Raw genomic sequence first — 55,506 nt, forward strand, 5'->3', positions numbered from 1 at the left:
CTGCGCGCCGAGGTGCCGCGCTGGGCACGCATCGTCAAGGACTCGGGCGCCAGCCTGGACTGAGACCGGGGGGCAGGGGCGCCAGCCCTTTCGCTTCCTCCGCGCTTCCTCCTCCCTTCCTTTTTCTTCCTCCATCGAGATCTCGCCATGGACTGCGACAGCCTTGCCGTGCCCGTCCGTTTGGCCTTTGCCTCGGGCGGCAGCGGAACCGTCTTGCAGATGCAGGGCGAACTGCTGCAAAGGCAGGGCGGCGTGCGCTTCATCCACGTGCCCTACAAGGGCGACACGCCCGCGCTGGCCGTGACCTCGGCGGCGCGCCTGAAGGCCCTGCCTGACGTGCCCACCATGGCCGAGGCCGGCATGGTCGGCGGCACGCCGCAGCAATTGGGCGAGCTGCAGAAATCCGACTCCGCCAAGTGGGCCCAACTCATCCGCGAGGCCGGCATCAAGGCCGACTGACGCGCGCACATCTTCCTGATCTTCCTGTTTTTCTTCCCCCCATCTCACCGAACCATCATGAGCCAACTCCCAGAAATCATCCGTGACATAGAGCGCGTGGACGCCCAGGTCGTGCAACGCGCAGCCGGCTTTCAGGCCGCCATCCTGGCCGACGTGGCGGGCCGCCGCGGCACCATGCATGCGCGCGTGGCGCCCGTGCACCAGGGCATGAAGGTGGCCGGCCCGGCCTTCACCGTCGAGGTGCGTCCCGGCGACAACCTCATGATCCACGCCGCCATTGCGCTGGCCCGGCCCGGCGACGTGCTGGTCATCGACGGCAAGGGCGACCAGACGGCGGCGCTGATGGGCACGCTGATGCTCAGCGCCTGCAAGAAGCTGGGCCTGGCCGGCGTCATCGTGGACGGCGCCATCCGCGACCGCCTGGAGCTGCTGGAGCTGGACTTCCCCGTGTTCAGCGCAGGCTTCAATCCCGCAGGCCCGACCAAGTTCGTACCGGGCCGCATCAACCACGCCATCTCCGCTGGTGGCACGACGGTTCACCCGGGCGACCTGGTGGTGGGCGATGCCGATGGCGTGGTCGTCATCGAGCGCGCCAAGGCCCCCGCCATGCTGGAGCTGGCCGTGAAGAAGGTGGCCGACGAGGCCGCCCGCATCGAGGCCATTGCGCGCGGCGACACCGCATCGAAATGGCTGCCCGTGGCCCTGCGCGCGGCCGGCGTGCTCAAGGAAGGGGAATCGCTGTGAGCACCATCATCGTCACCGGCGCCGATCTGGCGCAACAGGCGCTGGACCTGCTGGCGCAGCACGACATCGTCTATGCGGGCAAGACGCCCACCGAAGAGGACCTGGTCGCGCTGTGCCGTGCCCATGATCCCGTGGCCATCATCGTGCGCTACGGCAAGGTGGGCGCGGCCGTGATGGACGCGGCGCCCTCGCTGCGCGTGATCTCCAAGCACGGCAGCGGCACGGACACCATCGACAAGGTGGCCGCCGCCGAACGCGGCATTGCCGTGGTGGCCGCCGCTGGCGCCAACGCGGCGGCCGTGGCCGAGCAGGCCCTGGCCCTGCTGCTGGCCTGCGCCAAGTCGGTGGTGGCGCTGGATGCACGCATGCACGCAGGCCACTGGGACAAGGCCACGCACAAGAGCCTGGAGCTGGGCGGACGCACCGTGGGCCTGGTGGGCCTGGGCGCCATCGGCCTGCGCTTTGCGCGCATGGCCGATGCGCTGGGCATGCGCGTGATCGGCTTCGATCCCTTCGCAAAGAACCTGCCCGCCTACGTGCAGCCCGTGGACCTGGAAACCATCTGGCGCGAGTCCGACGCGATTTCGCTGCACTGCCCGCTGACCGAGGAAAACCGGGGCATGCTCGGCGCCTCCACGCTGGCGGCCTGCAGGCGCGGCGTGATCGTGGTCAACACCGCACGCGGTGGCCTGATCGACGAGGCCGCGCTGCTGGCCGCCGTGCGCTCGGGCCAGGTGGCGGCTGCAGGGCTGGACAGCTTTGCGGTGGAGCCCATGGTGGCCGGCCACCCGTTCCAGGGCGAAAGGAACTTCGTGCTCAGCCCCCATATCGGCGGCGTGACCGGCGATGCCTACGTGAACATGGGCGTGGGCGCGGCCCGCAATGTGCTGGAGGTGCTGGCCCGCGTGCCTGCGGCGGCCGGCGCCTGAGCCAGGGCAGGGGCGTCCTATGCGCAGATCGCCCGCGAACTGAACCTGAAGGCGGATTGATTCGGCCGCCACCCCCCAAAAAAATCTGGAGACAAGCCATGAAATTCCTTGCCGGAACCCTGATCGCGGCCTGCGCCCTGGCCGCCGCCGTGGCCCAGGCCGCCTTTCCCGAGCGTCCCATCACCCTGGTCGTGCCCTATGCGCCCGGCGGCGGCGCCGACGCGGCCGCGCGCCTGCTGGCCACGCGCATGGGCGCGCGGCTGGGCACCAGCATCATCGTGGACAACCGGCCCGGCGCCAGCGGCACCATTGGCGCCAGCCAAGTGGCCAAGGCGCGCGCCGACGGCTACACGGTGCTCTACGACGCCACGCCGTTTTCCATCAACCCGCATCTGTTTGCCAAGCTGCCCTATGCGCGCAGCGCGCTGCAGCCGCTGTCGCTGGTGCTGCTCATGCCCAATGTGGTCGTGGTGAAGGCCGACTCGCCCGTGCGCAGCGTGGCCGACCTGGCGGCCAGGGCCAAGGCGCAGCCGGGCAAGATCAACTTCGCCTCGGGCGGCAGCGGCACGGTGCAGCGCCTGGCGGCCGAGCTGCTGCGCCAGCGGCTGGAGCTGGACATGGTCCATGTGCCCTACAAGAGCGGCGGGCCGGCCATTGCCGATGTGATGGGTGGGCAGGTGGACTTCATGTTCGGCACCATGGCGGCCACCTATCCGCTGGTCACGGGTGGCAAGCTGCGCGCCCTGGCCGTGGCGGCGCCCCAGCGCTCGGCCCGCCTGCCCGATGTGCCCACCGTGTCCGAGACCGTGATTCCCGGCTACGAGGCCTATGAGTGGAACGGCATCTTCCTGCCTACGGGCACGCCCGAGCCCGTGGCCGCGCGCCTGCACCAGGCGCTGTCCGAGGTGCTGCAGGAAGCCGAGGTGCGCCAGCGCCTGAGCGATCTGGGCGCCCAGCCCATGGCATCGACGCCGGCCGAGTTCGCGGCCTTCCTCCGGAAGGAAGACGCCAAGTGGGGCGAGGTGGTGCGCAAGGGCGCCATCGTGCTGGACTGAGCGCATGGCCATGAACGCATCGACCATCGCCGTTGCACATTCGGCCGGCACGAACCGGCCTTTCCGCACGCTGCCGCCGCTGGCCTGCGACAGTCACATGCACATCTTCGATGCGCGCTTTGCACCGTCGCCGCACTGGCCGCGCACGCCGCCGCAGGCCGACGTGGCCATGTACCGTCAACTGCAGCAGCGCCTGGGCACTTCGCGCGCCGTGGTGGTCACGCCCTCGACCTATGGCACGGACAACGCCTGCACGCTGGATGCGCTGGAGCGCCTGGGCGATGTGGCGCGCGGCGTGGCCGTGGTCGCCCACGACGTGGCCGATGCCGAGCTGGACCGGCTGGCCGCGCACCGCGTCTGCGGGCTGCGCGTGAACTTTGTCTCGCCGCAGTCCTGGGGCGAGACCACGGCCCACATGCTGGTCACGCTGGCGCACCGGGTTGCACGGCTGGGCTGGCATGTGCAGATTTTTGTGCAGCCCGAACAGCTGGTGGCGCTGGCGCCAGTGCTGGGCGCGCTGCCCGTGCCCCTGGTCGTGGACCACCTGGGCCGCATCGACCCGGCTGAAGGCATGGAGGGCGTGGAGGGCGCGGCCCATGCCGCGCTGCGCCGGCTGCTCGATGGTGGCAACACCTGGGTCAAGCTCTCCGGCGCCTATATGCGTTCATCGGTGGGCGGCCCTTCCTATGCCGACACGCTGCCGCTGGGCCGCGACCTGGTGCGCGCCGCACCCGAGCGCCTGGTCTGGGGCAGCGATTGGCCGCACACCACCGAGGCGCCGGGCTCCGTCAATGACGCCGACCTGGTGGACCTGCTGCAGGCATGGGCCGGCACGGACGAGGCCATGGACCGCATCCTGGTGGACAACCCCGCAAGGCTGTATGGCTTCGACGGCGCGGCCTGACACTCCAAGAAAGACAGACACCATGTTCCTGCTGCAAGCCCCCCAGGTCTGCGAACTCGAATCGTTCACCACCATGCCCGACGCCCTGCGCCGCCCCGAGCGCAGCGACTGGGCCGATGCCAACCGCAGCGGCGCCGTGACCGACTCCTTCCTCGAAGGGCCGGTGTTCGACGCGGCCGGCCATCTGTACGTGGCCGACATTCCCTGGGGCCGCGTGTTCCGCGTCGATCCGCAAGGCGCCTGGACGTTGGTTGCCGAGTACGACGGCGAGCCCAACGGCATGAAGTTCCTTGACGAGCGCACGCTGCTGATCACCGACTACAAGAACGGCCTGATGCGCCTGGATGTGGCCACGGGGCGCATCAGCCCCTATCTGCAGAGGCGCAACAGCGAGCGCTTCAAGGGCGTGAACGACCTGGTCTTCGATGCCGAAGGCAACCTCTACTTCACCGACCAGGGCCAGAGTGGCCTGCACGATCCCAGCGGCCGCCTGTACCGCCTGCGGCCGGACGGCCGGCTGGACCTGCTGCTGGCCAACGTGCCCAGCCCCAACGGCGTGGCGCTGTCGCCCGATGGCCGCGTGCTCTACCTGGCCGTGACGCGCGGCAACTGCGTCTGGCGCGTGCCCCTGCTGCCCGATGGCAGCGTGGCCAAGGTGGGGCAGTTCTTCACCTCCTACGGCCCCAGCGGCCCCGACGGGCTGGCCGTGGATGACCAGGGCCGGCTGCTGGTGGCCAACCCGGGCCTGGGCCTGGTGTGGGTGCTCAACCACCGTGCCGAGCCCGTGCAGGTGCTGCGTGGCGTGCCGGGAAGCTCGCTCACCAACCTGGCCTTTGGCGGCGCGGACCGCCGCACGCTGTATGTGACGGACTCCACGCACGGGCGCATTCTGCGTGCCCGGCTGGAGGCGCCGGGGCTGGCGCTGCACGGCTTGAACAAGGGCTGAGGCGGCCGTCGCGACCGTCTCAGCCGTCTCAGCCGTCTCAGTCTTCGCAACCGTTGCTCAGGGCCTGGCCGGCATGTCCAGGATCTCCCGGGCTTCCTGCAGCAGGCCTATCCACAGCTGCTCCTGCTGTATGCCGGCCTTGAGCACCAGGTGCTGCAGCCGCCGCTCGCGCGTGGGCGGCTTGTCCAGGAAGTCGCGCTGCTCCAGGCGCTGGTAGACGTCCAGCTGCGCCTGGTGCAGTGCCAGCAGCCGCTGCACTTCGTCCTGCAGTCCGCAGGGTCCCACCACCGCCTCGGCACGCAGGCGGACCATCCATTCCTCGCGCAGCGGCTTGGGGTCTTCCTGCTCGGCCACCCAGCGCTTGAGCTCCTTGCGGCCCGTGGGCAGGAGGCGGTACTGGCGCTTGCGGCCCCGGCCGGATTCGGCGGGCAGGGCCTCGATCCATTGCGCCTCTTCCAGCCGGGCGAGTTCGCGGTAGATCTGCTGGTGCGTGGCGTTCCAGAAATAGCCGATGGAGCGGTCGAAGCGCTCGGCAAGTTCCGAGCCCGAGCAGGGGTGCTCGACCAAGGCGGTGAGAAGGGCGTGTGGCAAGGACATCGGCAACAAAGGGACTGGCGCTGGGCGCCATCTTACGGGCCTGCATGGAGGTGTGGCCAAGCGCTGCAGTCATTTCTGCAATTTTTTGCGCAACCAGTTGCATAAATAAAGGAGGCTGACTACATTCATGCAATCAGTTGCATAAAAAAGCGAGACAGGCATGACCCACTACCCCCACCTGAATGCCGAACTGGACCTGGGCTTCACCACGCTCAGAAACCGCGTGCTCATGGGCTCCATGCACGTGGGCCTGGAGGAGGCGCCCAACGGCTTCGAGCGCATGGCCGCCTTCTACGCCGAGCGGGCACGCGGCGAGGTGGGCTTGATCGTCACGGGCGGCATTGCCCCCAATGAGCGCGGCCGGCCCATGAAGGGCGGCGCCATGATGGTCAACGAACACGAGGCGGACCAGCACCGCATCGTCACGCAGGCCGTCCATGCCGAGGGCGGCAAGATCGCCATGCAGATCCTGCACTTCGGCCGCTATGCCTACCAGCCCGGGCTGGTGGCGCCCAGCGCGCTGCAGGCGCCCATCAACCCCTTCGTGCCGCATGCGCTGACGGGCGACGAGGTGGAGCAGACCATCGAGGACTTCGTGCGCTGCGCAGCCCTGGCCCGGCATGCGGGCTACGACGGCGTGGAGATCATGGGCTCCGAGGGCTATCTGATCAACGAGTTCATTGCGGCGCGCACCAACCACCGCGATGACGAATGGGGCGGCAGCTACGCGGGCCGCATGCGCTTTGCGGTGGAGATCGTGCGGCGCACGCGCCAGCGTGTGGGGCGGGACTTCATCATCATCTACCGCCTGTCCATGCTGGACCTGGTGGAGGGCGGCTCCACGCTGGAGGAAGTGATCGCGCTGGCCCAGGCCATCGAGGCCGCAGGCGCTACGCTGCTGAACACGGGCATAGGCTGGCACGAGGCGCGCATCCCCACCATCGCCACCAAGGTGCCGCGCGCCGCCTATGCCTGGGTCACGCAGCGCGTGATGGGGCAGGTGGGCATCCCGCTGATCACCTCCAACCGCATCAACACGCCCGAAGTGGCCGAGCGCCTGCTGGCCGAGGGCTACGCCGACATGGTCTCCATGGCACGGCCGCTGCTGGCCGATGGCGACTTCGTGCGCAAGGCACGCCAGGGCCGGGCCGACGAGATCAACACCTGCATTGCCTGCAACCAGGCCTGCCTGGACCATACCTTTGGCGGCAAGATCACCTCCTGCCTGGTCAACCCGCGCGCCTGCCATGAGACCGAGCTGTTGATTGCGCCCGCGCCCGCCGCCAAGCGCATCGCCGTGGTGGGCGCCGGCCCGGCGGGCCTGAGCTTCGCCGTCACCGCCGCGCAGCGCGGCCATGCGGTGACGCTGTTCGATGCGGCCAGCGAGATCGGCGGGCAGTTCAACATTGCCAAGAAGGTGCCCGGCAAGGAGGAGTTCCACGAGACGCTGCGCTACTTTCGCCGCCAGCTGGAGCTGGGCGGCGTGGACCTTCGCCTGGGCCACCGCGTGGAGGCGGCCCAGCTCATCGAGGGCGGCTATGACGAGATCGTGCTGGCCACGGGCATACGGCCGCGCGTTCCCGCCATCGACGGCGTGGACCATCCCAAGGTGCTCGGCTACCTGGACGTGCTGCAGGGCGACAGGCCCGTGGGCGAGCGCGTGGCCATCATCGGCGCGGGCGGCATAGGTTTCGATGTGGCCGAGTACCTGACCCATGCCGGCGACAGCGGCGCCGTGGCACCGCGCAAGTTCTATGCGGAGTGGGGCATAGACACGGACTACGCCCAGGCCGGCGGCCTGGCGCAGCCGCAGGCCGAGCCTTCACCGCGCCGCGTGCACCTGCTGCAGCGCAAGTCCACCAAGGTGGGCGACCAGCTGGGCAAGACCACGGGCTGGATACACCGCACCTCGCTGAAGGCACGCAGTGTGGCCATGGGCTCGGGCGTAGCCTATGAGCGCATCGACGACGCCGGCCTGCACATCACCGTGGACGGCCAGCCGCAATTGCTGGAGGTGGAAAACGTCGTGCTCTGCGCGGGCCAGGAGCCGCAGCGCGAGCTGCATGCGGCCCTGAGCGCGGCGGGCTGCAGCGTGCACCTGATCGGCGGCGCCGACGTGGCGGCCGAACTCGACGCCAAGCGCGCCATCGCGCAAGGCACCACGCTGGCGGCCAGCCTTTGAGGGCGCCGCCCGATTCCGTTTTCCACCTCAACCACCAGGAGACAAGCATGTCCCAGCCCCCGAAGAACGCCCATCCCGCAGTCGCCCGCTCCCTGGAGCTGTGGCATCGCATGGTTGCCGCCAGCGACCTGGGCGAGCTGCACACCATCGTCCATCCCGATGCGGTGTTCCGCTCGCCCATGGCGAACACGCCCTATGCCTCGGCACCCGCGCTGCTGCTGGCGCTGTCCACCGTGGTCCAGGTGTTCGAGAACTTCACCTACCACCGCCAGATGGCCAGCGATGACGGCCTGGACGTGGTGCTGGAGTTCAGCGCCAGCGTGGGCGGCAAGAACCTCAAGGGCATCGACTTCATCCGTTTCGACGAGCAGGGGCTGATCCGGGAATTCGAGGTCATGGTGCGCCCCATGAGCGGCCTGCAGGCCCTGGGCACGGAGATGGGCAAGCGGCTGGGCGACAAGCTTCCCGCCTTCAAGGCCGTGGCCTGAGGGCTGGGCGCGCCATGAAAAACGCCCCCGGCGATGCGGGGGCGTTTTGCCGTGGGCGTCAGCCGGTCAGAGCGTGCCGGCCTTCTGGCGGGCGATGGCATCGGCCACGCCCTTGCCGTAGGCGGGGTCGGCCTGGGTGCAGTGCGCTATGTGCTTTTGCACGATGTGCTCGGACACACCGGCGATGTTGCGCGCCGTGTTCTCGAACAGGCGCTGCTGCGCATCGGGCGTGAGCAGGCGGAACAGGTCGCCGGGCTGGGTGAAGTAGTCGGCATCGTCCTCGCGGTAGTTCCAGCGGTCGGCCGCGCCGTGCAGGGCCAGCGGCGGCTCGGCGAAGGCGGGCTGCTCCTGCCACTCGCCCTTGGTGTTGGGCTCGTAGGCAATGGTGCCGCCGTAGTTGCCGTCCACGCGCATGGCGCCATCGCGGTGGTAGGCGTGGTAGGGGCAGCGCGGCGCGTTCACGGGGATCTGGTGGTGGTTCACACCCAGGCGGTAGCGCGCGGCATCGCCATACGAGAACAGGCGCGACTGCAGCATGCGGTCGGGCGAGGGGCCGATGCCCGGCACCAGGTTGGCCGGCGTGAACGAGGCCTGCTCCACATCGGCGTGGTAGTTGCGCGGGTTGCGGTTGAGCTCCATCACGCCCACTTCGATCAGCGGGTAGTCCTTCTTGCTCCAGACCTTGGTCAGGTCGAAGGGGTGGAAGCGGTAGGTCTCGGCTTCATGCTCGGGCATGATCTGCACGCACAGCTTCCAGCGCGGGAACTCGCCGCGCTCGATGGCTTCGAGCAGGTCGCGCTGGCTGCTTTCACGGTCGGAGGCGACCACGGCGGCGGCCTCGGCATCGCCGAAGTTCTCGATGCCCTGCTGGCAGACCCAGTGGAACTTGACCCAGTGGCGCTCGTTGCTGGCGTTGATGAAGCTGTAGGTGTGCGAGCCGAAGCCGTGCATGTGGCGGTAGCCGCGCGGAATGCCCCGGTCGCTCATGACGATGGTGATCTGGTGCAGCGCCTCGGGCAGGCCGGTCCAGAAGTCCCAGTTGTTCTCGGGCGAGCGCAGGTTGGTGTAGGGGTCGCGCTTGACGGCCTTGTTCAGGTCGGGGAACTTGAGCGGGTCGCGGAAGAAGAACACCGGCGTGTTGTTGCCCACCAGGTCCCAGTTGCCTTCCTCGGTATAGAGCTTGACGGCGAAGCCGCGGATATCGCGCTCGGCATCGGCCGCGCCGCGTTCGCCGGCCACGGTGGAAAAGCGCGCGAACACTTCGGTCTGCTTGCCGATGTCGGAGAACACCTTGGCGCGGGTGTAGCGCGTGATGTCACCCGTCACGGTGAAGGTGCCGAAGGCGCCCGAGCCCTTGGCGTGCATGCGGCGCTCGGGAATCACTTCGCGGTTGAAGTGGGCCATTTTTTCCAGATGCCACAGGTCCTGCAGCAGCATCGGGCCACGCGGGCCGGCCGTGAGCGAGTCCTGGTTGTTGGCAACCGGGGCGCCTGCGGCGGTGGTGAGCTTGTGGGTCATGGTCTCTCCTTGATCGAGGGGTGGTAGCGGCGCCGGCTTGCACGCAGGCAGCGCGGCGCTTGGAAAATCAATAGCTGCGTGCTATCGAATTGCTTTTATTGTTGTTTCGTTCTATGGATGCGGCAAGGCTTTGGCGATTGGCAAATCTCAACTGCGCCATAGCCAAAAAATTTCACCGCCCCCGCATGCGTCGTGCCGGGCATGCTTTTTGCCAAGGCATTGTGTTGCGCGGGCGGATACGGCCCGTGTAGGCCGTCGCCCTGTCAGCCAGAGACCAGCTTGTGGACCAGATCGGCGGCCGTGGAGGCGCCGTACTTGCGCATCAGTCGTGCGCGGTAGATCTCCACCGTGCGGTGGCTGATGGCCAGGGCGCGGCCGATTTCCTTGGAGGTCAGCCCCTCCAGCAGGCGGGCGGCCACCTCGCGCTCGCGCCCCGTGAGCTCGGCCTTGACAGGACGGTGGGCGCTGAGGTCCTCGAAGCTCCAGATGCCCGAGGCATGCGGGTCGCTGCGGTCCAGCGTGCGGCCCGTGACATGGCACCAGAACGTTTCGCCGTTGGCGCGCTTCATGATGCGGTTGTCCGAGTAGAAACCCCGGGCGTTGAGAATGGGCGCGATGCGCGCGCCCAGCCGCTCGTACTCGTCGGCGCTGGGGTAGAGGATCTGGAAGGTCTGGCCGATCAGCACCTCGCGCGAGGCCTCGAACATCTCGCAGACCTGGCGGTTGCAGTCGATCATGGTGCGATTGCGCGAGATCACGAGGCCGACGGGGGCGGCTTCGAACGCCAGCCGGTAATCTATATCCATGGGCAAATCTTTACGAAAAACTACCTATGCAAGTACGTAGTATCGTAGCGCATCCAATCTGAAGGAGACATGTGTGAAAAAGCTCTACCCCTCCGCGGAGCAGGCGCTCCAGGGCGTCGTGGCCGACGGGCAATTGCTGGCTGTAGGCGGCTTCGGCCTGTGCGGCATTCCCGAGGCCCTGATCGACGCGCTGCGTGACAGCGGCGCCAAGGGCCTGACAGTGATTTCCAACAACGCGGGCGTGGACGGCTTTGGCCTCGGCAAGCTGCTGGAGACGCGCCAGATCAAGAAGATGATCTCGTCGTATGTGGGCGAGAACAAGGAGTTCGAGCGCCAGTACCTGGCCGGCGAGCTGGAGCTGGAATTCACGCCCCAGGGCACGCTGGCCGAGAAGCTGCGCGCAGGTGGCGCCGGCATTCCCGCCTTCTTCACCAAGACCGGCGTGGGCACCATGGTGGCCGAGGGCAAGGAGCTGCGCGAATTCGACGGCGAGACCTATGTGATGGAGCGCTCGCTCGTGCCCGATGTCTCCCTGGTCAAGGCCCACCGTGCCGACAAGAGCGGCAACCTGCAGTTCCGCCTGACGGCGCGCAACTTCAACCCTGCCGCCGCCACGGCCGGCAAGGTCTGCATCGTGGAAGTGGAAGAGGTGGTCGAGGTCGGCGAGATCGCACCGGACGACATCCACCTGCCCGGCATCTACGTGCACCGCATCGTGCACAACCCGAATCCCGAAAAGCGCATCGAAAAGCGCACCATCACAGAAAAACAAGGAGCCTGACCATGCCGTGGACCCAAGACCAGATGGCCGCCCGCGCGGCCCAAGAACTCGAAGACGGCTTCTACGTCAACCTGGGCATCGGCATTCCCACCCTGGTGGCCAACCACACGGGTGACAAGGAAGTGTGGCTGCAGTCCGAGAACGGCATGCTGGGCATCGGCCCCTTCCCGACCGAGGATGCCGTGGACGCCGACCTGATCAACGCCGGCAAGCAGACCGTGACGACGATTGCCGGCTCGTCCATCTTCGGCAGCGACCAGTCGTTCGCCATGATCCGCGGCGGCAAGATCAACCTGTCCATCCTGGGCGCCATGCAGGTGTCCGAGAAGGGCGACCTGGCCAACTGGATGATTCCCGGCAAGATGGTCAAGGGCATGGGCGGCGCCATGGACCTGGTGGCGGGCGTCAAGCGCGTCATCGTGCTCATGGAACATGTGGCAAAGAAGAAGGACGGCACGACCGACCTCAAAATTCTTCCCGCCTGCACCCTGCCTTTGACCGGCGTGGGCGTGGTGGACCGTATCATCACCGACCTGGGAGTGATGGACGTGACGCCGCAGGGCCTGAAGCTCGTGGAACTGGCCCCCGAAGTGAGCTTCGAGGACATCCAGTCCAAGACCGGCGTGACGCTGATTCGCTGATGTTGCCGTGCACGGCCTGCCTTGGCAGGCCTGCGCAACGAGAGCCCGCCTTGCGCGGGCTCTTTTGCTTATATTTCAGATTTCGAGCCAATGGGAGCCTCTATGACGGATGTCGCGGCCGTGCGCAATCCACCGACAGCGCAGGGATGGAAGGACGAGGGCGTGCATTTCCTGCGCGCCGTCACCGACATGGCCGAGCATTGCAACGTGGTCACCGGCGAGCCCATCTTCAACGACAAGGGCGTCAAGCTCGTGGACAAGGGTGCGCGCATCGACGGCAACATGTACGAGCGCCTGGTCAAGCACAAGCTGCGCGACCCCATCGACAAGCACCTGGGCGTGGACAACCGCGTGGACGTGCTGGCCATCGAGGCCCAGGCCATGGTGCAGTGCGAGACCGTGGACCTGATGCGCCGCCTGGTGCAGTCGCTGGGCGGCACGGACCGGCTGCTGGCGCCGCTGCGCCTGATGGTGCTGCCGCCGCAGATCGCCTTCAAGCTCACGGTCATGCGCGAGCAGCGGCCCGAGCTGTTCGCCCACAGCCTGCAGATGATGCTGGTGGCCATCTACCTGGCGCTGCAAAGCGAATGGAGCGAGCGCGAATGCGGCCCGCTGGCCACGGCGGCCCTGCTGCACGACGTGGGCATGCTCTACATGGACCCGGCCTGGACCGACCCCAACTACCGGCTCACGGGCGCCGAGCGCAAGCACCTGGTGGCGCACTCGGTCACGGGCATGCTCATCATGCGGGGCGCGGGCGCGTATTCGCAGGACGTGGAAATGGCCGTGCTCGAGCACCACGAGCGCATGGACGGCACGGGCTATCCGCGCGGCGTGCATGGCGAAGCCATCTCCAAAATGGGCCGGATCCTGTTGCTGGCCGAGGTGGTCTCGGCCTTCTTCGACAAATTCCAGGACCTGCCCGGCCAGCGCCTGTCGCTGATGCTGCGCATGAACCACCGCCGCTATCCGGCCGATCTGGTCGGCATCCTGCTGCCGCTGCTGTACGACGAGATCTCGCCGGGCACGCCGCTGCCGCCGCTGCAGGCCGAGGTCACGCACAGCGTGGCCGCGCTGTCGGCCGCCTTCCAGATGTGGGACACGTTCAGCCAGGCCTTCCCCGAGCGCTGGCAGGCCATGCCCGACCACCAGGCGGCCGTCTACATCGACTCCAGCATCGGCGGCCTGCAAAAGCAGCTGGCCGAGGCCGGCCTGCATCCCAGCCAGCAAACCGACCTGCTGGCCTACCTCAAGGACGACGTGCAGGGCATGAGCGAACTGGCCCTGCTCAGCCGCGAGGCACTGTGGCAACTGCAGGCCATCGTCAACGCCTGCCTGCGCCGCTGGCCTGCCATCAACGCCCGCACCCACGCCGTGGACACAGCGGTCGCGCAGTGGTGCGAAGCCTGCATGCAGATCGACGCCACACCCCCAGCGGGCGGCGCAGCGAGAGCGCCAGCGCACTGAGACAGCCGGGCTTGCCCGGCTTTTTTACATCCGTGGATCTCTTGGAAATCAAGAGTGCTGTATATTCATACAGTATCTGAGATTTCCCCCCATGACCACGCCCCACGCCTCCCAACCTGCGCAGCCCGCCCCCATGGCGGGCGCGGCGCGTGTGCTGCCTCAGTTGCAGGGCGTGTGGCGTGGCGATGGCTGGCAGCAGGCGCTGCAGCAGCGCGTTCAGCCTTCGGGCCATGCGCTGCTGGATGCGCAATTGCCGGGCGGGGGCTGGCCGCTGGGTGCCATGGTCGAGCTGCTGCAACCCGCGCATGGCCATGCCGAGTGGCCGCTGCTGCTGCCGGGCCTGGCGGCCCTGATGCAGCGCAGCGCGGGCCAGGTGGTGCTGGTGGCGCCGCCTTGCAGGCCTTTTGCTCCGGGGCTGGAAGCGGCGGGCGTGGCGGCGCACCGGCTGTGCTGCGTGGAGGCCGACACCCACCCCGGCGCCCACCCGGCAGGCGATGGGGCAGGGCTGGCCTGGGTCTGTGAGCAGGCACTGCGCTGCCGCGACGTGCTGGCCGTGCTGGCCTGGCTGCCAGCCGGGCTGCCCATGGCCACGCTGCGCCGGCTGCAATGGGCGGCCGCTGCGCAGGGGCGCATTCTGTGGCTGTGGCGCGAGGCCTCGGCCGCCCTGCAGACGGTGGCCTCGCCTGCGCCGCTGCGGCTGCGCGTGGAGACAGAGTTGGGGGAGCCGGGCGAAGGCGGCACGCCAGCCTGCCTGCGCGTGCAGTTGCTCAAGCGCCGGGGGCCTGCGCTGGAGCATCCCTTGAAGCTGCCCCTGCACCACTGGGCCTGGCAGGACGTGCTGCAGGCCCAGGCCCAGCGGCGCACCCGGCAGGCGGACGAGGCGCAGCGCTGGCTTCATGGACACGGGCAACTGCTGCCCGCCGAGGCGCCCGCCCTGCAGGCGGCAGCGCACACCCTGGGGTGAGATGCCATGGCACAGCCGAATCAAGCACTGCACTGGATTGCCTGGCCGCTGCATGTCGCACAGGGCGATGGCCAGGGCAACGGCGACAGTGATGGCGAACGCAGTGCCTGCGCGCAGCAGGCCTGGTGGGCCCTGCGCTGGACGCCGCGCGTGGCCCTCTGGTACGGGGCAGGGCAGGCCGTGGCGTTGATGGAGGTGGGCAGCGTGGAGCGCCTGTGGGGCGGTCGCCAGGCCATGCTGCTGGGCCTGCTGCGCGCGCTGCGCGAACAGCAGCCCGAGGACGGCCAGGCGGGCGGCCCCCGGATGCCGTCCTGGGCCCGGGGCGCCACGGCATGGCAGGCGCTGGCGCGTCTGCGCTGGCGCATGCAGGGCGCGGATTCGCGCCAGCCCTGGCCGTCTGCCGACGCACTGCCCATCTGGACACTGCCCGCACTGGAGCCGCATGCGCCGGCCCTGGAGCGCATGGGCTGCCGCCGCTGGGGCGAGCTGCGCGCCCTGCCGCGCGCGGGCCTGGCGCGGCGCATCGGGCTGCCGGCCCTGCTGGCGCTGGACCAGGCCTATGGCAGCAGCCCCCATGCGCTGGACTGGCTGGAGCTGCCCGAGCACTTTGCATTGCGCGCCGACCTGGGCTATCCGGCCAGCGACGCCCAGGCCCTGCTGCAGGCCGCCCGGCCCCTGCTGCGTGCGCTGCAGGCCTGGCTGCAGGCCCGCCATCAGGGCGTGCTGGGCCTGCAGCTGCGCTGGCACCACGATCTGCGGCGCGTGGACGGCACGCAGCTGCCGGCCTGGGAAGCGCTGGACATCCGCACGGCCCGGCCCGCCCAGGCGCTGGAGCACATGGAGCGCCTGCTGCGCGAACGCCTGGCCCGCACGCCCTGGCGCGCGCCTGCGGACATGCTGGAGCTGGTGGCGCTGGACACCGCGCCTTTCGCGGCCGATGCCGGCAGTTGCCTGCCACCGGCCGCGCCCGGCCCGGCGCCGCTGGGCGAGGCGGCAGGCTCGACAGACGCGGCCAGCGGCATGGCCTGGCATGAATGGGTGGAGCGCGTCTCGGCCCGCCGTGGTGCGCAGGGCGTGCGGGTGGCGCAGCTGCAATCGGACCACCGGCCCGAGGCCATGCAGCGCTGGACCCCGGCCTGCGAGGCCCTGCAGACCCCGCAGGCGCCGCGGCGGCCCGCGCACGCGCGCAAGGCGGCCAACCCCTGGCAGGGCCTGCTGCCGCCCTGGCTGCTTGATCCGCCCCAGCCGCTGCTCCTGCAGGGCAGCCGCCCCTGCTGGCAGGGGCCGCTGCAATTGCTGGCCGGCCCCTATCGGCTGGAGGCCGGCTGGTGGGGAGAGCCGCAGGCCGATGCGGCGCTGGCCGTGCGCGACTATTTCGTGGCCAGCAACGCGGCTGTCGGCCATGTCTGGATCTACCGCGAGCGCACGCCTGCATCGGAGCGGCTGCCTGGCATGCCGGCCCTGCTGTCGCCCGCCGCCTGGTTTGCGCAAGGCATCTATGGCTGAACAGGACATCCTGCTGGAGCCGCCGCCCCCGCAGCTGCAGCGGCTGCAGCCCCCGCCCCAGGCCACCGGGCCGGTGTCCGGCATGGCATCGGGCCCGGGCCTGCCCGGCTATGCGGAGCTGCACTGCCTGTCGAACTTCAGCTTTCTGCGCGGCGCCTCTTCGCCGGCCCAGCTGGTGCAGCGCGCCAAGGCCCTGGGCTACCAGGCGCTGGCCCTGACCGACGAATGCTCGGTAGCCGGCGCCGTGCGGGCCTTCGAGGCCGCGCGCGACTGCGAGATGGCCCTGATCCATGGCAGCGAATTCGCCTGGGGCCCGCTGCGCCTGGTGGCGCTGGCGCGCGATCTGAACGGCTGGGGCAACCTCTGCGAATTCATCAGCGCAGCGCGCGCCCGTGCCCAAAAGGGCCGGTACCTGGTCGATGCCGACAGCCCCTGGCATCTGCTGCGTGAAGGCTGCGAATGCATCGTTGTGCCGCAGCGTGCGCAGCTGTTGCCCGGCGATGTGCCCGCCATGGCCGAGGCCGTGCAGGCCGCCGTGGCGCAGCTGGGGCAGGGCTGCTGGCTGGGCGTGGAGCTGCTGCTGGCGCCCGACGACAGCCTGTGGCTGCAAAGCCTGCAGGACGTGGCAGGGTTGCTGGGCCTGTCCTGCGTGGCCTGCGGCGACGTGCACATGCATGCGCGCTCGCGCAAGCCGCTGCAGGACCTGGTGACGGCGCTGCGCCTGGGCTGCACGGTGGCCGAGTGCGGCTTCGAGCTGCACCCCAATGCCGAGCGGCATCTGCGCTCGCGCTTGCGGCTGGGCGGCATCTATCCGCGCACCATGCTGGATGCAACCCTGCAGATTGCCGCGCGCTGCGATTTCAAGCTCAGTGAGATCAGCTACCACTATCCGCAGGAAAGCGTGCTGCCCGGCATGGACGCGCGCCAGACATTGGCCTGGCATACCTGGCAGGGAGCGGCGGGGCGCTATCCCGAAGGCATTCCCGAATCGGTCGCCAAGCAGTTGAAGGATGAGCTGGAGCTGATCGCCGAATGCCGCTACGAGATGTACTTTCTCACCGTGCACGACATCGTGCGCTATGCGCGCAGCGAAGGCATCCTGTGCCAGGGGCGCGGTTCGGCCGCGAACTCGGCCGTCTGCTATTGCCTGGGCATCACGGCCGTGGACCCGAACAAGACCACGCTGCTGATGGCGCGCTTCATCAGCCGCGAGCGCAGCGAGCCCCCAGATATCGACGTGGACTTCGAGCACGCGCGGCGCGAGACCGTAATCCAGTACATCTACGAAAAATACGGCCGTGACCGTGCGGCGCTGACGGCCGTGGTCAGCTGCTGGCGCACGCGTGGCGCACTGCGCGACGCGGGCAAGGCCCTGGGCGTGGATGCGGTGCTGATCGATGCCATGGCCCGGCAGCACCACTGGTTCAGCGATGCCGAGGACCAGGCGGCCGAGCCGGAGCCCGAACCCGATGACCCCGCCCTGGGCTGGGTGCGCTCCAAGCTGCTGCGCCTGGCCCGGCTGCGCGAGCGGCTGGGCGACGACTGCCCGCAACTGTCGCCCCAGCGTGCGCGGCTGTGGCTGGAGCTGGCCCTGCAACTGCGCGACAGCCCGCGCCACCTGAGCCAGCACGTGGGCGGCTTTGTGCTGACCGACGGGCCGCTGACGCGGCTGGTGCCCGTGGAGCCGGCCGCCATGGAGGGCCGCTCGGTCATCCAGTGGGACAAGGACGATCTGGACACCATGAATCTGCTCAAGGTCGATGTGCTGGCCCTGGGCATGCTCACCGTGCTGCGCGGCAGCCTGAAGGCACGCGCCGCGCTGCGCGGGCCGCGCTGGGAACTGGCAGACATTCCCAAGGAGGACGCCGCCACCTACGACATGATCTGCCGCGCCGACACCGTGGGCACCTTCCAGATCGAGAGCCGGGCGCAGATGAGCATGCTGCCCCGGCTGCAGCCGCGCGAGTTCTACGACCTGGTGGTCGAGGTCGCCATCGTGCGGCCCGGCCCCATACAGGGCGGCATGGTCCATCCCTATCTGCAGGCGCGCGAGCGTCGGCGGCAGGGCGGCGAGCTGGTCCTGGAAAAGCCCGCGCTCGAGAAGGCGCTCAAGCGCACGCTGGGCGTGCCCATCTTCCAGGAGCAGGTGATGCAGATCGCCATGATCGCGGCAGATTTCTCGGCGGGCGATGCCGACGAGCTGCGCCGCTCCATGGCCGCCTGGCGGCGCAAGGGCGGCGTGCACCGCTTTGAGCGTCCATTGATAGACGGCATGCTGGCCAACGGCTACAGCGCCGAATTTGCCCAGGCCATCTTCCGCCAGATGCTGGGCTTTGGCGAATACGGCTTTCCTGAAAGCCATGCCTACAGCTTCGCCATGCTGGCCTATGCCAGCGCCTGGCTCAAGCGCCATGAGCCGGCCTGTTTCCTGATGGCCTTGCTCAATGCCCAGCCCATGGGTTTCTACATCCCCTCGCAGCTGATCCAGGACGCGCGCCGCCACGGCGTGCGCGTGCTGCCCGTCGATGTGCGCCACAGCGACTGGGATTGCACGCTGGAGGCGCCGCACGAGCGCATTGCCGGCGTCGAGCTGCCGCAGCCGGCCGTGCGCCTGGGACTGTGCATGGTGGCGCAGTTGCCAAAGACTTCGGGCGAGCGCGTGGCGCAGGTCCGCGCGCAGGCGCCGTTCAGGAGCACCGAGGACCTGGCCCTGCGCGCCCGGCTGCAGCGCGCCGAGCTGCAGGCCCTGGCGGCGGCCGATGCGCTGCAGGGCCTGTCAGGCCACCGCCGCCAGCAGATGTGGGATGCGGCGGCCCTGCAGGTGCAGCCGCCGCTGTTCGCGGGCGTGCCCGTGCATGAGGCGCCCGTGCAACTGGCCGCCGCGCCCGAGGGCGAGGAAATCCTGTTCGACTACGCGGCCACGGGCCTGAGCCTGCGCCGCCATCCGCTGGCCCTGCTGCGTGACCGCCTGCGCCGCCACGGGCTTCGCACGGCGCTGGAGCTGCGCGACACGCTGGCGGGCATGCGCGTGCGGGCCTGCGGCATCGTCACCGTGCGCCAGCGCCCGCCCACGGCCAAGGGCACGGTCTTCATCACGCTGGAGGACGAGACGGGCACGGTCAACCTGGTGGTCTGGCCCGATACCGTCACGCGCTGGGGCGAGCCCTTGCTGGGCGCGCGGCTGCTGGCGGTGGAGGGCATCTGGCAAAGCAGCTCGGATTGGGGCGGCGGCAAGGACCCCGGCGAGCCAGCGCCTGCAGAGCAGGCCAGCCAGGAGGTGCCCGCCGTGCGCCATCTCATCGTGCACCGCGCCCGCGACATGAGCCGCTGGCTGGGCCGCCTGGGCGGCGCCGGCGTGGCAAGCCGCAATTTCCACTGAGGGATGTTGCCGTTGCTGCCGCTGCAGGCTCAGGCCATGCGGTCGTCCGCGCGGATGTCGGGCATCTGGTCGATACGCTTGCCGAACCAGCCTATGCGCTCGGTCTGGCGCACATCCAGCCTGGGCACGTAGGGCTTGATATCGAGCACGGGCGTGCCGTCCAGCATGTCGTTGCCCAGGAAATGCAGCAGCAGTCCTTCGCGCCGCACCAGGCGCACGATGGACAGGCCCAGCCGGTTGGGCCGCGCCGGGGCGCGCGTGGCGAACACGCCGTGGCTGCTGTCGTCCATGAAGGGCACGACTTCCAGCTTTTCCACGGCCTGGTGCAGGTGGGTGATGAGGATCAGGTAGTCAAAGCCTTCGATGTCGCGCAGCCCGGCCTCGAACTCGGGCAGCAGCTCCACGCGGCCGGCCTCGTCGGCCGCGCCCGCCGTCTGTATGGGCATGCCCACCGGGTCGGTGAAGCGGCTGCGCACATGGCCGATGGGGCGGCAGGCGACGGCCTGCGCCGTGGAACCGGCCGCGCTCATGCGCTCGTTCCCTGGGGATTGAGCAGGCGTGTCAGCGCGGCGATATCGGCCGCCGCCGCCATGCGCGCCGTGGTCTCTATGGAGCGGTAATGCCTGACGATGGCTTCGCCCGTGGAGGTAAGCGATGCGCCGCCGCCATGGGCGCCGCCGGCGCTGGTGTTGACGGCCGGCGTCTGCAGCGCGCGGTTCATCTCGTCGACCAGCACCCAGGCGCGCCGGTAGGACATGCCCAGCGATCGCGCTGCAGCCGAGATGGAGCCCGCCTCGGCAATGGCTTCGAGCAACTGCACCTTGCCGGGACCGATGGCAATGGTGCTGTCGTTGTATACGCGCAGGCGGAACTGGACTTTGGAGGACATGGGGAAAGGACTTGGCACAGGAGAAAAGCGAACGTCAAGGTTAAGCGAAATCAACGGCTTGCGCCGTCACAGGGGCTAAGGGGAAATACGCAATGCATGGATCGCTACAGCGAAGGGGTGCTCTGGCAGGGCGTTCCTGCACACGGGCCGTCGGGGCCGGCGCGCTGCCGCTGCCGCCAGGGCGCCCGCTGCCTGCGCATCGTCTGCGAGTGCATTGGCGAGGCTCTTGACCTGCCGGCGCCGCGTCCCGATGCCTGTGTGCTGCGGCGCTATTTCGTCACATTGCCACCGGGTTTGCTAGCCTTTTTGCGCCAATGCAGCGCGGCGCTTGCCGCGCATCCTGGCCACGCGTTTACTTCTTGCTGCTTTCTGCCAGCAGGCGCTGGCATTGCGCATCTTCCTCGGCGGCCGGCACCGTCAGCGGCACCAGTGCCAGGGCCGCCGGCGCCACCACGGCGGCGGCCACGGCCGCGCCCGCGCGCAGCAGCAGCGGGCCGGGCTCCACCCCTACCTTGGGCTGGGCGAAACTGCCGCGCACGTACAGCGGCGTGCGCAGCGAGAAGAACTTCCACTTCAGCGACTCGGGCACGATGCGCAGGTCCATGGTCTCCTGCGCCAGGCTGATCTGTCCGGTGGCCTCGATGATGGCCTCGGGCGTGGCCAGCTTGACGTTGCGGGTGCGCGCAATGCCCTGCTTCACGGTCAGGTCGGCAACGGCGCAGTTGAGCTGCACTTCCTTGTCGGCGCCGAACAGCTTGGTGACGATGACGCTGCCCAGGTTCAGCGCGGCCAGGTCCAGGAGCTGCTTGCTGAAGCGGCCATCGCGCACATACAGGCGGATGTCGCCCGAGCTGGTGCCCAGCCATTCGGCAATGGACTGGCCCCGGCCCTCCAGGCCCAGCGCGCCATCCATGCTGCCCAGGCTTTTCTTCATCAGTTCGATCTCGGGGAACAGGGCCGACAGCTGCAGCCCCTGGACCTTGCCCTGGAGGCTGGCCTTGGGCGGCTTGGCGCCGCTGTCCACCACGGCCTCGATGTCCAGCCGGCCCTTGGCCATGCCGAAGCGCAGCGGGGACAGGCGCAGCACGCCGTTGTCCATGACGGCATGCACGCTGAAGTCCTCGATGGGCAGGGCCTGGGGGCGCTCGATGCGGTCGCTCTTGAAGCGCACATCCATGTCCATGGCATTCCACTTGCTGGTGTCAAAGCGCTGCGTGGGCAGGGCCTTGCCGCTGGCCGCCTGCCGGGTCTTCTGGCCCTGCTTGGTGGACGGTGCTCCCACCACCGGCCCCAGGTCGGCCAGGCGCAGCTTGCGCGAGGCCAGATCGCCGCTGAGCTTGGGGCGCGGCTTGCCCGATGCGTAGTGCAGCGTACCGCGCAGATCGCTCTGGCCCACGCGGCCATCGAATTCCTCGTAGTCCCAGACGGCGCGCCCCGGCTCCAGGCTGCCGACCAGATGGCCATTGGTGTCGAAAGGCGGTGTGCGCGGCAGCAGCAGACCCGTCAGCGGGAACAGGTCGGCCATGCTGGAGCCGCGCAGGCGCACCTGCAGGTCCATGCCCTTGAGCGCCCTGGGATTGTCGAGAATGCCCTCGGCCCGGGCGCGCAGGCTGCCCGCATGGGCCCACAGCTTCACGGGAAAGCGTGCCTGTTCGCTTTGCAGGTCCAGCACGGGGCCGATGAGGCCCTGGGCCTCGACCGTGGCCTTGGCGATGCGGCCAGTCAGGCCGACGCGCATGCCATACGGAAAGTCTGGACTGGGCGGCTGCACAAGGCTGTCCAGACGTGCGCGCACCGCCATCTGGCGCACGCCATCGCTCCAGCCCACCAGGCCGCCGCGCAGGCTCAATTGCGCTACCTGAAAACGCCAGCGCGGCCCTGTGTGCTCTGGGCGCTTGAAGGTCCAGTTGTTGCTGCCATCCTTGCGCCGGGCAAAGACCAGGTCAGGGCCTTCCAGTTGCAGATGGTCCAGCAGCACATGCCGGCCCAGCAGCGGCCACAGCCGCAGGCTGGCCGTGGCGCGGGCGGCCGTGGCCATGGTGTCGGCGTCGCGCGGGGGTGGGGCCATTTTCTCGTCGGCCAGGACGATGCTGTCGCTGTCGATCTTGGGCGCGGAAGGGCTGGCCTGCGAGTCCTTGTCCTTGCCTTCGTCCTTGTCCTTCGCCTTTCCCTTGGGCTGTTCCTTGGCTTTCTCCTCGGGCAGGCGGCCCTTGTTCAACTGGTCGGGCGGCGCAGGCAGGGCGGGCAGCTCGGCACTGCCCTTGGCCGGCTCCTGCTCAACCTGCCAGCCTTCGGGCTGGCCCAGCGCCAGTTGCTCGGCCTCGATGGTCACGCCCGGGACCCAATGGCGCCAGCCCTGGTCCAGGGGCTGGGGCCAGGTCCAGCGCAGGCGCAGGTCGCCTTCAATGGCGAAGTGGCGGCCGGTGCTTTCACTGACGCGCTCGTTGACCCAGGGCTTGGCCCGGTTCCAGTCGAAGGTGGCGATCAGGACCACAACCGCGGCGAGCAGCAGCACCAGGGCCGACACCGTCCACAAAAGGGCGCGCAGCCAGCGGCGGCGGGCTGGGCGGTGGGGTGCTGGTGTGGCGGGGCTGTGGTTCGCTGTGTCGGTCGCTGTGTCTGTCATGGCGCAGGGGGGCCGCTAAATGGGGTTCGGTCCATCCTATCGCCATGAAAACGCTTGCCAAGGCCCGGGACGCGCTGGCGGGCAGCCGGCAGGCCCGCATACAGGAGATTGACCTACAGCGCGGCCTGCGGCGGGGAAGGGGCCGTCATCACGGCGTCTCCTGGCCCTGGCGCAGCCGGGTGGATGCCAGGGCGGCCACCACCAGCAGGCCCGCCATGATGAACAGGCCATTGCGCGTGCTGCCCGTGGCCTGTTCGATCATCCCCATCACCGTGGGGCCGATGAAGCCGCCCACCAGGCCGCAGGTATTGACCAGGGCTATGCCGCCCGCCAGCCCCGCGCCCGCCAGCCGCGAGGCGGGAAACAGGAAGACCACGGACTGCACCACGAAGAACATCAGCGCCGTCAGGCTGAAACCCAGCAGGCCCAGGGCGGGCGAGGCCTTGCCCGCCAGCGCGGCCACCAGCAGGCCGGCGGCCATGGTGGCCAGGCCCGCCAGCAGCATGCGCCGGCAGCGCTGCGGGTGGGTGGCAAAGCGCGGCAGCCAGGCCGCACCGATGGCCGCTGCAATCCAGGGCACGGAATTGAGCGTGCCGATCTGCAGCGGCGAGAGCTGGCCGTAGGTGCCGATGATGCCCGGCAGGAAGAAGATCACCGTGTAGATGCTGATCTGGTGGCAGAAGTAGACAAGGATGGCCAGCCAGATCTGGCGGTCGCGCAGGCAGTCCCTGAGCGAGTGGCCCACCTGGCCGGCGCTGGCCTGCTGGTCCTGCTCGGCCTGCAGGCGTTGCAGTACCTCGCGCGATTCGGCGGCCGTCAGCCAGGGCGCGCTGGCCGGGCCGTCTGGCAGCTTCTTCCAGACCACCCAGGCCAGGGCCACGGCGGGCAGGCCCTCGATCACGAACATCCATTGCCAGCCATGCCAGCCCAGGAAGCCGTCCATCTGCAGCAGCGCGCCGCCCACGGGGCCGCTGAGGATGTTGGCAATGCACACGCCCAGCAGGAAGTAGCCGATGGCGCGGGCCCGTTCCTCGCGGCCGAACCAGTAGGTCAGGTAGAGCATCACGCCGGGGAACAGCCCCGCCTCGGCCGCGCCCAGCAGCACGCGCATCACGTAGAACGAGGTCTCTCCGGTGATGAAGGCCATGCCGGCCGACAGCAGGCCCCAGGTCACCATGATGCGAGTGATCCAGAAGCGCGCGCCCACCCTGTGCATGATGAGGTTGCTGGGCACTTCCAGCAGCGCATAGCTCAGGAAGAACAGCCCCGCGCCCAGGCCGTAGGCGGCCGCCGAGATGCCCAGGTCCACCTCGATGTGCGACTTGGCCAGCGCGATGTTGGTGCGGTCTATGAAGCTGATCACATAGGACAGCACCAGCAGCGGCATCAGCCTGCGGAAGATGCGGGCGTTGAGCAGCGACTGCCTGTCGCCGGCGGCAGGCTGCGGCCGTGCGGGCGGCGCGTGAACAGGGGAGGGCGATGGGTGATGGACCATGGCAAATCCTTGGAAAGATGGGTGGAGGAAAGCGGATTCAGGCGGTGGCGGTGGAGGCGGCGTTGCCGCGCGTGCCCAGCTGCAGGGCCACGCCGCCCAGCGCGCAGCCGGCCATGACCAGGAAGCACAGGGCATAGCCGCCGGGGCTGGTCCAGCCGCCGCCCAGGGCGATCAGGCTGCCCATCAGCACGGGCGCGATGCCGCCGCCCACGAACATGGCGGTGGTGATGATTCCGTTGGCCATGGAGGTGGCCGCGGGCTGGGCGCAGTCCGAGGCCACCGCGTAGTAGATGGGCCAGACCGCATTGGCGACCAGGCCGAACAGCAGCTGCATCACCACGACCAGGGCCATGGTGTCGGCGAAGTAGAAGGCGCCCACGCTGGCGGCCATCCACAGGCCGCAGATCACCAGGGTGACGCGGCGCCCGATCACGTCCGACAGAGCCGGCCAGACCAGCTGGCCCAGGATGCCGGTGAGCGTGAACACCACGCTCATGCCTGCCGATTCGGCCAGCGACAGGCCCATGATGTTGTAGAGGTAGGCGGGCAGCACCACGTTGATGCCCATGTAGACCACCTGCGTGAGCAGGGTGTTGCCAGCCGTCAGGGCAATGCTGCGGTTGGCCAGCGTGCTGCGCAGGGTGCGCCAGGCCTGGCCTTTTTGCACCTGCGCCGCCACGCTGGCCTGCGGCGGGGTCATGCCCCGGGCGGCGATGTCGGCATACAGCAGTTCCATCTTCTGCGGCGTGGAGTAGCGCGCCCAGAACCACATCAGCGGGATGGCGACGACCAGCGCGACAAAGAACACATAGCGCCAGTTCTCCTCGCCGAAGGCGTACAGCACAAAGCCGGCGACCAGGCCGCTGAGCATGGCGCCCACCGGATAGCCCGTGTGGTGGGCGCCCAGCGCGAAGCCGCGCCGCTCCACCGGCCACCACTCGGCGGTGTTGCTCACGCCCACGGGCTCGCCCCAGCCGGCGCCCAGGTTGACGCCGACGCGCAGCGCCACGAAGCCCGCCAGGCTGCCGCTCAGCGCCTTGAAGCCCGAGGCGAACGACAGCGCCGTATAGCCCAGCACCAGGGGCACCTGAAAGCGTGCGCGCTTCCAGCCCGCGCCGTAGCGGTCGCTCCAGATCGCCCCGGGAATGTCCAGCACGGCCAGGGCCAGCATCACGATGGTGGCCACCGTGCCCCATTCGTCGGCCGACAGGCCGAAGTGCCGGGAGATGGTCGGCCCCAGTCGCAGCACGATCTCGCGGTCGTAGGCATTCAGTACCCAGATCAGCCAGCAGACCAGCAGGGATACCCATGAATAGCGGTGGATCTGGCGCAGCGAAGCGCGCGGGGCCTGGGCCATGGCGGTCTCCCGGGCACCAGCGGGGGGTGCCGTTTCATTGTTGTGTGGATGAAGGCGCCGCTTCGCGGGGCGGGCGGCGTTGCGGTGCGAAGGCTCCGGGCCTGCATGCCCGGCTCCGCGCTCAGGCGCCGAAGCGCTGCTCGGGCAGGCCACGCACGCCCAGCCCCTTGACGGAGAACAGCGCGCCACGGGACTGGCCGTCGCCCGGGAAACGCGGCAACGGCGGCTTGCCCATGGAGGTGACGTACAGCGTGTCGAGCCCGGGCCCGCCGAACATCACGCTGGTCACCTTGCGCACCGGCATCTCTATCACCCGGTCCACCCGGCCGTCCGGCGTGTAGCGCACCAGCTGGCCCGCGTACACCAGGGCCTGCCACAGACAGCCTTCGGCATCGACCGTGGCCCCGTCGGCCGCGCCGCCACCGCTGGTGTCGACCGGGGCAAAGGTCCGGCGGCCGCTGGCATGGCCCGTGGCCGTGTCGTAGTCGTAGGCCCGGATCTCGCCGCTCCACGTGTCCGAGAAATAGAGCGTCGTGCCGTCCGGGCTCCAGCACGGGCCGTTCGAGCAGATGATGCCCTCGTCCAGCACATGCAGGCTCAGGTCCGTGTCCAGCCGGTACAGCCGCGCCGAAGGCTGCTCCTCCAGGGTGTCCATGGAGCCGAAGACGAAGCGGCCCTGCCGGTCCACCTTGCCGTCGTTGAGCCGGTTGCCGGGAAGGTGGGACTCGGGGGCGACGACCAGCTCCAGCTCGCCGCTTTCCAGGTCCAGCGTGTGCACGCCGCCGTGCAGCGCCACCAGGGCCGAGCGGCCGTCGCGGCGCAGTGCCATGGAGCCAATCTTCTGGCCGACTTCCCAGGCGCGCAGTTCCCGCCCGTCGGCCGTGCAGCGGAAGATGCGGCCGTCGAAGCTGTCTATCCAGTACAGGCGCTGCTGCCCGACGTCCCACAGCGGGCCTTCGCCCAGCGTGGTCTTGAGGTCGGCGACGATATCGATCTGCATGGGAGTCTCCTGTTTTGTGGCATGGGGGCTGGCCCGGGAAGGCGATTCAGAAGGCGACGTTGGCCGCACCCTTGAGGCCCAGCATCCGGCGCGCCTCGTCAGGCGTGGCGACGTCGACATTCAGGGCCTCGAGCACGGTGCGGATGCGGCGCACCTGCTCGGCGCTGGAGGTGGCCAGCTGCCCCGGGCCTATCCACAGAGAGTCTTCCAGCCCCACGCGCACATGCGAGCCCATGGCCGCGCCCATGGTGGCCAGCGGCAGCTGGTTGCGCCCGGCGCCCAGGATGGACCACTGGTAGTTGCTGCCCAGCAGGCGGTCGGCCGTGCGCCGCATGTGCATCAGGTCCTCCGGGTGGCCGCCGATGCCGCCCAGGATGCCGAATACCGACTGCACGAACACGGGCCCCTGCACCAGCCCCCGGTCCACGAAATGCGCCAGGTTGTGCAGGTGGCTGATGTCGTAGCACTCGAACTCGAAGCGCGTGCCCTGGGCCTGGCCCAGGCGCAGGATGCCTTCGATATCGGCAAAGGTGTTCTTGAAGACCAGGTTGCGGCTGTTTTCCAGGTGCTCGCGCTCCCAGGCGTGCTCCAGGTTCGGGAAGCGCTCCAGCATGGGGAACAGGCCGAAGTTCATCGAGCCCATGTTCAGCGAGGCCAGCTCGGGCTGGAACTCGGTCACGGGCCGCATGCGCTCTTGCACCGTCATGTGCGGGCTGCCGCCCGTGGTGATGTTGACGATGGCATCGCTCTCGGCACGGATCGCCTTGAGAAAGGGGCGGAACAGCTCAGGGTCCTGCGAGGGGCGCCCGTCGCGCGGATCGCGGGCATGCAGGTGCACGATGGCGGCGCCGGCCTCGGCGGCATCGATGGCGGCGCGCGCAATCTGCTCGGCCGTCACGGGCAGGTGGGGCGACATGCTGGGCGTGTGGATGGCGCCCGTGGGCGCGCAGGTGATGATGGCTTTGGTGCGGGTGGCCATGGAAGGTCCTTGCAAACGGTGAAAAGACGAGAGGAGGGGAGGAGGAGAGGGCGCTCAGCTCAGCGCCTGTGTCAGCCCATCGACGGCCAGCTCCTGGCCCGTGACATGGCCGGCCAGTGGGCTGGCGGCAAACACGGCCATGTTGGCAATGTCGCGCGCCGTGGCCATGCGGCCCAGCGCGGCCTGGTGCGTGTAGCTGCGCGTGACGTCCTCCAGCGGCAGGCCGCGCGCCTGCGCCTTGGCGGCAATCACATCGCGGATGCGCGGGCCGTCCACGGCGCCCGGCAGGATGGCGTTCACCCGGATGCCGTCGGCGCCCAGCTCCAGCGCCAGCGACTTGGTCAGGCCGATCACCGCCCACTTGGACGCCGAATAGGCCGTGCGGCCCGGCATGCCCAGGTGGCCTGCCGCCGAAGACAGGTTGACGATGGCCGCCTGCCGGCCCTCGCGTGCCGATTGCCGGAGCCGGGGCACGGCCAGCCGCGTGCACAGGAAGGCGCCGGTGATGTTCACATCCAGCGTGCGCTGCCAGTCGGCCAGCTCCAGCGTCTCCACCGCGCCCGTGGGGCCGGCCACCCCGGCGTTGTTGACGAGGATGTCCAGGCCGCCCAACTCGTTGTCCACGGCCTTGAACAGGGCCTGCACCTGCAAGGCATCCGACACATCGGCAAGACGGCCGCTGGCGCCGGGCAGGGCGGCAGCCAGCGCATCCAGGCTGGTCTGGGCCACGTCACAGACCATGACGCGCGCGCCGGCCTCGGCAAAGGCGCGGCTGATTTCCAGGCCGATTCCGGCGGCGCCCGCCGTCACCAGGACGCGCTGGCCGGCCAGAAGATCGTTTTTCCACATGCGGGGACTCCTTGGGATCTCAAACAAAGGTGAAAGGGATTCGGGTTGGGTTTGGATTTTGTATCTGTGATCACAGATCAAATATGGTGAATACCCTATGCGGCATGACAGCGGCGGCGCCGCGCTACCATCGCCGCCATGGCCATCAACGAACTAGTCACCCCACTCAAACGGCAGACCCTCAGCAGCGATGTCTATGCACAGCTCAGGGAATTGCTGATCACGGGCCAGATGATTCCGGGCGAGCAGATCTCGCTGCGCACCACGGCCAGCGCGCTGGGCGTCAGCGTCATGCCCGTGCGCGAGGCCGTGCACCGGCTGGTGGCCGAGCAGGCGCTGGAACTCACGCCCAACCGCGCGCTGCGCGTGCCCTTGATGACGGAAAGCGCCTTCCGCGAGATCACGCGCATCCGCGTCAACCTTGAAGGCCTGGCCACGGAGCAGGCGGCCCGGCAACTGCCCGCCGCCGAGCTGGAACGCATCGCCGCCCTGCAGGACCGCTTTGCGGCCGAGATGGCCAGCGCCTCGCCGGACGGCGCGCGGCTCATCGCCTTCAACAAGGATTTCCACTTCGCCGTCTACAGCGCGGCCGGCATGCCCATGCTGCTGCAGATGATCGAGGCGCTGTGGCTGCGCATAGGCCCCATCCTCAACCACGACATGCGCTCGGGCTCGCGCCGCGTGAGCGAACAGGTGGCGGTCGGCCACCATGCGCGCCTGGTCGAGGCGCTGCGGCGCGGCGATGCGCCAGCCGCCAAGGAGGCGCTGCGCGGAGACATCGAAAGCGCGGCCGACTACATCGTTTCGGCGGGCGTGCTGGTGACGGCGGACAGCGGGTTGAACGGCGTGAGTGGACTGAGCGGGCCAGCCTCGCCAGATGAAGAAGCCCGGTGAGACGCAGAGGAATGAGGTAAGGAAGTAAGATTTCCGTGTTTTCTCTCATTTGCAGGAGCCGGCCATGCTTGCCAAATTGACGTCGAAGAACCAGATCACCCTGCCCAAGGCCGTGGTGTCCGAGGTGGAGGCCGCAGAGTATTTCGAGGTGGCCGTGGAAAACGGCCGCATCGTGCTCACGCCCGTGCACGTGCAGCGTGTCCAGCGCGCACAGGCCGTCCGCGACAAGCTGCAGCAGATGGGCATCACCGACGAGGATGTGCAGGAGGCGACCTCCTGGGCGCGCAAATGATGCGTGTCGTCCTGGACACCAACGTCGTGCTCTCGGCATTGCTGTTCACGTCCGGCCGTCTTGCGTGGATACGCCGGGCCTGGCAGCACCAGCAGTTGAAGCCCCTGGTCTGCAGGGAAACGGCCAGCGAATTGCTGCGTGTGCTCGCCTACCCGAAGTTCAAGCTGTCAACGGCCGAGCAACAGGCCTTGCTGGAGGATTTCCTGCCCTGGGCCGATGTCGTCACACTGCCGCAGCCCTGGCCTGCATTGCCGCTGTGCCGGGACGACAAGGACCAGGTGTTCCTGGTGCTGGCGCATGTGGGCCGGGCCCAGGCGCTCATCACCGGCGACAGTGACCTTCTGGCGCTGCGAGACAGCTTTCCCGGCCTGATCGTGACGCCCGATGAGTGGGCAGCGCTGCACAAGCGCTGAGGGCAGAAATCCATGCACAACGCCCACGACCCCAAGGTTCTTCCCATACGCGACGGCGTCAGCCCCAGCTGCGTGGTGCTGCCCAGCCAGGGCGGCGGGTTGCTGATCGATTTTCTGGCCGAGCGCCTGCCGGCCGTGGCGCGCGAAGACTGGCTGCGGCGCCTGGCGCTGCGCGAGGTGGTGGACGAGCATGGCCGCGCCGCCGATGCAGGCACGGCCTTTGCGCCGGGCCTGCGCTACTACTACTACCGCGAGCTGCAGGCCGAGCCGCCCATCCCCTTCGAGGCCGAGGTCCTCCACCGCGACGCGCATCTGCTGGTGGCCGACAAGCCGCATTTCCTGCCCGTGGTGCCGGCCGGCAAGTACCTGCAGCAGACGCTGCTGGTGCGGCTCAAGCGCGAGTTCGACCTGCCCGAGCTGTCGCCCATCCACCGCATAGACCGCGACACGGCGGGGCTGGTGGTGTTTTCGGTGCAGCGCGCCACGCGCGGCATCTACCAGGCGTTGTTCCGCGACCGCGCCATCCACAAGACCTACGAGGCCGTGGCCCCCTGGCGCGAGGACGTGGTTTTCCCGCGTACGCATGAAAGCCGCATGGAGGAAAGCGGCCATTTCTTCCGCATGCACGAGGTGGCCGGCACGCCCAACACCCGCACCCGCATGCAGGTGCTGGAGCAGCGCGGCCCCTGGGCACGCTACCGGCTGGAGCCCGAAAGCGGCAAGCGCCACCAGCTGCGCGTGCACATGGCCGCCCTGGGCCTGCCGCTGTGGGGCGACGGCTTCTATCCCGAAGTGCATGACATGCCCGAGGGCGACTACTCGCGCCCGCTGCAGCTGCTGGCGCGCAGCCTGGCCTTCACCGATCCTCTGGACGGCCAGTCGCGGCGCTTTGACAGCCGCCGCCAGCTGCTGCCGCTGACCGACCTGTAGAGGCTTTTCCACTGCCGGAAACCGTTGGTTTTTTGCCCATGGCCCCGCCATGGGATAGGCCGGTTGCGGACATTTAACGGACAACTTTGTCCGATAATTGTCCGCATGACTTCCAAAAGACCCAGTGCCGATATCCGCCGCGCCCAGCTGCTGGACGCGGCCGATGCCGTGTTCTCCGAGCATGGCGTGACCGCGCCGCTGGACCTGGTGGTCGAGCGCGCCGAGGTCGGCCGCGCCACGCTGTACCGGCAGTTTCCTGACCGGCGCGCGCTGATGCTGGCGCTGCTGGAGCGTTCGCTGGACAACATGCGCCTCGCGGCCGAGGCCATGGCCGAGGACGACGATGCCTTCTACAAGCTGCTGTCGCGCCTGGCCGAGCGCATTGCGGTCTCGGCCCCCATCACCGATTACTGGCGCACCGTGGAGCGCGGCGACGAGGTCATCGCCCAGGCCCGCGTTGCCATGTGGCAGATCTTTCGGCCGGCCATGGACCGGGCCGTGGCCTGTGGCCATTGCCGCCAGCCGCTGACGCAGGCCGAGCTGTCCCTGGTCTTCGGCATGCTGGGCGCCTCGCTGCGCGGCGAGACGCCGCAGCAGCGGCGCACCCTGGCGCGCAAGGCGCTGCAGATCGTCTGGCAAGGCCTGAAGGCCTGACATGGCCACCACACCCACTCCACCGGGGCCCGTGCTGCCCCCGTCGCCCCCCGTCGTCTACCTCAAGCCCCCGCCGGACTGGGAAGAGCATGAAAAGCCCAGCCTGCCGGGCTCGCCGTCCATGCCGCTGCACCAGCCGGCCGTGCGCGCCGCCTATGGCCTGATCGCCGTGCTGGTGGCGTTGACGGGCGGCCTGGGCAATGCACTGTTCACGGCCAACCTGCCCACCATCCAGGGGCAGATGGGGCTGACGTCTTCCGAGGCCGCCTGGCTGACCGGCGCCTACGTCATGCTCAACATGACGGCCAACCTGCTGGTCTACAAGTTCCGCCAGCAGTTCGGCATGCGGCTGTTCGCCGAGATCGGCCTGGGCCTGTATGCGCTGCTGACGCTGCTGCACCTGGTGCTGGGCAGCTACACCAGCCTGCTCATGCTGCGCGCGGCCAGCGGCCTGGCGGGCGCCACCTGCAGCACGCTGGGCACGCTCTACATGCTGCAGGCCGCGCCGCGCAAGCATGTGCTCAAGATGCTGGTGATCGGCGTGGGGCTGGGGCAGATCGCCACGCCGCTGGCCTGGATCCTGTCGCCGGGCCTGCTGTTCAACAGCGAGTGGCACAACCTCTACCTGTTCGAGGCCGGCCTGGCCCTGATCTCGTTCGCGGGCGTGGTGGTGCTCAAGCTGCCGCCGGGCGTGCATATCCGCAGCTTCGAGCGGCTGGACTTCCTGACCTTCTTCCTCATGGTGCCCGGCGTGGGCCTGCTGATCGCCGTGCTGGTGCAGGGCTACAACCACTGGTGGCTGGACACGCCCTGGCTGGCCTGGATGCTGATCGGCTCCATCGTCCTGCTGAGCGTGGCGCTGTACATCGAGCACCACCGCCGCAATCCCATGCTGCAGACGCGCTGGTTCGTGCTGGCGCCCACGGTGCGCTTCGTGATCGGTGCGCTGCTGCTGCGCTTTCTGACCACCGAGCAGACCTATGGCGTGATCGGCATGCAGCGCATGCTGGGCATGACGGTGGACCAGATGCAGCCGCTGTTCATCGTCATCCTGCTGGGCACCATCGCAGGCATTGCCGTGTCGGCGCTGACCTTCGGGCTGGAGAACATGGGCAAGCAGATCGTGGGCTCCATCGTGCTGTTCGCGCTGGCGGCCTGGCTGGACCACAGCCGCACCAGCCTGGCCCGGCCCGAGGACTTCTTCGGCAGCCAGTTCCTCATGGCCGTGGGCGCGGGCCTGTTCATGGGGCCGCTGATGCTGATCGGCGTGGTGCAGGGCCTGAAGTTCGGCGCGCACTACATGCTGACGGCCATCGTCACCATCTCCATGACGCAGGCCATGGGCGCGCTCATGGGCTCGGCCCTGCTGAGCACCTACCAGATGCACCGCGAGCAGGTGTATTCGGCCGCCATCGTGGCCGACGTCGATCCCACCGACCCCATCGTGGCCGACCGCCTGCGCCTGCAGCAGCAAAGCCTGGCCCGCGTCATCGCCGACCCGGCCCTGCGTGCGGCCCAGGGCACGGCCCAGCTGGCGCAGGCTGCACGCCGCGAGGCCAATGTGCGCGCCTACAACGACGTGTTCGCGCTCACGGCCGGCGTGGCCGTGCTCTACCTGCTGTGGATGCTGGCCCTGGCTGGCCGCGCACGCCAGCGCGCCTTCGTGGAGCGCATGCGCGCCGCCGCTGCCGATGCCTCGGCCATGCGCGGCACCGATGCCGCCGCGCCGCAGGACGCGCCGGGCCAGCCGCCCACCCAACCCGTCGCCCGCGCCTGAAACCGTTCGCCCAGAGAAAAGACAACAACATGAGTGACTCCGAAAATTCCAATGGCGGCACGGCCGCCTCTGCCTCGCCTGCGCCGGCTCCCGCTGCGGCGCCTTCACCTTCACCATCGCCATCGCCATCGCCATCGCCATCGCCCAAGCTCATCAAGCCCTCGCTGCGCAGCGTGCTGGTGATGCTGGTGGTCGCCCTGGCCGGCGTGCTGCTGGTGCTGCGTGCCTGGAACCTGTTCCCCTTCGCGGGCACCGTGGTCAGCACCGACAACGCCTATGTGCGCGGCGCCGTCACCGTGCTCGCGCCCCAGGTCAGCGGCTATGTGACCGAGGTGCTGGTGCAGGACTACGAGAACGTCAAGGCCGGCCAGCCCCTGGTGCGCATCGACGCCCGCACCTACGAAGCCGCCCAGGCACAGGCCCAGGCCCAGCTGGCCAATGCCCGCGCACAGCTGGCCAATGCCGACCAGACCCAGGCCCAGAACCGCGCCACGCTGGGCGCCAGCCGCGCCGGCCTGGCGGCGGCGCAGGCCGAATCCGACCGCGCCGCAGCCGAGCTGCAGCGCGTGCAGGCGCTGTCCGAGCGCGGCTCCGTCTCGCTCAACGAGCGCGACAAGGTGCGTGCCACCGCGCGCCTGGCGGCCACCAACGTGGCCAAGGCCCAGGCCGATATCGAGATCAACGCCCAGAAGATCAAGGCGACGACGGTGAACCGCGCCTCGCTCGAAGCCCAGGTCCAGATGGCCGAGGCCCAGCTGCGCCAGGCCCAGATCAACCTGGACAACACCGTGGTGCACGCGCCAGGCGATGGCCAGGTCAGCGAGGTCGGCGTGCGCCGGGGCCAGTACGTCACGGCCGGCTCCCAGCTCATGTACGTGGTGCCGCACACGCTGTGGGTGGTGGCCAACTTCAAGGAGACCCAGACCGCCCAGGTGCGCATAGGCCAGGCAGTGCGCTTCAGCGTCGATGCGCTGGGCGGCGCCCACCTCACGGGCCGCGTGCTGGAGATCGCGCCGGCCACGGGCTCGGAATTCAGCGTGCTCAAGGCCGACAACGCCACGGGCAACTTCACCAAGGTCGTGCAGCGCCTGCCGGTCAAGATTGCAATCGATCCCGACCAGGAGCTGGCCGCGCGGCTGCGCGCTGGCATGTCGGTGGTGGTGCGGCTGGATACGGCGCAGCCTGAGCCCCAACCCGCACAGCAACCCGCACAGCAGCCCGCACCCCAACCGGAGGCCCGCCCATGACCGCCCGCGCACTGGCCATGGCCATCGCCTGCGCCACCGCGCTGGCCGGCTGCAGCGTGCCGCCGCTGAGCACCGCGCCTGAAGCGGCCCGGCCCGTCATGCCCGCCCAGTGGAGCGGGGCAGGGCAGGAGCCGGCCGCCGCCGTCCAGGCATCGTGGTGGCAGGCCTTTGGCGATCCGCTGCTCACGCGCTGGGTGGAACTGGCCCAGTTCCGCAACAACGATGTGCTGCTGGCCCTGTCGCGCGTGGATGAGGCGCGGGCCAACCTGGATGTGGCAGGCGCTGCGGGCCTGCCCCAGCTCTCGGCCACGGCCGGCGCCTCCACGGGCCGCAGCCTGGGCGCGCGGGGCCTGGCGCACACGCGCTCGGTTCAGCCCGGCCTGCAGGCCAGCTGGGAGCCTGATCTGTGGGGCCGCATCGCCCATCTGGAAAAGGCCGCCGCCCTGCGCCTGCAGGCCAGCGAGGCCGACCGCGACGCCGTGGCCCTGGCCGTGGCCGCCACCACGGCCCAGGCCTATGTGGGCCTGCGCTCGCTGCAATCGCAGCTGCAAGTGGCCCAGGCCACGGCCCGCTCGCGTGAACAGGCCCTGCGCCTGGCCGATGAGCAGGCACGCGTCGGCTACACCTCGCAGTTGCAGCTCACCCAGGCCCAGGCCGAGCTGCAATCCGTGCAGCAGGCCGTGGAGCAGCTGGAGCTGTCGCTGGCGCGCCAGCGCACGGCGCTTCTGCTGCTGGCCGGCGGCGAGGGTGACGAGCAGGCTGCCGCGCTCATGGCAGCAACCGACGGCCAGTCCGCTGCGCTGGGCGCACCGCCGCCTGCGCCGGCCGCCGGCCTGCCTTCGGCCTTGCTGCAGCGCCGCCCCGACATTGCACGGGCCCAGCTGCAACTGGCGGCCGCCGACGAAAGCCTGGCCGTGCAGCGCACCGCCTTCCTGCCCCAGGTCTCGCTGACGGCCAGCGCCGGCAGCCTGCTGGTCAACGCCCTGCAATACCACCCGGCCACGGTCTGGGCCCTGGGCGGCAGCGTGCTGGCGCCGCTGTTCACGGGCGGCCGGCTGCAAGGGCAGTTCGACGCCGTGACCGCCCAGCGCGACCAGGCCGCCTATGCCTACCGTGGCGTGGTGATCAAGGCCCTGGCCGATGTGGAAAACGCCCTGGTCGGCACCCGGCGCCTGCAGTCGCAGTGGCAGCACGCCAGCGAGCGCGAGGCCGTGCTGCAGCGCTCCCTGGGCTTTGCCAAGGACCGCTACGAGGCCGGCTACGCCAGCTACCTGGAAGAGCTGGACGCCCAGCGCAATCTCTTCCAGGCGCAGCAGGAGGTGATACGCCTGCGCCAGAGCCAGCTGGAAAACGCCATTGCGCTGTACCAGGCGCTGGGCGGCGGCTGGCAGGCCGACGCTGCACCAGTCGCCAGCCCCGCCCGCTGATCAGACCTTCTCGATGCGCGCAGGCAGGCCCTGGCGCACCGCGGCGCCCGACACCCAGTCCACCCACACGTTTTTGCAGCCGGGCCGCGTGGGATCGGCAAAGCCCAGGTCATTGAGGTTCACGCCATTGGCATGCTCGGCGTTCACCGGCATGGGCTTGCCGTCGATGCTGTGGCGGCCTGCGCCCAGTTCGCGGTGGCCGTAGCCGTGCTCGATGGCCACGGTGCCCGGCATCACGCCGTCGCGCACCATGGCCACGGCCGTCACCGCGCCGCCCGGCGTGCGGATGCGCACCGTGTCGCCGTTGGCGATGCCCAGCCGCTCGGCGTCATCGCGGTGCAGGGACACCGGGTTGTGCGGATGCACCTGGCGCAGCCGCGAGACGGCAATCGACATGGAACTCATCAGGTTGGACTTGTACGAGGTCAGCAGCAGCGGCCATTGCTGCTCGCCGAAATGCGTGCGCATGGCGCTGCCGTCGGCCAGCCGCGCCGGATACCAGGTGGGGCAGCCGCTGTAGCGCTCGCCCGTCATGGCGTGGCGCATGCGGGCCAGCTCCTCGCTCCACACCTGCAGGGCAGGCGCGTGGGCCTTGCGGGTGTGGCCGTCCTTCCAGGCGTCCTCGATGCGGTCGAAGCGCCCGCCGCGCGTCAGCAGCATGGCCACCTGGCGCCATTCATCGTCCTTCAGGCGCTGGCGCAGTGCGGGCACCAGCCTGTCCACGCCGGTGATGGCGATGTCGTCATCGCTGGCCGCCGGCACGGGCTTGCCACCTGCCCAGGCCACGTTGGCCAGGGCGTGGATGAAGAAGTCCTCGGCCGAGCGCAGCGCATGGGGCTGGCCCTGGGCGTCCTTGATGGCGGCCTCGCCAAAGCCCGGCAGGCCCAGCCGTTCTGCCACGGCAAAGAGAAAGCTCTCCACGTTCACGGGCTGGCCGCCGGCCGTGCGCGCCACGGCGGGCTGCACCACGGGCCAGCGCACGGTGGAGCTTTTGGCCACCACGTCGGCCCAGGGCGCCGAGATGCCCCAGCTCTCGTAGGTCACGGTATCGGGCACGATGAAATCGGCCAGCGCGCTGGTCTCGTTGATGAAGGGATCGATGGAGACGATCAGCGGCAGCTTCTTCGGGTCCTTGAGATCGTCCACCAGCGCGTTGCGAAAGCCCGCAATGCCGTAGACGGGGTTGCTCATGTGGTTGATCCAGGCCTTGGCGCGGTAGGGGTAGCCGGCCAGCGCGCTGGCCAGCATCTCGCTGGACAGGCCGCCCACGGCCGGGTACCACGGGGCCTGGGCGGCGGGGTAGTCCTTCGCGCCCTCGGGCTGGCCCTCGCGCTTGCGCTGGAATTCCGTGCTTTTCTCGTAGGGCTGGCGGTGGCGTGACAGCGCCAGGCCGCGCGGCTTGACCTTGCCGTCGAAGTTGGCGAAGTCGTAGCGCGGGCCCGGGCCGAAGGGGCCGAACGGGCCGGCATCCAGCACCAGGCCGCCCTGCACGTTGAGGTTGCCCACCAGGGTGTTGAGCATGCTGATGGCGTAGGCGGTGTAGAAACCCGCGCCGCTCATGGTGCCGCCATGCGCATCGGCTACGGCGCGCTTGCCATGGCTGGTGAACTCGCGCGCCAGCGCCTCGATCTCGCCGCGTGCCACGCCGCACAGCGCCGCGTACTCGTCCAGTGTCTTGAGGCTGGCCTGCTCATGCAGCTTGGCCAGCGAGGAGCAGACCGACAGCTCGGGGGCCTGGTCTGCGCCTTCGGCCTTCAGGCCGGGCACGGCCACGCGGGTGCGCACCATCAGCTGTGCAGGCTCGGCCTGGGTGTGCGGCGCCAGGCTGCCATCGGCACGCTGCACCACGAACACATCCTGGGCCGGCTTGCCGTCTTCGGCTGGCGCGGGCAGGGCCCAGCCCAGGTCGGCGCCGCGCAGAAAGCTGCCATGGCGCGGGTGGCCGGGCTCGTTGACCAGCAGGTGCGTGGCATTGCTCCAGGACGCCTCGCCCGCGGCCTGCATGGCGGCCGGGCCGGGCTGGGCGAGAAAGCCCGTGTCATGGCGCGCCTCGTCCAGGATGACGCGGATCAGCGCCATGGCCAGGGCCAGGTCGCTGGCCGGCTTGACGGCCAGCCAGCGGTTGCCGCTGCCCGCAGCCAGGCTGGACGAGGTGGGCAGCACGGGCGAGACCACCACGTAGCGGAAACGGTTGTCGTCGCGCGAGCGGGCCTCGGCCAGTTCGCGGCCCTGGCGCTGGAAGGGGTTGCCGGACTGCGCGGGCGCCGCGCCGATGAACAGGCCGAAGCTGGCATGGCTCCAGTCGGGCTTGCCGTGCGGCATGCCGGGCAGGTCGCCCAGGGCCGCTGCCGCACCCACGCGAAAGCTCTGGCCGCAGTAGGCGCCGTGGTTGCTGACGTTCACGGTGCCGAAGGACGGCCCTGCAAAGCGGCGCAGCAGCTGGGCGCGGCCTTCGTTGGAGGCGTCGGTCACCAGCAACTGGTTGGAGCGCGGGCCGAACTCGGGGTTGTCGGCGTCCAGCGGCGTCTTGGTGTCCCAGATGGCGCGCAGGCCATCGACCTGGCCTTCGCCGAACAGATCGCCGCCCTCGCAGACTTCCTGCACCAGCTGCTCGAAGGAAATGCTCTGCCAGCGGCCGCTGCCGCGCGGGCCCACGCGCTTGAGCGGGGTGAGCACGCGGTGCGGTGCGTTCTGGTGCTCCAGCATGGACGAGCCGCGCGCGCAGGCCGTGGCCCGGCCCTCCAGGCCCAGCTCCTTGCCCAGTTTGGCGTAGACCTCGCGCACGGGTTCTTCCATGGCGGCCGGGCGCGTGGTGGCCAGCGGGTGGTAGGGGTTGCCTGCCACGCGCAGGATGCGGTTGCTGGCGGTATCGACACGCACGCGCACGCCGCACTGCGTCCAGCAGCCCAGGCAGCTGGAGGGGCTGACCACCTGGCCGGGCTGGGTGGCGAGCGCGCCCGTGGCCGGGTCGATGCGGAACTCCGGCGTCAGCGAATTGCCGCGCGTGGCGCTGGCCGTGGGCGTGCCCGAGGTGCCTGCGACCAGGCCCTTGGCACCGCGCGCCAGTGTTTCACCGTAGCCGGCCGCAAAGGCGGCCAGCCCACCGGCGGTGAGTCCGCCGCGCAGCAGCAGGCGGCGGCGGGCGGCCTCGGCATCCAGGGAATCTTCGGGAGCTTGGGGGAGTTTCTTCTTGTCGGTCATGAAAGGCTTTCTGTGGCGCGGCCGGCCGGTGGCGGGCCGCGCTCCGTGAATGGGTGAGGGGTCGTCAGGGCGGCGGTGTCAGAGGGCGCGGGCCGCGGCCGAACGCGCGGGAAACAGCTCCAGCGCCCAGGTGGCCAGCGTCACCAGTGCAATGCACAGGCCGGCCACGCCCAGCATGCCCAGCAGGCCGTCGCCGCCCAGCGGCATGTGGTAGATGTACAGGCCCGCGCCGTACTTGGGCACGCCTTGCACGCCCATGAACAGCGCCCAGCGGAAGGCCCAGGCCGCGGCGGCCAGGCCCAGCCCCAGGGCCAGCGTGTAGCGCGGGCAGGCCATGCGATGCCCACCCCGCACCAGGGCCCACAGCAAGGCGGCACCGGCCACGGCCGAGCCCAGCATGCTCAGGCGCCAGACCGGAAACTGCTGCCACAGCTGCAGCGCCGCCTGGAAGGAGCGGCCCTGGCCCAGCCAGCCGGCAACGGCCCAGACCGCCACCATGGCCAGCAGGCACAGCGCCAGCGCCAGGCCCAGCACGCGCAGGGCCTGCAGGGCGCCGGCATCGGGGCGGTGGCGGGCGGGCAGAAAGCGCGCCGTCACCAGCATGCAGCCCACCGTGGCCAGCCAGCCCGTGAGTGCCAGGTTCAGCGGCACCCACAGCGTGTTCCACAGCGGGCGCGAGCGCACGGCCATCAGCTCGGCGCCGGTATAGGCGGTGATGGTCAGCGCCGACACGGCCAGCAGCGGCGCCAGCCAGCGCAGCCACTGCGGCCGGCCCAGCCACCAGGCCAGCACGAAGGCCAGCGCCAGTCCCACGAAGACCGGCAGCAGCAGGGCGCCCACCGACATCCACGACCACGGCGTGAAGTGCGCATAGAAATGCCAGAAGCGCGCAGGCTGGTGCAGGTCGGCCAGCAGCGACACGGGTGCGGCGATGGCGCTGACGGCCAGCACCAGCACGGCGGCCGGCAGCAGGCGCGCCATGGCGCTGGCGCGCGGCGCCCAGGCGCAGGCGGCGGCCAGCAGGGCGGCGCCCGTGGCAATGCCGGCCAGGAAGAAGTACTGCACGGCCCAGGGCAGCCAGGCCGATTCGTAGGCGGGGGTCAGGAGTTCGACGATGTGCATGGGGTGCTCCTTGCGTTCAGTGGGAAGTGACCAGCCGCACGCTGGCCTGCCCGTCCACTCCGTCGACGAAGGCGTCGGGCAATCCCAGGTAGTACACATGCGGGTCCGTGCCCATGGCGGGCTTGAGCACCTTGAGGTCCTTGGCGTGCTCGCGCATGCGCTGGCGGATCTCGCTGCCCTCGTCGTTGAGGTCGCCGATCACGCGGGCGCCGCCCACGCAGCTTTCCACGCAGGCCGGCAGCAGTCCGGCTTCCAGGCGGTGCTCGCAGAAGGTGCACTTGTCGGCGGTCTGCGTCTCGTGGTTGATGAAGCGTGCGTCATAGGGGCAGGCCTGCACGCAGTAGCCGCAGCCCACGCAGCGCTCGTTGTCCACCAGCACGATGCCGTCGCTGCGCTGGAATGTGGCCTGCACCGGGCAGACCGGCACGCAGGGCGGGTTGTCGCAGTGGTTGCACAGGCGCGGCAGGTTGAGCATGGCCGGCGGCAGGTCCTCGTTGCCCGCGTGCTGCACCTCGTACTGCAGCACCGTGGTGCGGAACTGGCCCAGCGGTGGCAGGTTCTCCATGGAGCAGCTCACCGTGCAGGCCTGGCAGCCTATGCAGCGGCGCAGGTCCACCAGCATGCCGTAGCGCCTGCCGGCCTCGCCGGGACGGCGCGGCGGTTGAAAACCGGGGGTGTCGGGCGCGGCCGCCGCCACGGGCAGGGCCACGGCCGCCATGGCGGCGGCCAGCAGATCCTGCAGGAAGCCGCGCTTGCCGGTGGCGGGCTGCGCATGGGCGGCGGTGCGGGCGGGGACGTCCTGGGAGGAGGGCTTGCAGCTGCAGTCGTTGCAACCGCTGCCGGCGCGGGATGTTTTTGGCATGGCCTGTCTTTCATCGTCCTGCGGCCACGGAGGGTGGTCGCTCAAACTCAATAAAGCATTAAAAATATGCTTTTTATATTGAATTTAATATATGAAATTCAGGGTCTTGGCGGCTTGATGTGAGTCAAGCAATGGGCTTTCCAAGTGCCTGCCGAGTGCCTGCCGAGTGCTTGCAAAGTGCCACCGACTGCCTGCCATGGACAGGCGCCCAAGGCAGTCCATAGCGTGTGGCGCAGGGATTAAGACGGGGTTAACAGGGTGACTGCATTCCTCGGGAATGCGGGGCGCGTATCGGAAATCACCCTCTTGTTTCCGCGCGCGGCCCCGGTCTACGCTGCTTGTGTCGCCACTGCCAAGGAGTTCTCCATGAACCATGCCCTGAACAGCCTTGCTTCGGAACTGGACCTTGCCGCCGAAGCCGGCGAGCACCTGAGGCTGCAATTCACACAGGCCTGCGTGGACCGCATCGCGCACCTGCTGGAAGACCCGGACGTCATCCGCTGCGCACAAGGCCTTCGCCGCTACCTGGACGGCCAGATCGACAGGCAGGAACTGGACCGCCTGGCCCGCGAGGCCGCCAGCCTGGCCAACCACCACCAGGGATCACGCTCCCTCGACGGCTGCGGCCATGCCGCCGTGTCCGCCACCTATGCCACGGCCCATGGACTGGCGGGCCGGGCGCTGCAGGCGGCCGACTATGCGGCCTACGCCATGGTCTATGGCGAGGGCGGCCACGGCGCCGTCACGGACCGCGAATCGTTCGAGCCTGAATACCAATGGCAGGCGCGCTGCCTGGCCTCGCTGGCGCAGGCCGCTCAGCAGCGCACGTAGCACCAGGCCGACTGCTGCAGCAGGGCCAGTGACTCGATGCCGCCCTGCGGCAGCACGCGCATGCCGGCAGGCGCCTCGCGGCCGAGCTTCCTGAGCGTGTTCGGGCAGACCAGCGCATGGGCCAGGGCGGCCGCATCCAGATGCTGCGGCGTGCCCGGCGCGGCGTCCAGCAGCGCCTCGACGGCTGGGCCGTTGATGACGATGCGGACTTCGGCACCGGGCCGGTCCTGGCGCAGGTTGGCCAGATTGCTGCGTGCACGGGCCAGGGCGCCGGGCGTGGGCGCATGCAGCACGATGCGCAGCGGCGACGCATCCGGCCGGGCGGGGAACAGGTCGCTCCAGTCGCTGGAGGAGGTGGAAGCGGCGGGAGAACGGCTTGTGCTCATGGTCGTCCTCGTCATTTCCTGCCACGCGGCCCCATGACCTCTTCCAGCAGGCCCGGCGGCAGGCCGGTGCGCACCTGCACCACTCCCTTGTCATCCTTCCAGACCAGGGCCGGCGTGGCACGCAGTCCCCAGGTGGACATCAGCGAGGCATGGTTGGCCAGCGCCTGCCGCGTGGCCTGCGGCACCGGGGCCAGCGGCGTGGCGCCCGCGCCTTCTGCGCTGGCGCGGCCGGCCTTGGCATAGGCGCGTGCGTGCTCGGCCAGGGCCTGCTCGGGCTGGCGCGCGGTCAGCAAGGCGGCGGCCTTGCCCTCGCTGCTGGGCTTGAGGATGCCGACCAGAATGTGGCGCAACTGCACCTGGCCGCTCTCCACCCAGGGCCGGGCATCGTTCCACAGCTGGTTGCAATAGGGGCAGTTGGGGTCGGTGAACACATAGACCGTGCGCGGCGCGTCGGCGCGGCCATCCGGTATGGACTGGGCGCGCTGCACATCGCCCCACAGTTGCTCGCCCATGGGCTTTTGCACGGCGGCCAGCAGGGCCTGGGCGTTCACGTCGCGGCCCTGGGCGTCTATCACCGTGCCCAGCACCCAGTGCTTGCCGTCAGGCATGCGGTAGATGGGCACGGGCTGGCGGTCGCGGTAGGCGGCCCAGGCCTTGAGTCCGCCCACGGCCGGCAGCGGTCCCACCAGGGTCAGTCCCTGCTGGGCCAGGAAATCCTCCGATGGCAGCTCGGACGCCGCGGCCGGCAGGGCCAAGGCTGCCGACAGGGCCAGGGCTCCTGCCAGTGCAGGCAGGGGAAACAGGGGGGAAGCGCTCATGAACATTCCTTCAGATGCTGGGCCAGGCTGGCGCGCGACAGCTCGCCCATGCGCATGCCGCACAGCCGGCCGTCGGCGCCATAGAAATAGGTGGAAGGCAGGCCCCGCTGGCGCCAGTGCCGGCCGGCCTGCTGCTGCGGGTCGAACAGCACCTGGGCCAGCGGCAGCGGGGCCGTCGCCTGCTCGCGCCGCAGGTAGCCCATCACGGCCTCGGCAGACTCGCCCTGGTTGATCCAGATGAAGCGCACATCGGGCCGCTGCTGCTGGGCCTGGGCCAGCACCGGCATCTCGCGCCGGCAGGGCGGGCACCAGGTGGCCCAGAGGTTGATCACCATGGGCTTGCCATCGGCCTGCTGCAACTGCTGCAGCGAGACCGGCTGCGCCTGTCCGTTGACCAGGGTGAAGGCCGGCAGGGCCGGTGCATCTGCGGAGGGCATCGCCTGCAGCAGGCTGCCCAGCACCAGCAGGGCCGCCCCCGCGCCCAGCGCCAGCCCAGTGGCGCGGCGCAGCACCGGGGAGCGGCGGCTGCGCCACAGCATGTACAGCAGCGCGGCCAGCAGACCGGCCCACAGGTTCCATCCCCCGTCGCGGATATCGATGATGCGACCTGCGAAGGCCGGCATCCCGCTCCAATCCCAGGGGGCCGGCGCGTACTCTGTCCACCACTGCGCGACATAGGCCAGGCGCGCCGCCAGCAGGCCGGCCAGGGTGCTTTGCCACAGCAGCGCATCCACGGCCTGGCCCGTGCGCCTTTCATTCCTGCGCGCCAGCCACTGCGCCAGCAGCCAGGCCAGCATGGCCACCACCACGCCCATCGGCAGGACCAGCGGCCCCAGCGCCAGGCTGGCAGGCAGGTGCAGCCAGGCGCCCAGCGCCGATAGCGCTGACGGCCCGCCAGGCTCTGCCGCTCCGGCAAGAACAGGCGAAGGCGCCAGCAGCAGGCCGGCAAGCAAGGGCAGCAAGGACGAAAGAAGAGGGGATGACCGGAGATGCATGGGCAAGGAGTTTCAGCCATGCAGGCTGACAGGTCGTGGATGCTGGCAGCGGGGAATTAACGGGGGGTTAACGAGGGTTAACGGCCTCATGGCCATCAGGCTGCGACCGGTCCATTTCGCCCAACCAATCCCATGGCCGCAGACAGCAGCAAGGCCGCAGCGGCAAATCCGCCAGACAGCCAGAGCGTGGCGTGCAGCCCCCAGCCATCGACCAGCTGGCCGCCCGCCCATGAGCCCAGCGCAATACCGATGTTGAAGACGCCAACGTACAGCGCCGTGGCAATTTCCACGGCGCGTGGCGCAGCCTGCATCATCCAGGTCATCAGTCCCACCGATACGCCGCCGTAGGCCAGGCCCCAGACCAGCAGCACGGCGCCACCACCGGTTGGCGAGTCGCCCACGGACAGGAACAGCACAGGCGCCAGCAGAAGGCCCATGGCGATCGCCGCCAGACTCGGCACCGTGCGGCGCGCCGCGATGATGCCCGCCAGGAAGTTGCCCGCAATGCCCGCGATGCCGTAAGCCAGCAGCAGCGCGCTCATCCATTGCGCATCGAACCCCGACACCGTCAGCAGCAGCGGGCGCACGAAGGTGAAGGACATGAAATGCCCGGCCACCAGCAGCAGCGTCAGTGCCAGCCCGGCCTGCAGCCTGCGGTTGGCCAGCTGATGGCTGAACTGGCGCAGGCTGGCCGAGCCTGTGGCAGGCAGGGCGGGGAGAACGGCCACGTGCAGCGCCAGCACCAGTGCGCTGAAGCCTGCCATGCCACCAAAGGCCCAGCGCCATCCCGCGAAATCGCCGATCAGCGCGCCCAGCGGCACGCCCAGCACCGAGGCCGCCGCCACGCCGCCAAAGATGATGGAAGTTGCCAGGCCCATCGACGCCTGGGGTACCAGCCGTGCCGCCAGCCCGCCCGCGATTGCCCAGATGCCGCCCATGCAAAAGCCCACCAGGACGCGCGCGGCCAGCAGCCAGATCAGCGACGGCGCCAGCGCCGAGGCCAGGTTGGCCAGCACGAGCAGGGCCAGCAGTCCGCACAGGATGCGGCGCCGGTCCATGCCGCCCGCCGCCATCACCACCAGCGGCGCGAACAGCGCGGCCAGCAGCGCCGGCAGCGAGAGCATCAGGCCGGCCCTGCCCATGGAGGTGCCCAGGCTGCCAGCAATGGATGTGAGCAGGCCGACCGGCAGCATTTCCGTGGTCACCACGGAAAAGGTGGCCAGGCCCACGGCGGACACGGCCAGCCACGGGCGGCGCGCGGCGGGTTCGGGCCGCGTGGAGGAAGACGAATTCATGGTCCAGATCCCTTCAAACAGGTGGGGGGTGTTGCACCGCCGTCGCGGGACAGAGAAAATACATACGCTGCGTATGAATAGAATCCTATATACATACGCGGCGTATGTAAATAATCATGCACGCCGTATGCAAGGAGATTGGCCATGGTTCGCCGCACCCGCGCCGAGATGGAAGAAACCCGCGCCACGCTGCTGGCCACGGCCCGCAAGGCCTTTGGAGAGCAGGGCTACGCCGATGCCTCCATGGACGATCTCACCGCGCAGGTGGGCCTGACGCGGGGCGCGCTGTACCACCATTTCGGCGACAAGCAGGGCCTGCTGGCGGCCGTGGTCGAGCAGATCGATGCCGAGGTGGATGAACGCCTGAAGGCCATCACCGCCCATGCCCAGGATCCCTGGCAGGGCTTTCGCAGTCGCTGCCAGGCCTACCTGGAAATGGCGCTGGAGCCTGAAATCCAGCGCATCGTGCTGCGCGATGCGCGCGCGGCTTTGGGCGGAGCGCTGCCGCAATCACAGCGCCACTGCATTGCGTCCATGCAGGCACTGATTGCGGACCTCATGGCGCAGGGCATCGTGGCCCGGGCCGATCCGCAGGCGCTGGCATCGCTGATCTACGGCAGCCTGGCCGAAGCGGCTTTCTGGATTGCCGAGGGCGAGGATGCCGACCTGCGGCTGGAGCGCGGCGCGGCGGCGCTGGACCTGCTGCTGGGCGGGCTGCTGGCCCGGCCCTGAGCGGGCCGCCTGGCCGCATTCTTGTGCACCCGCCTGCGAAATTCGGCACGCCGCCGCGCCAGCGCTACAAATCTGCGATGCTCAGTCGCTTTTCGTTCCCGACTTGGATACAGACGGCGGGGCCTGGCGCCAGGCCCTGCGGACAACAACATGCATGTTCTCTTGGTGGAAGACAACGCGCTGGTGGCCAGCGGCGTGCGAGCCGGCCTGCAGCTGCAGGGCTTTGGCGTGGATACCGTGGCCTCGGCCGGGCAGGCGGATGCGGCCATCCGTTCCTCGCATTTCGATGCCTGCGTGCTGGACCTGGGCCTGCCCGACGAGGATGGCCTCTCGCTGCTGGCGCGCTGGCGCGGCCAGGGCCTGCAGGTGCCCGTGCTGGTGCTGACGGCGCGCGATGCCGTGTCACAGCGCATCGAGGGCCTGCAGACCGGCGCCGACGATTACCTGGTCAAGCCCTTTGACCTGCACGAACTGGCGGCGCGCCTGCATGCGCTGCTGCGCCGCGCGGCCGGCCGCAGCGTGGACTGGATCGAGCTGGGCGAGGTGCGCATCAACCCCGCTGCAGGCCATATCCAGCGCCAGGGCCGCACCGTGGAGCTGTCGCGCCGCGAGTGGTCGCTGCTGCGCGCGCTGCTGCAGTCGCCGGGCCGCATCCTGAGCACCGAGCAACTGCGCGACAGCCTCTACGGCTACAGCCAGGACGTGGAGAGCAATGCCGTCAACGTGCATGTGCACCACCTGCGCCGCAAGCTGGGCCATGAACTGGTGGAGACGGTGCGCGGCGAGGGCTATCGCCTGGGCCTGCACCCATGATGCGCAGCCTGCGCGTGCGCCTGCTGGCATGTCTGTGCCTGGCGCTGTGCACGCTGTGGGGCGGGGTGGCGGCCTGGATGTTCTCGGACATGCGCAACGAACTGCGCACCGTGCTGGATGACCGGCTGATCGCCTCGGCGCGCATGGTGGCCGGCATCGTCCACCAGTTCCGGCCTGCCCGGGAGCTGCCGCAGGACTGGAGCCCCATGCTCAACGTGATCGCGCGCGACGGCGTGGCCTGCGAGGTCAGCCTGGTGCGCGGCGAGGTCCAGCCCGTGCGGCCCGAATCGGCCCTGCCGCAGGTGCTGGCCAAGACCGAGGGCAGTCCCGTGTTCCCGCAGAGCATGCCGCTGGGCTTCTCGACCATCATCAAGGGCGGCAAGCCCTGGCGCACCTATGTGCTGGAGGACCACGGCGTGCGCATCGCCACGGCCGACCGCATCGATGTGCGCGAGGGCCTGATCCACGGCTTTGCCTACACCATCGTCCTGCCCTTCGTGCTGGCGCTGCTGGCCAGCATGGGGCTGATGTGGTGGGCCGTGACCCAGGGCCTCAGGCCGCTGGAGGCCCTGCGGCGCGAACTGGCGCGCCGCCCGCCCGGCGACGACTCGCCCGTGGCCCAGGGCCTGCAGACGCGCGAACTGGCGCCGCTGGTGGGCACGCTCAACCAGCTGCTGCACCGCGTGCGCGCGGCCATAGACCGCGAGCGCCGCTGGAGCGACGACGCCGCCCATGAGCTGCGCACGCCGCTGACCGCCATCAAGACCCATGTGCAGGTGGCGCAGATGGCGCTGGCGGCGCCCGGCATGCCTGCCGGCCTTCTGGCGGCGCCGCCCGGCTCCATGGCCCGCGATTCGCTGGCCCAGGCGGGCGAGGGCGTGGAGCACCTGCAGCACACGCTGGAGCAGTTGCTGCTGCTGGCGCGGCTGGAGCAGCATGAACCTGGCGCTGCCTCCGTGCTGGCCTGCGGCGATGCGCCTGCCGATGCGCTGCAGGCGCTGGACAAGGCCTGGCAACTGGCTGTGAATGCCGTGAGCGCCCAGACCCCAGCGCCCGCGCTGCGCACATGGCTGGACAACGGCCAGCCCGTGCAGGACTGGCCTCTGGCCATCTCCGAGCCCCTGCTGGTCTCGGCCCTGCGCAATCTGCTGGAAAACGCCCTGCGCCATGCGCCGCAGCATCCCGTGGAACTGGCCGTGCGCCCCGTTGGCGCCATGCCGGGCAAGACACAGCAGCCGGGCACAGGCTATGTGGAGTTCACCGTGGCCGACCACGGCCCGGGGCTCAGCGCCGAGGAATGCGAAGAGGCCACGCGGCGCTTTTGGCGCAAGCGTCCCCAGGAGCATGGCAGCGGCCTGGGACTGCCCATCGTGCAGCGCATCGCCGAATGCGCAGGCGGCTGCCTGCTGCTGCAGCCGCGCAGCCTGTGGCGGCCCGAGGAAGGCCAGGCCAGCGGCCTGGTCGCGCGCCTGTACCTGCCGCTGGCGGACGGCCCGGGCCCGCAGGCCCCGGCCGCCGGCCCATTAGCGCCGGCCCATTAACGCCGGCTTAATCTCGTTTCCGTATCGTGCGGGCCTGGCTGGCCAGCCCTGCGGGCATTGCGCCTTGCGGGGCGGCGGCCGGTATCCCTATTCGATCCTGTCCGCCGCAGCCGCGCGCTCCTCGGTGCGTGGCGCGGACGCATGGCAGGGCAAACGCCTCTTCCCACGATGATCCGCATGAACAAACAGACCCTGTCCCGGTCGTGCATCGCCATCGGCATCTGCATGCTGATGGGCAGCGCCTGGGCGCAAGACGCCGCGCCCAAGGCACCAGCGCCCGCAGCAGCGCCCACAGCTGCGGTGCAAGGCAGTGCAGCAGCTGGCCAGAAAATCGCCCAGTCGGGCACGCCCCAGGGTGCGGCGGCATGTGCCACCTGCCACGGCGCCAAGGGCGAGGGCATGGCGGGCTTTCCGGCCCTGGCCGGCCAGCACGCCGGCTATCTGGCGCGCCAGCTCCAGCACCTGGCCGACGGCAGCCGCCAGGCCCCCGTGATGGCGCCCATGGCCAAGGCCCTGTCAGCCCAGGACCGCGCCGATGTGGCCGCCTATTACGCCAGCCTGCCGCTGCCCATCAAGCCCGTGCGCGGCCCCCTGCCTAAGGGCAAGGACGATGACGGCGCCTGGCTGGTCGAGCGCGGACGCTGGGCGGACGGCATTCCCGCCTGTGCCCAATGCCACGGCCCGGGCGGCGTGGGCGTGGGCGCCGATTTCCCGGCCATCGGCCACCTGACGGCCGACTACATGCAAAGCCAGGTCGCCGCCTGGAACAAGGGCCAGCGCGAGGCCGGCCCGCTGGGCCTCATGGGCAAGGTCGCGCAAAAGCTCACGCCCGCGGACATCCAGGCCGTGGCGGCCTACTACGCCCGCCTGCATGGCGCCAGCACCAGCTCCAGCTCCAGCCCCAGCCCCAGCCCCAGCCCCAGCACCGCAGCCACGGCCTCCGCGCCAGCCAAACCCTGATGGACCGGGAGCCGAACATGTCCGACACACAACCCACCCGCGCCTCTCAAAACTCCAATACCGCCGAGTACGTCGTCGTCGCCTGCCTGTTCGCCGGCCTGGCGGGCGCGCTCGCCTATGGCATGTACATCAGCCAGCCAGACATGCCACCTGCGCCGGCCCGCGTGGGCGCGGTCCCCGCTGCGGCTGCCACCGCAGCCAGGGCCGATGCAAATGCGAATGCCCAGGTCACCTCCCAGGCCGGGAAAGTGGCTGCCGACGGCGGCGCCTTCACACCCCCCGGCGCCCGCGATATCCCCGACACCCCCATGGGCGAGTGGATTCGCCGCGGCGAGGCCATCTTCCTGCGCACGCCGGCCAACGCCGTGGGCTTTTCGGGCAACACCCTCAACTGCGTGAACTGCCACCTGGACGCAGGCCGGCTCAAGGGTGCCGCACCCATGTGGGGTGCCTACCCGCTGTACCCGGCCTACCGCAAGAAGACCAACCACGTGGACACCTTCGCCGAGCGCGTGCGCGGCTGCTTCATGTACAGCATGAACGGCAAGGCCCCCGACGACGGCCACGACATCCTCGTGGCGCTGGAGGCCTACGCCTACTGGATGGCCCAGAAGGCGCCCACGGGCGAGAAGCTGCCGGGCGCGGGCTTCACCAAGGTGGGCAAGGCCGCGCAGGAGCCCAGCTTCGAGCGCGGCGCCAAGGTCTACGAGGCCAAGTGCGCGCTGTGCCACGGCGCGCAGGGCCAGGGCCAGGAAACCGGCGGCGTGACCGTGTTCCCGCCGCTGTGGGGCAAGCAGTCCTACAACTGGGGTGCGGGCACGCATGAGGTGGACAAGGCCGCCAGCTTCATCAAGGGCAACATGCCCTACGGCAACCCCACGCTGGACGACCAGGAAGCCTGGGACGTGGCCACCTACATCAACAGCATGGAGCGCCCCCAGGACCCGCGCTTCACCGGCAACGTGGCCGACACGCGCAAGCAGTTCCACGACACCCCGTTCTCGCTGTACGGCACCGAGGTCAACGGCCGGCTGCTCAAGGGTCTTTGAACAGGTCGGACAGGCAACGGCAGGCCGGGCGCAGGCCTGCGTTGCCGTGCATGGCAGGGCGCTGACGGCCACCCTGCAAGCGCATCTGCGCCGGTGCGGCCTTTGCACCAGACGGCGTACGGTCATCGGTTTGACGGCCGGCATTTCATGATTTAATAAGAATCATTCTCACTGATTTGCCAGCGCATCCGGCTTGCATCGCAGCACACCGCCTTGCCGGCAAGCCAGGCCCGTGCCGCACAGGGCCATGCGCAAAGGCCTTCGCGCGACCACCGCGCAATGCTCAGGTTTGCCGAGGAAACCATGACCCAGACCTTGGACGACATTCAGCAACTGGCGCATGAGCACCAGGTGCTGCTGCGTGGCTACGGCCACGCCCAGTTGCGCAGCAGCGAGCTGCTGTGCCTTCAAGCCCAGGAAATAGAGAGGCTGCAAAGGCTGGTGATCCGCCAGCGCGCGGCCTTGATGGCCAAGGAAACCCAGCTGCTGTGGGCGCGCGAGGAGCGCGAGGCGCTGGAGAAGGCCATTCCCGGGCTCTCGCGCCGCGTCACATTGGCACGGCGCGTGGAGTCGCTGCTGGTGCGCGTGCAGGACCTGTTGCGCGAGCGCGCACGCTGGCAGCGCCAGACGGCCGCGCCCCTGGCGCAGCCCGCCATGCCTGCACGGGAGCCCGAACAGGACGCCGAGGCCTTCGAGGCCAGCCTGCGCGAGGCCGATCTGGTGATCTGCCAGACCGGCTGCCTGAGCCACGGCGAGTACTGGCGCGTGCAGGACCATTGCCAGCGCACGGGCAAGACCTGCGTGCTGGTGGAGCAGCCCGATGCGCTGCGCATCGTCCGCATACACCGGGGTGCCGAAGGCGGCGACAACCCCGCCATGACACTGACACACGGAGACACCACCGCATGACACGCAGCAAGATGCCCCTGAGCCCGGGTGGCGAACCCGAACTGCGCAGCGTCGGCCTGAAGGCCACGCTGCCGCGCATGCAGGTGCTGGAAATCTTCAGGCAGAGCGCATCGCGCCACCTGCATGCCGAGGACGTGTTCCGCCTGCTGGCCGAGCGGCGCGCCGAGGTGGGCCTGGCCACCGTCTACCGCGTGCTGTCGCAGCTGGAGGCCGCAGGCCTGCTGCTGCGCCAGACCTTTGAAAGCGGCAAGGCGGTGTTCGAGCTCAATGAGGGGCCGCACCATGACCACCTGATCTGCCTGCAGTGCGGACGCGTGGATGAATTCAGCAACGACCACATCGAGGCGCTGCAGCACCAGGTGGCCCAGGCCCACGGCTACCGCCTGGCCGACCACCGCCTGGCCCTGTACGGCCATTGCGGCGCGTGCTCGCAGCTGCCACCCGAATCACCGGCACAGCCCGTGCAGGCAAGACAGCCTGCGCTGCAGGACAACGAATGAGCACCAACGACAGATCCCTGACTCCCGAGCAGCGCGCCGCGCTGGACCTGCTGATGTCGCGCCAGTCACGCTGGCCGCTGCAGGAGCCGGCGCCCGGCCCCAGCGTGATCGACACCGTCATCGACGCGGCCTTGCGCGCCCCCGACCACGGCCAACTGCGCCCCTGGCGCTTCGTGCTGGTGCAGGGCGATGCGCGCCATGCGCTGGGCGAGGTGTTCGTGCAGGCCGCCAAGGCGCGCGACCCGCAGGCCGACGCCGAGCGATTCCGCGCCAAGGCCCTGTCTGCCCCGCTGATCATCGCGCTGGGCGTGCACCTGCAGCCCGAGCACAAGGTGCCTGAAAGCGAGCAGCTGCTGGCCGGTGGCGCTGCCGCCATGAACATGCTCAACGCCCTGCACATCCTGGGCTTTGGCGGCTTCTGGGCCAGCGGCGCCAACAGCCACGATGCGCGCGTGCGCGAGGCCCTGGGATTCGAGCCCCATGACCGGCTCGTCGGCCTGCTGTATGTGGGCACGCCCGTCTCGACCGGCCGCGAAGCCCTGCGGCCGCCGCGCAACCGCTTTGTGCGCGAATGGCAGCCCGGGCAAGACCTGATGCAAGGCCGGGCCCTGGCCCTGTCCTCCAGCGCGGCCGACGAAGGCTGATCCTGGTTCCCTGAAACAAGGATGCCCGGCTAGACCGGGCATCTTTCGTTGCGGCTGCGCAATCGGCCTAAGCCGCCGTCTCGACCGACTTCAACTGGTAGATGGCATAGAAGTGCACGCCAAAGGTCCAGCGGAATGCCGGCCCCACCAGCGAGTAGGGCGGGCCGTAGCCTTCCATCACCTGGTGCGCGGCCACCAGCTGCAGGCGCGGATGGGCTTGCGCCAGATCGGCCTCGCGGCGCAGGCCCCAATGGAACTGGGCCTGGGTGAGCCGGACCGAGGGGTGCTGGCTTGCGCGCCCGGCGGCCAGCCAGCACATGGCGTCGAACACCAGTTCCGAACCCGGCGGGCTGCATTGCGCAAACGTGGTCCACAGCGCCTGTATCTGCTCTTTTTGCAGGTACATGGAAACGCCTTCGGCCATCATGAAGACGGCAGGCCCTGATCTGTCGGCCGGCAGTCCGAGCCGCTGCCACCAGTCGGCGTCGGCCAGGTCGAATTCGCGGATCTCCTGGCGCTCCGATTGCCAGGGCAGCAACTGCCTGCGCAGTGCGACCACCGGCCCCAGGTCCGCATCCGTCATGCGCATCTGCCCGTTGTCCAGCCATTGGAAATAGTCGCTGAGGCCGCAGCCCAGGTTCACCACATGGCCCTGCGGCTGGCGCCGGAGAAAGTCCTGCGCCAGCGCGCGAAAGCAGTGCGTTCGCGCCAGCACGCCGTAGATGCTCTGCCTGTCCTGAAGCCAGCGGCTGCCGTCGTCGCCCAGCTGGGTCAGGGTGTCCAAGGCATGGGCGTCACTGACGGCCATGCCCGGAAACAGCCGGTCGCCCAAGGCGCGGGCGGTCAGCGGAATGCGCAGCGTCTCGCTGACGTCGGACAGTTTTTCCTGCCGGGGCGTGGAGGGCGGCGCATCGGTGAAAGCCGGGCCGGCCGACGGTGCAAGAGGTTCGGGCATTGCTCGCTCCTGTGGTGCGCTGCAGGCCAGCATGCCAGCATGCCAGGCCTGCGCACGTCATGAACCAGTTAACGGAAATCATTCATATTGGTTTGATGCAAGGCTGCCACGGCACGACCCGCGACGCTTCCAGGGCCATCATGCGCGAAGTCCGTTCAGAACCGGCAGTCCGCAGTCTGCACCAGTTGCGCAAAGGCGCCGCCCAGCGTGTGGTTGTGGTGGCCGATGATGAGCCCGGCCTGCAGCAGCGGCGAATCGGTGGTGGTATGGGCATCCGCCACCAGCACCGGGCGAAAGCCCAGACCGGCTGCGGCACGGCAGGTGGTGTCCACGCAGAACTCGGTCTTCATGCCGGCGATGACCAGTTCGGCAATGCCGGCTTCGGCAAGCCAGGTGGCCAGGCCGGTGCCCTCGAAGCAGCTGGGCCGTGTCTTGTCGAAGACGCGGTCCCGCTGCGCATCGATGCCCAGCTGCGGCAGCAGCTGCGTGAGCGGGCTGCCCGGGGCGATCGGCGAGCCTGCAGGGCCGGTGTGGCGCGCAGCGAAGATGGGCGCGCCGGCTTCACGGGCGCGGGCGATCAGTTGTCGGGTGTTCGCCAGCACGCGGTCCTTGTCGAACGGCGCATCGCTGCCGTTGAAAAGACCTTGCTGCATGTCGATGACGAGCAGGGCACGCCGTGGGCCGTCCGGTGCGGCCGTCGAGGAGGGGGACGAAGCGGCGGAAGGGGCGGAAGCGGCGGAAGCGGTGGAAGGGGGAATCTGCATGAAGTCTCTCCGTTGATGCCCTGGATGCACGGAGAAACGCAAAGGCCCCGTCCATCGTGGGCGGGGCCTTGGGGGATGGTGGCTGCCTTGCGGCGCTCAGGTATCCGTCCACGGTCCGCCGTTGGCGGTCGTGGTGGTGGTCGTGAGGCGGTGCGTGGCAAAAACCATCCGCGCATCCTGAGGCCGGCGATGCGGCCTGTCAACCCTTGCGTGCGCGGGCCTGGCCCTCACGACTTGTTGACCTTGTGGTCCTCGCCCTTGGCTTCTTCCATGGCCTCGGGCTCCAGCTCCTCGGCGGAGCGGTTGAGGTGGATGAAGGCGCCCCAGCCCAGCAGCAGGACACCCACGGCGCTGACCAGGGCGGCGGGGTAGAGCAGGTGGGCGGGTTCTTCCTGCGTCTTGAAGGCGGCGACCAGGGCCTCCACGGCCAGCGCGACGACCAGCACCACCAGAAAGCGCGAGAGAAAGCGGCGCACGCGCGTGGGGCCGCTGATGTGGGCCTCGCGTATGACTTCCTCTTCGGTGATGGTCTGGGCGATCTGCAGTGCAACCACGCCGGAGGCCAGAATGCCCAGCGCCTCGACGATGCGCAGGCCCGATTCGCCATCCACGCCATGCGCCATGGCGTTCCAGCCCTTCAGGCCCGCGATCCAGAGCAGGGCCACGGCGGCCAGCGAAAACAGCAGCGCGATGAGGGCGTGCAACACGGTGAAAAGGGTATGGATGGCTTTCATGGCAGAGGGCGGGAAGTGGGCCGTGGCGCATGTTTCCACGGCTTCGGCGCGCCGCTTGTAGGAAGCGGCGAACAGCGGTGGACAGGCGGCCTGCCTGTCTGCGGTTCACGGGCATGGATAGAATCCAAGGACCATGTCCAGATGGTTCATCGCGGTTTTCTCCCTGCACTTCGTCGTCAGCGTGGCCTTGTCCACGCTGG

General features: G+C 69.4%; 53 protein-coding genes and 1 pseudogene (2 of these 54 running past the window's edge). 33 read left to right on the top strand and 21 right to left on the bottom strand.

The features are described from left to right. From DELCS14_RS12885 to DELCS14_RS12915, 7 genes and pseudogenes are all read left to right on the top strand, one after another. A protein-coding gene (locus DELCS14_RS12885) for a tripartite tricarboxylate transporter substrate binding protein (protein ID WP_013802001.1) crosses the window boundary here: on the top strand, window positions 1–63 show its end. The gene continues 939 nt to the left of window position 1, outside the view; 63 of the gene's 1,002 nt are visible here — the last part of the coding sequence; its start codon lies off the left edge, out of view; its stop codon occupies window positions 61–63. A gap of 96 nt (window positions 64–159) precedes the next feature. Further along, window positions 160–459 (top strand): annotated as a pseudogene (locus tag DELCS14_RS12890) (tripartite tricarboxylate transporter substrate-binding protein); the annotation flags it as partial. A gap of 57 nt (window positions 460–516) precedes the next feature. Then, entirely contained in the window at window positions 517–1,203 is a 687-nt protein-coding gene (locus tag DELCS14_RS12895) for a diguanylate cyclase (RefSeq protein ID WP_013802002.1), read from the top strand. After that, window positions 1,200–2,132 (top strand): NAD(P)-dependent oxidoreductase, encoded by a 933-nt coding sequence (locus DELCS14_RS12900; RefSeq protein WP_013802003.1) that lies wholly within the window; start codon window positions 1,200–1,202, stop codon window positions 2,130–2,132. The genes DELCS14_RS12895 and DELCS14_RS12900 overlap by 4 nt, the downstream gene beginning before the upstream one ends. 98 nt (window positions 2,133–2,230) lie before the next feature. Beyond that, window positions 2,231–3,187, top strand: a complete 957-nt coding sequence (locus tag DELCS14_RS12905) for a tripartite tricarboxylate transporter substrate binding protein (protein ID WP_013802004.1) — start codon at window positions 2,231–2,233, stop codon at window positions 3,185–3,187. Window positions 3,188–3,197: 10 nt separating this feature from the next. Beyond that, window positions 3,198–4,091 (top strand): amidohydrolase family protein, encoded by an 894-nt coding sequence (locus DELCS14_RS12910; protein WP_085929083.1) that lies wholly within the window; start codon window positions 3,198–3,200, stop codon window positions 4,089–4,091. Between the two features lie 22 nt (window positions 4,092–4,113). Beyond that, window positions 4,114–5,037: an SMP-30/gluconolactonase/LRE family protein gene (locus DELCS14_RS12915; protein ID WP_013802006.1), complete on the top strand. Its 924-nt coding sequence runs from the start codon at window positions 4,114–4,116 to the stop codon at window positions 5,035–5,037. Window positions 5,038–5,094: 57 nt separating this feature from the next. Here DELCS14_RS12915 and DELCS14_RS12920 read toward each other — a convergent pair whose 3' ends face one another. Then, window positions 5,095–5,634 (bottom strand): PadR family transcriptional regulator, encoded by a 540-nt coding sequence (locus tag DELCS14_RS12920; protein WP_013802007.1) that lies wholly within the window; start codon window positions 5,632–5,634, stop codon window positions 5,095–5,097. Window positions 5,635–5,794: 160 nt separating this feature from the next. Between DELCS14_RS12920 and DELCS14_RS12925 the strand changes: the two genes are divergently transcribed. Both DELCS14_RS12925 and DELCS14_RS12930 read left to right on the top strand, forming a co-directional pair. Beyond that, window positions 5,795–7,816 carry an NADPH-dependent 2,4-dienoyl-CoA reductase gene (locus DELCS14_RS12925; protein ID WP_013802008.1) on the top strand — a complete coding sequence of 674 codons (2,022 nt, stop codon included), beginning with the start codon at window positions 5,795–5,797 and terminating at the stop codon, window positions 7,814–7,816. A 47-nt stretch (window positions 7,817–7,863) separates the two neighbouring features. Then, the gene (locus DELCS14_RS12930; protein ID WP_013802009.1) at window positions 7,864–8,304 is read left to right on the top strand and encodes a nuclear transport factor 2 family protein; all 441 of its coding nucleotides are present in this window, start codon (window positions 7,864–7,866) and stop codon (window positions 8,302–8,304) included. A gap of 66 nt (window positions 8,305–8,370) precedes the next feature. Here the strand turns inward: DELCS14_RS12930 and DELCS14_RS12935 are convergent, their stop codons facing one another. Both DELCS14_RS12935 and DELCS14_RS12940 read right to left on the bottom strand, forming a co-directional pair. After that, window positions 8,371–9,822, bottom strand: coding sequence for a catalase (locus DELCS14_RS12935; protein WP_013802010.1), 1,452 nt, complete (start codon window positions 9,820–9,822; stop codon window positions 8,371–8,373). Window positions 9,823–10,085: 263 nt separating this feature from the next. Further along, on the bottom strand, window positions 10,086–10,628 hold the full coding sequence (locus DELCS14_RS12940; protein WP_012206070.1) for a PAS and helix-turn-helix domain-containing protein: 543 nt from the start codon (window positions 10,626–10,628) through the stop codon (window positions 10,086–10,088). A 73-nt stretch (window positions 10,629–10,701) separates the two neighbouring features. Here DELCS14_RS12940 and DELCS14_RS12945 point away from each other — a divergent pair, with 73 nt between their 5' ends. The 6 genes from DELCS14_RS12945 to dnaE all read left to right on the top strand — a co-directional run bounded on the left by DELCS14_RS12945 (window position 10,702) and on the right by dnaE (window position 19,366). Further along, window positions 10,702–11,409, top strand: coding sequence for a CoA transferase subunit A (locus DELCS14_RS12945; protein WP_013802011.1), 708 nt, complete (start codon window positions 10,702–10,704; stop codon window positions 11,407–11,409). A gap of 2 nt (window positions 11,410–11,411) precedes the next feature. Continuing rightward, complete coding sequence (locus tag DELCS14_RS12950) at window positions 11,412–12,050, top strand: 3-oxoacid CoA-transferase subunit B (protein WP_012206068.1); 639 nt, start codon at window positions 11,412–11,414, stop codon at window positions 12,048–12,050. Between the two features lie 102 nt (window positions 12,051–12,152). Then, window positions 12,153–13,517, top strand: coding sequence for an HD domain-containing phosphohydrolase (locus DELCS14_RS12955; protein WP_013802012.1), 1,365 nt, complete (start codon window positions 12,153–12,155; stop codon window positions 13,515–13,517). A 91-nt stretch (window positions 13,518–13,608) separates the two neighbouring features. Continuing rightward, the gene (gene imuA, locus DELCS14_RS12960; RefSeq protein WP_013802013.1) at window positions 13,609–14,481 is read left to right on the top strand and encodes a translesion DNA synthesis-associated protein ImuA; all 873 of its coding nucleotides are present in this window, start codon (window positions 13,609–13,611) and stop codon (window positions 14,479–14,481) included. A gap of 6 nt (window positions 14,482–14,487) precedes the next feature. Further along, window positions 14,488–15,987, top strand: coding sequence for a DNA polymerase Y family protein (locus tag DELCS14_RS12965; protein WP_013802014.1), 1,500 nt, complete (start codon window positions 14,488–14,490; stop codon window positions 15,985–15,987). Next, entirely contained in the window at window positions 15,980–19,366 is a 3,387-nt protein-coding gene (dnaE, locus tag DELCS14_RS12970) for a DNA polymerase III subunit alpha (RefSeq protein WP_013802015.1), read from the top strand. Before DELCS14_RS12965 ends, dnaE begins: the two co-directional genes overlap by 8 nt. 29 nt (window positions 19,367–19,395) lie before the next feature. Here the strand turns inward: dnaE and tsaA are convergent, their stop codons facing one another. From tsaA to DELCS14_RS13010, 8 genes are all read right to left on the bottom strand, one after another. Continuing rightward, complete coding sequence (tsaA, locus tag DELCS14_RS12975; RefSeq protein ID WP_013802016.1) at window positions 19,396–19,896, bottom strand: tRNA (N6-threonylcarbamoyladenosine(37)-N6)-methyltransferase TrmO; 501 nt, start codon at window positions 19,894–19,896, stop codon at window positions 19,396–19,398. Continuing rightward, window positions 19,893–20,255 carry a LysR family transcriptional regulator gene (locus tag DELCS14_RS12980; protein WP_013802017.1) on the bottom strand — a complete coding sequence of 121 codons (363 nt, stop codon included), beginning with the start codon at window positions 20,253–20,255 and terminating at the stop codon, window positions 19,893–19,895. The genes tsaA and DELCS14_RS12980 overlap by 4 nt, the downstream gene beginning before the upstream one ends. A gap of 352 nt (window positions 20,256–20,607) precedes the next feature. Beyond that, the gene (locus DELCS14_RS12985; protein ID WP_013802018.1) at window positions 20,608–22,881 is read right to left on the bottom strand and encodes an AsmA family protein; all 2,274 of its coding nucleotides are present in this window, start codon (window positions 22,879–22,881) and stop codon (window positions 20,608–20,610) included. Between the two features lie 148 nt (window positions 22,882–23,029). Further along, window positions 23,030–24,376: an MFS transporter gene (locus tag DELCS14_RS12990; protein ID WP_013802019.1), complete on the bottom strand. Its 1,347-nt coding sequence runs from the start codon at window positions 24,374–24,376 to the stop codon at window positions 23,030–23,032. 37 nt (window positions 24,377–24,413) lie between these two features. Next, entirely contained in the window at window positions 24,414–25,733 is a 1,320-nt protein-coding gene (locus DELCS14_RS12995) for an MFS transporter (RefSeq protein ID WP_013802020.1), read from the bottom strand. A 121-nt stretch (window positions 25,734–25,854) separates the two neighbouring features. Further along, window positions 25,855–26,733: an SMP-30/gluconolactonase/LRE family protein gene (locus DELCS14_RS13000; RefSeq protein ID WP_013802021.1), complete on the bottom strand. Its 879-nt coding sequence runs from the start codon at window positions 26,731–26,733 to the stop codon at window positions 25,855–25,857. Window positions 26,734–26,779: 46 nt separating this feature from the next. After that, window positions 26,780–27,712: a 3-keto-5-aminohexanoate cleavage protein gene (locus tag DELCS14_RS13005; protein WP_013802022.1), complete on the bottom strand. Its 933-nt coding sequence runs from the start codon at window positions 27,710–27,712 to the stop codon at window positions 26,780–26,782. 54 nt (window positions 27,713–27,766) lie between these two features. Then, on the bottom strand, window positions 27,767–28,561 hold the full coding sequence (locus tag DELCS14_RS13010) for an SDR family oxidoreductase (RefSeq protein ID WP_013802023.1): 795 nt from the start codon (window positions 28,559–28,561) through the stop codon (window positions 27,767–27,769). A gap of 138 nt (window positions 28,562–28,699) precedes the next feature. On the opposite strand from DELCS14_RS13010, the gene DELCS14_RS13015 reads away from it, so the two are divergent. The 8 genes from DELCS14_RS13015 (at window position 28,700) to DELCS14_RS13050 (ending at window position 36,195) form a co-directional block, all read left to right on the top strand. Then, entirely contained in the window at window positions 28,700–29,455 is a 756-nt protein-coding gene (locus DELCS14_RS13015; RefSeq protein WP_013802024.1) for a GntR family transcriptional regulator, read from the top strand. Between the two features lie 64 nt (window positions 29,456–29,519). Next, on the top strand, window positions 29,520–29,747 hold the full coding sequence (locus tag DELCS14_RS13020) for an AbrB/MazE/SpoVT family DNA-binding domain-containing protein (protein WP_013802025.1): 228 nt from the start codon (window positions 29,520–29,522) through the stop codon (window positions 29,745–29,747). After that, window positions 29,744–30,160: a putative toxin-antitoxin system toxin component, PIN family gene (locus DELCS14_RS13025; RefSeq protein ID WP_013802026.1), complete on the top strand. Its 417-nt coding sequence runs from the start codon at window positions 29,744–29,746 to the stop codon at window positions 30,158–30,160. The genes DELCS14_RS13020 and DELCS14_RS13025 overlap by 4 nt, the downstream gene beginning before the upstream one ends. A 12-nt stretch (window positions 30,161–30,172) precedes the next feature. Further along, window positions 30,173–31,090, top strand: coding sequence for a pseudouridine synthase (locus tag DELCS14_RS13030; protein ID WP_013802027.1), 918 nt, complete (start codon window positions 30,173–30,175; stop codon window positions 31,088–31,090). A 105-nt stretch (window positions 31,091–31,195) separates the two neighbouring features. Next, window positions 31,196–31,744, top strand: coding sequence for a TetR/AcrR family transcriptional regulator (locus tag DELCS14_RS13035; protein ID WP_013802028.1), 549 nt, complete (start codon window positions 31,196–31,198; stop codon window positions 31,742–31,744). Between the two features lies 1 nt (window position 31,745). Continuing rightward, window positions 31,746–33,521 carry an MFS transporter gene (locus tag DELCS14_RS13040; protein WP_012206052.1) on the top strand — a complete coding sequence of 592 codons (1,776 nt, stop codon included), beginning with the start codon at window positions 31,746–31,748 and terminating at the stop codon, window positions 33,519–33,521. A 29-nt stretch (window positions 33,522–33,550) separates the two neighbouring features. Continuing rightward, window positions 33,551–34,768 carry an HlyD family secretion protein gene (locus DELCS14_RS13045; protein WP_013802029.1) on the top strand — a complete coding sequence of 406 codons (1,218 nt, stop codon included), beginning with the start codon at window positions 33,551–33,553 and terminating at the stop codon, window positions 34,766–34,768. Further along, window positions 34,765–36,195 carry an efflux transporter outer membrane subunit gene (locus DELCS14_RS13050; RefSeq protein WP_013802030.1) on the top strand — a complete coding sequence of 477 codons (1,431 nt, stop codon included), beginning with the start codon at window positions 34,765–34,767 and terminating at the stop codon, window positions 36,193–36,195. The genes DELCS14_RS13045 and DELCS14_RS13050 overlap by 4 nt, the downstream gene beginning before the upstream one ends. On the opposite strand, the gene DELCS14_RS13055 is transcribed toward DELCS14_RS13050, so the two are convergent. The 3 genes from DELCS14_RS13055 to dsrO form a co-directional block, all read right to left on the bottom strand. After that, window positions 36,196–39,396 carry a tetrathionate reductase subunit A gene (locus tag DELCS14_RS13055; protein WP_013802031.1) on the bottom strand — a complete coding sequence of 1,067 codons (3,201 nt, stop codon included), beginning with the start codon at window positions 39,394–39,396 and terminating at the stop codon, window positions 36,196–36,198. 78 nt (window positions 39,397–39,474) lie between these two features. Next, window positions 39,475–40,518, bottom strand: a complete 1,044-nt coding sequence (gene nrfD / locus DELCS14_RS13060) for an NrfD/PsrC family molybdoenzyme membrane anchor subunit (RefSeq protein ID WP_013802032.1) — start codon at window positions 40,516–40,518, stop codon at window positions 39,475–39,477. A gap of 16 nt (window positions 40,519–40,534) precedes the next feature. Further along, entirely contained in the window at window positions 40,535–41,380 is an 846-nt protein-coding gene (gene dsrO / locus DELCS14_RS13065; RefSeq protein WP_013802033.1) for a sulfate reduction electron transfer complex DsrMKJOP subunit DsrO, read from the bottom strand. 366 nt (window positions 41,381–41,746) lie between these two features. Between dsrO and DELCS14_RS13070 the strand changes: the two genes are divergently transcribed. Further along, window positions 41,747–42,211 carry a hypothetical protein gene (locus DELCS14_RS13070; protein ID WP_012206046.1) on the top strand — a complete coding sequence of 155 codons (465 nt, stop codon included), beginning with the start codon at window positions 41,747–41,749 and terminating at the stop codon, window positions 42,209–42,211. On the opposite strand, the gene DELCS14_RS13075 is transcribed toward DELCS14_RS13070, so the two are convergent. The 4 genes from DELCS14_RS13075 to DELCS14_RS13090 form a co-directional block, all read right to left on the bottom strand. Then, the gene (locus tag DELCS14_RS13075) at window positions 42,196–42,597 is read right to left on the bottom strand and encodes a hypothetical protein (protein WP_013802034.1); all 402 of its coding nucleotides are present in this window, start codon (window positions 42,595–42,597) and stop codon (window positions 42,196–42,198) included. The two genes, DELCS14_RS13070 and DELCS14_RS13075, sit on opposite strands and share 16 nt — an antisense overlap. Window positions 42,598–42,608: 11 nt before the next feature. Then, the gene (gene dsbG / locus DELCS14_RS13080; protein ID WP_013802035.1) at window positions 42,609–43,415 is read right to left on the bottom strand and encodes a thiol:disulfide interchange protein DsbG; all 807 of its coding nucleotides are present in this window, start codon (window positions 43,413–43,415) and stop codon (window positions 42,609–42,611) included. Then, window positions 43,412–44,410: a TlpA disulfide reductase family protein gene (locus DELCS14_RS13085; protein ID WP_013802036.1), complete on the bottom strand. Its 999-nt coding sequence runs from the start codon at window positions 44,408–44,410 to the stop codon at window positions 43,412–43,414. The genes dsbG and DELCS14_RS13085 overlap by 4 nt, the downstream gene beginning before the upstream one ends. A gap of 95 nt (window positions 44,411–44,505) precedes the next feature. Continuing rightward, window positions 44,506–45,705 (bottom strand): MFS transporter, encoded by a 1,200-nt coding sequence (locus DELCS14_RS13090; RefSeq protein WP_013802037.1) that lies wholly within the window; start codon window positions 45,703–45,705, stop codon window positions 44,506–44,508. A 144-nt stretch (window positions 45,706–45,849) separates the two neighbouring features. Between DELCS14_RS13090 and DELCS14_RS13095 the strand changes: the two genes are divergently transcribed. The 8 genes from DELCS14_RS13095 (at window position 45,850) to DELCS14_RS13130 (ending at window position 52,853) form a co-directional block, all read left to right on the top strand. Further along, on the top strand, window positions 45,850–46,437 hold the full coding sequence (locus DELCS14_RS13095) for a TetR family transcriptional regulator (RefSeq protein WP_013802038.1): 588 nt from the start codon (window positions 45,850–45,852) through the stop codon (window positions 46,435–46,437). A gap of 150 nt (window positions 46,438–46,587) precedes the next feature. Beyond that, a complete protein-coding gene (locus DELCS14_RS13100) occupies window positions 46,588–47,250 on the top strand; it encodes a response regulator transcription factor (protein WP_012206042.1) in 663 nt (220 codons plus the stop codon). Then, the gene (locus tag DELCS14_RS13105) at window positions 47,247–48,791 is read left to right on the top strand and encodes an ATP-binding protein (protein WP_013802039.1); all 1,545 of its coding nucleotides are present in this window, start codon (window positions 47,247–47,249) and stop codon (window positions 48,789–48,791) included. Before DELCS14_RS13100 ends, DELCS14_RS13105 begins: the two co-directional genes overlap by 4 nt. Before the next feature lie 168 nt (window positions 48,792–48,959). After that, window positions 48,960–49,751, top strand: coding sequence for a c-type cytochrome (locus tag DELCS14_RS13110; RefSeq protein ID WP_013802040.1), 792 nt, complete (start codon window positions 48,960–48,962; stop codon window positions 49,749–49,751). 17 nt (window positions 49,752–49,768) lie between these two features. After that, complete coding sequence (locus DELCS14_RS13115; protein WP_013802041.1) at window positions 49,769–50,800, top strand: c-type cytochrome; 1,032 nt, start codon at window positions 49,769–49,771, stop codon at window positions 50,798–50,800. 303 nt (window positions 50,801–51,103) lie between these two features. After that, a complete protein-coding gene (locus DELCS14_RS13120; RefSeq protein ID WP_013802042.1) occupies window positions 51,104–51,709 on the top strand; it encodes a DUF2325 domain-containing protein in 606 nt (201 codons plus the stop codon). Next, the gene (gene fur / locus DELCS14_RS13125; RefSeq protein ID WP_012206037.1) at window positions 51,706–52,209 is read left to right on the top strand and encodes a ferric iron uptake transcriptional regulator; all 504 of its coding nucleotides are present in this window, start codon (window positions 51,706–51,708) and stop codon (window positions 52,207–52,209) included. Before DELCS14_RS13120 ends, fur begins: the two co-directional genes overlap by 4 nt. After that, window positions 52,206–52,853, top strand: a complete 648-nt coding sequence (locus DELCS14_RS13130) for a nitroreductase (RefSeq protein WP_013802043.1) — start codon at window positions 52,206–52,208, stop codon at window positions 52,851–52,853. The genes fur and DELCS14_RS13130 overlap by 4 nt, the downstream gene beginning before the upstream one ends. 67 nt (window positions 52,854–52,920) lie before the next feature. Here the strand turns inward: DELCS14_RS13130 and DELCS14_RS13135 are convergent, their stop codons facing one another. The 3 genes from DELCS14_RS13135 to DELCS14_RS13145 form a co-directional block, all read right to left on the bottom strand. After that, the gene (locus DELCS14_RS13135) at window positions 52,921–53,808 is read right to left on the bottom strand and encodes a class I SAM-dependent methyltransferase (protein WP_013802044.1); all 888 of its coding nucleotides are present in this window, start codon (window positions 53,806–53,808) and stop codon (window positions 52,921–52,923) included. A gap of 155 nt (window positions 53,809–53,963) precedes the next feature. Next, window positions 53,964–54,572 (bottom strand): cysteine hydrolase family protein, encoded by a 609-nt coding sequence (locus DELCS14_RS13140; RefSeq protein ID WP_013802045.1) that lies wholly within the window; start codon window positions 54,570–54,572, stop codon window positions 53,964–53,966. 227 nt (window positions 54,573–54,799) lie between these two features. Next, window positions 54,800–55,306 (bottom strand): hypothetical protein, encoded by a 507-nt coding sequence (locus DELCS14_RS13145; RefSeq protein WP_012206033.1) that lies wholly within the window; start codon window positions 55,304–55,306, stop codon window positions 54,800–54,802. A gap of 133 nt (window positions 55,307–55,439) precedes the next feature. Between DELCS14_RS13145 and DELCS14_RS13150 the strand changes: the two genes are divergently transcribed. Next, window positions 55,440–55,506: the 5' end (the start) of a hypothetical protein gene (locus DELCS14_RS13150; protein WP_013802046.1), read on the top strand. Its footprint extends 296 nt past the window's final position; the window shows 67 of its 363 coding nt (coding positions 1–67); it begins with the start codon at window positions 55,440–55,442; its stop codon lies beyond the right edge, outside the window.

It is taken from the genome of Delftia sp. Cs1-4 (genome assembly GCF_000214395.1).
Classification (GTDB): Bacteria; Pseudomonadota; Gammaproteobacteria; order Burkholderiales; family Burkholderiaceae_C; genus Comamonas; species Comamonas acidovorans.

Coding starts and splice junctions, on each gene's coding strand:
- DELCS14_RS12955 (WP_013802012.1), top strand. CDS start 12,153: ATGACGGATGTCGCGGCCGTGCGCAATCCACCGACAGCGCAGGGATGG.
- nrfD (WP_013802032.1), bottom strand. CDS start 40,518: ATGCACATCGTCGAACTCCTGACCCCCGCCTACGAATCGGCCTGGCTG.
- DELCS14_RS13025 (WP_013802026.1), top strand. CDS start 29,744: ATGATGCGTGTCGTCCTGGACACCAACGTCGTGCTCTCGGCATTGCTG.
- DELCS14_RS13140 (WP_013802045.1), bottom strand. CDS start 54,572: ATGCAGATTCCCCCTTCCACCGCTTCCGCCGCTTCCGCCCCTTCCGCC.
- DELCS14_RS12990 (WP_013802019.1), bottom strand. CDS start 24,376: ATGGTCCATCACCCATCGCCCTCCCCTGTTCACGCGCCGCCCGCACGG.
- DELCS14_RS12905 (WP_013802004.1), top strand. CDS start 2,231: ATGAAATTCCTTGCCGGAACCCTGATCGCGGCCTGCGCCCTGGCCGCC.
- DELCS14_RS13090 (WP_013802037.1), bottom strand. CDS start 45,705: ATGAATTCGTCTTCCTCCACGCGGCCCGAACCCGCCGCGCGCCGCCCG.
- DELCS14_RS12965 (WP_013802014.1), top strand. CDS start 14,488: ATGGCACAGCCGAATCAAGCACTGCACTGGATTGCCTGGCCGCTGCAT.
- DELCS14_RS13020 (WP_013802025.1), top strand. CDS start 29,520: ATGCTTGCCAAATTGACGTCGAAGAACCAGATCACCCTGCCCAAGGCC.
- DELCS14_RS13115 (WP_013802041.1), top strand. CDS start 49,769: ATGTCCGACACACAACCCACCCGCGCCTCTCAAAACTCCAATACCGCC.
- DELCS14_RS12950 (WP_012206068.1), top strand. CDS start 11,412: ATGCCGTGGACCCAAGACCAGATGGCCGCCCGCGCGGCCCAAGAACTC.
- DELCS14_RS13000 (WP_013802021.1), bottom strand. CDS start 26,733: ATGCAGATCGATATCGTCGCCGACCTCAAGACCACGCTGGGCGAAGGC.
- DELCS14_RS13030 (WP_013802027.1), top strand. CDS start 30,173: ATGCACAACGCCCACGACCCCAAGGTTCTTCCCATACGCGACGGCGTC.
- DELCS14_RS12980 (WP_013802017.1), bottom strand. CDS start 20,255: ATGTCCTCCAAAGTCCAGTTCCGCCTGCGCGTATACAACGACAGCACC.
- DELCS14_RS13135 (WP_013802044.1), bottom strand. CDS start 53,808: ATGCCCGAACCTCTTGCACCGTCGGCCGGCCCGGCTTTCACCGATGCG.
- dsbG (WP_013802035.1), bottom strand. CDS start 43,415: ATGAGCGCTTCCCCCCTGTTTCCCCTGCCTGCACTGGCAGGAGCCCTG.
- DELCS14_RS13070 (WP_012206046.1), top strand. CDS start 41,747: ATGAACCATGCCCTGAACAGCCTTGCTTCGGAACTGGACCTTGCCGCC.
- DELCS14_RS12940 (WP_012206070.1), bottom strand. CDS start 10,628: ATGGATATAGATTACCGGCTGGCGTTCGAAGCCGCCCCCGTCGGCCTC.
- dsrO (WP_013802033.1), bottom strand. CDS start 41,380: ATGCCAAAAACATCCCGCGCCGGCAGCGGTTGCAACGACTGCAGCTGC.
- DELCS14_RS12915 (WP_013802006.1), top strand. CDS start 4,114: ATGTTCCTGCTGCAAGCCCCCCAGGTCTGCGAACTCGAATCGTTCACC.
- DELCS14_RS13055 (WP_013802031.1), bottom strand. CDS start 39,396: ATGACCGACAAGAAGAAACTCCCCCAAGCTCCCGAAGATTCCCTGGAT.
- DELCS14_RS13120 (WP_013802042.1), top strand. CDS start 51,104: ATGACCCAGACCTTGGACGACATTCAGCAACTGGCGCATGAGCACCAG.
- DELCS14_RS13045 (WP_013802029.1), top strand. CDS start 33,551: ATGAGTGACTCCGAAAATTCCAATGGCGGCACGGCCGCCTCTGCCTCG.
- DELCS14_RS12930 (WP_013802009.1), top strand. CDS start 7,864: ATGTCCCAGCCCCCGAAGAACGCCCATCCCGCAGTCGCCCGCTCCCTG.
- DELCS14_RS13100 (WP_012206042.1), top strand. CDS start 46,588: ATGCATGTTCTCTTGGTGGAAGACAACGCGCTGGTGGCCAGCGGCGTG.
- fur (WP_012206037.1), top strand. CDS start 51,706: ATGACACGCAGCAAGATGCCCCTGAGCCCGGGTGGCGAACCCGAACTG.
- DELCS14_RS13035 (WP_013802028.1), top strand. CDS start 31,196: ATGACTTCCAAAAGACCCAGTGCCGATATCCGCCGCGCCCAGCTGCTG.
- DELCS14_RS12920 (WP_013802007.1), bottom strand. CDS start 5,634: ATGTCCTTGCCACACGCCCTTCTCACCGCCTTGGTCGAGCACCCCTGC.
- DELCS14_RS13145 (WP_012206033.1), bottom strand. CDS start 55,306: ATGAAAGCCATCCATACCCTTTTCACCGTGTTGCACGCCCTCATCGCG.
- imuA (WP_013802013.1), top strand. CDS start 13,609: ATGACCACGCCCCACGCCTCCCAACCTGCGCAGCCCGCCCCCATGGCG.
- DELCS14_RS12995 (WP_013802020.1), bottom strand. CDS start 25,733: ATGGCCCAGGCCCCGCGCGCTTCGCTGCGCCAGATCCACCGCTATTCA.
- tsaA (WP_013802016.1), bottom strand. CDS start 19,896: ATGAGCGCGGCCGGTTCCACGGCGCAGGCCGTCGCCTGCCGCCCCATC.
- DELCS14_RS13040 (WP_012206052.1), top strand. CDS start 31,746: ATGGCCACCACACCCACTCCACCGGGGCCCGTGCTGCCCCCGTCGCCC.
- DELCS14_RS13075 (WP_013802034.1), bottom strand. CDS start 42,597: ATGAGCACAAGCCGTTCTCCCGCCGCTTCCACCTCCTCCAGCGACTGG.
- DELCS14_RS13010 (WP_013802023.1), bottom strand. CDS start 28,561: ATGTGGAAAAACGATCTTCTGGCCGGCCAGCGCGTCCTGGTGACGGCG.
- DELCS14_RS13095 (WP_013802038.1), top strand. CDS start 45,850: ATGGTTCGCCGCACCCGCGCCGAGATGGAAGAAACCCGCGCCACGCTG.
- DELCS14_RS13110 (WP_013802040.1), top strand. CDS start 48,960: ATGATCCGCATGAACAAACAGACCCTGTCCCGGTCGTGCATCGCCATC.
- DELCS14_RS13015 (WP_013802024.1), top strand. CDS start 28,700: ATGGCCATCAACGAACTAGTCACCCCACTCAAACGGCAGACCCTCAGC.
- DELCS14_RS12935 (WP_013802010.1), bottom strand. CDS start 9,822: ATGACCCACAAGCTCACCACCGCCGCAGGCGCCCCGGTTGCCAACAAC.
- DELCS14_RS12985 (WP_013802018.1), bottom strand. CDS start 22,881: ATGACAGACACAGCGACCGACACAGCGAACCACAGCCCCGCCACACCA.
- dnaE (WP_013802015.1), top strand. CDS start 15,980: ATGGCTGAACAGGACATCCTGCTGGAGCCGCCGCCCCCGCAGCTGCAG.
- DELCS14_RS13050 (WP_013802030.1), top strand. CDS start 34,765: ATGACCGCCCGCGCACTGGCCATGGCCATCGCCTGCGCCACCGCGCTG.
- DELCS14_RS13130 (WP_013802043.1), top strand. CDS start 52,206: ATGAGCACCAACGACAGATCCCTGACTCCCGAGCAGCGCGCCGCGCTG.
- DELCS14_RS12925 (WP_013802008.1), top strand. CDS start 5,795: ATGACCCACTACCCCCACCTGAATGCCGAACTGGACCTGGGCTTCACC.
- DELCS14_RS12895 (WP_013802002.1), top strand. CDS start 517: ATGAGCCAACTCCCAGAAATCATCCGTGACATAGAGCGCGTGGACGCC.
- DELCS14_RS13005 (WP_013802022.1), bottom strand. CDS start 27,712: ATGGCCACCCGCACCAAAGCCATCATCACCTGCGCGCCCACGGGCGCC.
- DELCS14_RS13105 (WP_013802039.1), top strand. CDS start 47,247: ATGATGCGCAGCCTGCGCGTGCGCCTGCTGGCATGTCTGTGCCTGGCG.
- DELCS14_RS13085 (WP_013802036.1), bottom strand. CDS start 44,410: ATGCATCTCCGGTCATCCCCTCTTCTTTCGTCCTTGCTGCCCTTGCTT.
- DELCS14_RS12910 (WP_085929083.1), top strand. CDS start 3,198: ATGAACGCATCGACCATCGCCGTTGCACATTCGGCCGGCACGAACCGG.